50 protein-coding genes (2 of these 50 only partly in view) are annotated in these 56,577 nt (G+C 70.0%); 26 read left to right on the forward strand and 24 right to left on the reverse strand.

Features of this window, described 5'->3' with window-relative positions; translation table 11 throughout:
• Together M8445_RS14030 and M8445_RS14035 are read left to right on the forward strand one after the other, a co-directional pair.
• Positions 1-389, forward strand: partial view of an L-lactate MFS transporter gene (locus tag M8445_RS14030; RefSeq protein WP_273988517.1) — the end only. The gene continues 1,012 nt to the left of window position 1, outside the view; only the last 389 of its 1,401 coding nucleotides appear in the window; the start codon falls outside the window, past its left edge; the stop codon is at positions 387-389.
• Between the two features lie 40 nt (positions 390-429).
• Complete coding sequence (locus M8445_RS14035; RefSeq protein WP_268243805.1) at positions 430-561, forward strand: MFS transporter small subunit; 132 nt, start codon at positions 430-432, stop codon at positions 559-561.
• Between the two features lie 70 nt (positions 562-631).
• Here M8445_RS14035 and M8445_RS14040 read toward each other — a convergent pair whose 3' ends face one another.
• The 4 genes from M8445_RS14040 to M8445_RS14055 form a co-directional block, all read right to left on the reverse strand.
• A complete protein-coding gene (locus tag M8445_RS14040; RefSeq protein ID WP_273988519.1) occupies positions 632-3,220 on the reverse strand; it encodes an excinuclease ABC subunit UvrA in 2,589 nt (862 codons plus the stop codon).
• Between the two features lie 70 nt (positions 3,221-3,290).
• Complete coding sequence (locus M8445_RS14045) at positions 3,291-3,824, reverse strand: hypothetical protein (RefSeq protein ID WP_273988521.1); 534 nt, start codon at positions 3,822-3,824, stop codon at positions 3,291-3,293.
• A gap of 16 nt (positions 3,825-3,840) precedes the next feature.
• Positions 3,841-4,674: an alpha/beta fold hydrolase gene (locus M8445_RS14050; protein ID WP_273988523.1), complete on the reverse strand. Its 834-nt coding sequence runs from the start codon at positions 4,672-4,674 to the stop codon at positions 3,841-3,843.
• A gap of 180 nt (positions 4,675-4,854) precedes the next feature.
• Complete coding sequence (locus M8445_RS14055; protein WP_273988525.1) at positions 4,855-6,210, reverse strand: acyl-CoA dehydrogenase family protein; 1,356 nt, start codon at positions 6,208-6,210, stop codon at positions 4,855-4,857.
• 132 nt (positions 6,211-6,342) lie between these two features.
• On the opposite strand from M8445_RS14055, the gene M8445_RS14060 reads away from it, so the two are divergent.
• On the forward strand, positions 6,343-6,861 hold the full coding sequence (locus M8445_RS14060) for a hypothetical protein (RefSeq protein ID WP_273988527.1): 519 nt from the start codon (positions 6,343-6,345) through the stop codon (positions 6,859-6,861).
• Positions 6,862-6,962: 101 nt separating this feature from the next.
• On the opposite strand, the gene M8445_RS14065 is transcribed toward M8445_RS14060, so the two are convergent.
• Entirely contained in the window at positions 6,963-7,724 is a 762-nt protein-coding gene (locus M8445_RS14065) for a WecB/TagA/CpsF family glycosyltransferase (protein ID WP_273988529.1), read from the reverse strand.
• A 117-nt stretch (positions 7,725-7,841) separates the two neighbouring features.
• Here M8445_RS14065 and M8445_RS14070 point away from each other — a divergent pair, with 117 nt between their 5' ends.
• Positions 7,842-8,516, forward strand: coding sequence for a Crp/Fnr family transcriptional regulator (locus M8445_RS14070; protein ID WP_273988530.1), 675 nt, complete (start codon positions 7,842-7,844; stop codon positions 8,514-8,516).
• Between the two features lie 189 nt (positions 8,517-8,705).
• Entirely contained in the window at positions 8,706-10,271 is a 1,566-nt protein-coding gene (bshC, locus tag M8445_RS14075; protein ID WP_273988532.1) for a bacillithiol biosynthesis cysteine-adding enzyme BshC, read from the forward strand.
• 62 nt (positions 10,272-10,333) lie between these two features.
• Here bshC and ftsY read toward each other — a convergent pair whose 3' ends face one another.
• From ftsY to M8445_RS14090, 3 genes are all read right to left on the reverse strand, one after another.
• Positions 10,334-11,290: a signal recognition particle-docking protein FtsY gene (ftsY, locus tag M8445_RS14080; protein WP_273988533.1), complete on the reverse strand. Its 957-nt coding sequence runs from the start codon at positions 11,288-11,290 to the stop codon at positions 10,334-10,336.
• Positions 11,291-11,440: 150 nt separating this feature from the next.
• Positions 11,441-11,695, reverse strand: coding sequence for a glutaredoxin family protein (locus M8445_RS14085; protein ID WP_273988534.1), 255 nt, complete (start codon positions 11,693-11,695; stop codon positions 11,441-11,443).
• A 32-nt stretch (positions 11,696-11,727) separates the two neighbouring features.
• Entirely contained in the window at positions 11,728-13,809 is a 2,082-nt protein-coding gene (locus tag M8445_RS14090; protein ID WP_273988536.1) for a protein kinase domain-containing protein, read from the reverse strand.
• A 278-nt stretch (positions 13,810-14,087) separates the two neighbouring features.
• On the opposite strand from M8445_RS14090, the gene M8445_RS14095 reads away from it, so the two are divergent.
• A complete protein-coding gene (locus M8445_RS14095; RefSeq protein WP_273988538.1) occupies positions 14,088-15,893 on the forward strand; it encodes a hypothetical protein in 1,806 nt (601 codons plus the stop codon).
• Between the two features lie 60 nt (positions 15,894-15,953).
• A complete protein-coding gene (locus M8445_RS14100; RefSeq protein ID WP_273988539.1) occupies positions 15,954-16,616 on the forward strand; it encodes a glycosyltransferase family 2 protein in 663 nt (220 codons plus the stop codon).
• Between the two features lie 173 nt (positions 16,617-16,789).
• Here M8445_RS14100 and M8445_RS14105 read toward each other — a convergent pair whose 3' ends face one another.
• From M8445_RS14105 to M8445_RS14140, 8 genes are all read right to left on the reverse strand, one after another.
• Positions 16,790-17,365 carry a hypothetical protein gene (locus M8445_RS14105; RefSeq protein ID WP_273988540.1) on the reverse strand — a complete coding sequence of 192 codons (576 nt, stop codon included), beginning with the start codon at positions 17,363-17,365 and terminating at the stop codon, positions 16,790-16,792.
• Positions 17,366-17,539: 174 nt separating this feature from the next.
• Complete coding sequence (locus M8445_RS14110; protein ID WP_273988541.1) at positions 17,540-18,931, reverse strand: GH1 family beta-glucosidase; 1,392 nt, start codon at positions 18,929-18,931, stop codon at positions 17,540-17,542.
• Positions 18,932-19,021: 90 nt separating this feature from the next.
• Positions 19,022-19,900, reverse strand: coding sequence for a carbohydrate ABC transporter permease (locus tag M8445_RS14115; protein ID WP_273988542.1), 879 nt, complete (start codon positions 19,898-19,900; stop codon positions 19,022-19,024).
• 2 nt (positions 19,901-19,902) lie between these two features.
• A complete protein-coding gene (locus M8445_RS14120; RefSeq protein ID WP_273988544.1) occupies positions 19,903-20,874 on the reverse strand; it encodes a carbohydrate ABC transporter permease in 972 nt (323 codons plus the stop codon).
• Positions 20,875-21,124: 250 nt separating this feature from the next.
• A complete protein-coding gene (locus M8445_RS14125) occupies positions 21,125-22,387 on the reverse strand; it encodes an ABC transporter substrate-binding protein (RefSeq protein ID WP_273988545.1) in 1,263 nt (420 codons plus the stop codon).
• A 506-nt stretch (positions 22,388-22,893) separates the two neighbouring features.
• On the reverse strand, positions 22,894-23,907 hold the full coding sequence (locus tag M8445_RS14130; protein ID WP_273988546.1) for a LacI family DNA-binding transcriptional regulator: 1,014 nt from the start codon (positions 23,905-23,907) through the stop codon (positions 22,894-22,896).
• Positions 23,908-24,198: 291 nt separating this feature from the next.
• Positions 24,199-24,990, reverse strand: a complete 792-nt coding sequence (proC, locus tag M8445_RS14135; protein ID WP_273988548.1) for a pyrroline-5-carboxylate reductase — start codon at positions 24,988-24,990, stop codon at positions 24,199-24,201.
• 94 nt (positions 24,991-25,084) lie between these two features.
• Positions 25,085-27,559, reverse strand: a complete 2,475-nt coding sequence (locus M8445_RS14140) for an HD-GYP domain-containing protein (protein ID WP_273988549.1) — start codon at positions 27,557-27,559, stop codon at positions 25,085-25,087.
• Positions 27,560-27,744: 185 nt separating this feature from the next.
• Between M8445_RS14140 and M8445_RS14145 the strand changes: the two genes are divergently transcribed.
• Positions 27,745-28,554 carry a 50S ribosomal protein L11 methyltransferase gene (locus M8445_RS14145; protein ID WP_273988550.1) on the forward strand — a complete coding sequence of 270 codons (810 nt, stop codon included), beginning with the start codon at positions 27,745-27,747 and terminating at the stop codon, positions 28,552-28,554.
• Positions 28,551-29,300 (forward strand): 16S rRNA (uracil(1498)-N(3))-methyltransferase, encoded by a 750-nt coding sequence (locus M8445_RS14150; protein ID WP_273988551.1) that lies wholly within the window; start codon positions 28,551-28,553, stop codon positions 29,298-29,300. Before M8445_RS14145 ends, M8445_RS14150 begins: the two co-directional genes overlap by 4 nt.
• A 19-nt stretch (positions 29,301-29,319) precedes the next feature.
• Here M8445_RS14150 and recO read toward each other — a convergent pair whose 3' ends face one another.
• Entirely contained in the window at positions 29,320-30,057 is a 738-nt protein-coding gene (recO, locus tag M8445_RS14155) for a DNA repair protein RecO (RefSeq protein ID WP_273988552.1), read from the reverse strand.
• A 131-nt stretch (positions 30,058-30,188) separates the two neighbouring features.
• Here recO and M8445_RS14160 point away from each other — a divergent pair, with 131 nt between their 5' ends.
• Both M8445_RS14160 and M8445_RS14165 read left to right on the forward strand, forming a co-directional pair.
• Positions 30,189-30,617, forward strand: a complete 429-nt coding sequence (locus M8445_RS14160; protein WP_273988553.1) for a hypothetical protein — start codon at positions 30,189-30,191, stop codon at positions 30,615-30,617.
• Positions 30,618-31,085: 468 nt separating this feature from the next.
• Positions 31,086-32,111 carry a GNAT family N-acetyltransferase gene (locus tag M8445_RS14165; protein WP_273988555.1) on the forward strand — a complete coding sequence of 342 codons (1,026 nt, stop codon included), beginning with the start codon at positions 31,086-31,088 and terminating at the stop codon, positions 32,109-32,111.
• A 21-nt stretch (positions 32,112-32,132) separates the two neighbouring features.
• On the opposite strand, the gene queA is transcribed toward M8445_RS14165, so the two are convergent.
• Complete coding sequence (gene queA, locus M8445_RS14170) at positions 32,133-33,275, reverse strand: tRNA preQ1(34) S-adenosylmethionine ribosyltransferase-isomerase QueA (RefSeq protein ID WP_273990925.1); 1,143 nt, start codon at positions 33,273-33,275, stop codon at positions 32,133-32,135.
• Between the two features lie 36 nt (positions 33,276-33,311).
• Entirely contained in the window at positions 33,312-33,860 is a 549-nt protein-coding gene (locus M8445_RS14175) for a LabA-like NYN domain-containing protein (protein WP_189062995.1), read from the reverse strand.
• Between the two features lie 272 nt (positions 33,861-34,132).
• Here M8445_RS14175 and M8445_RS14180 point away from each other — a divergent pair, with 272 nt between their 5' ends.
• From M8445_RS14180 to M8445_RS14190, 3 genes are all read left to right on the forward strand, one after another.
• Positions 34,133-35,416, forward strand: coding sequence for an aspartate aminotransferase type Ic (locus M8445_RS14180; RefSeq protein WP_273988556.1), 1,284 nt, complete (start codon positions 34,133-34,135; stop codon positions 35,414-35,416).
• Positions 35,417-35,520: 104 nt separating this feature from the next.
• On the forward strand, positions 35,521-36,030 hold the full coding sequence (locus M8445_RS14185) for a MarR family winged helix-turn-helix transcriptional regulator (RefSeq protein ID WP_273988557.1): 510 nt from the start codon (positions 35,521-35,523) through the stop codon (positions 36,028-36,030).
• Positions 36,031-36,318: 288 nt separating this feature from the next.
• Positions 36,319-37,977, forward strand: a complete 1,659-nt coding sequence (locus M8445_RS14190; protein ID WP_273988558.1) for a VOC family protein — start codon at positions 36,319-36,321, stop codon at positions 37,975-37,977.
• Positions 37,978-38,049: 72 nt separating this feature from the next.
• Here the strand turns inward: M8445_RS14190 and M8445_RS14195 are convergent, their stop codons facing one another.
• From M8445_RS14195 to lepB, 3 genes are all read right to left on the reverse strand, one after another.
• Positions 38,050-38,793 (reverse strand): DUF2259 domain-containing protein, encoded by a 744-nt coding sequence (locus M8445_RS14195; protein WP_273988559.1) that lies wholly within the window; start codon positions 38,791-38,793, stop codon positions 38,050-38,052.
• A 67-nt stretch (positions 38,794-38,860) separates the two neighbouring features.
• The gene (locus M8445_RS14200; protein ID WP_273988560.1) at positions 38,861-39,415 is read right to left on the reverse strand and encodes a hypothetical protein; all 555 of its coding nucleotides are present in this window, start codon (positions 39,413-39,415) and stop codon (positions 38,861-38,863) included.
• Positions 39,416-39,484: 69 nt separating this feature from the next.
• Positions 39,485-40,093 carry a signal peptidase I gene (gene lepB, locus M8445_RS14205; protein ID WP_337961601.1) on the reverse strand — a complete coding sequence of 203 codons (609 nt, stop codon included), beginning with the start codon at positions 40,091-40,093 and terminating at the stop codon, positions 39,485-39,487.
• Positions 40,094-40,249: 156 nt separating this feature from the next.
• Between lepB and M8445_RS14210 the strand changes: the two genes are divergently transcribed.
• From M8445_RS14210 to galK, 9 genes are all read left to right on the forward strand, one after another.
• Positions 40,250-40,594 (forward strand): FKBP-type peptidyl-prolyl cis-trans isomerase, encoded by a 345-nt coding sequence (locus M8445_RS14210; RefSeq protein WP_273988561.1) that lies wholly within the window; start codon positions 40,250-40,252, stop codon positions 40,592-40,594.
• Positions 40,595-40,952: 358 nt separating this feature from the next.
• Positions 40,953-41,702: a DeoR/GlpR family DNA-binding transcription regulator gene (locus M8445_RS14215; protein ID WP_273990928.1), complete on the forward strand. Its 750-nt coding sequence runs from the start codon at positions 40,953-40,955 to the stop codon at positions 41,700-41,702.
• A gap of 99 nt (positions 41,703-41,801) precedes the next feature.
• Positions 41,802-43,070, forward strand: a complete 1,269-nt coding sequence (locus M8445_RS14220; RefSeq protein ID WP_273988562.1) for an ABC transporter substrate-binding protein — start codon at positions 41,802-41,804, stop codon at positions 43,068-43,070.
• A 176-nt stretch (positions 43,071-43,246) separates the two neighbouring features.
• Positions 43,247-44,164: a carbohydrate ABC transporter permease gene (locus M8445_RS14225; RefSeq protein WP_273988564.1), complete on the forward strand. Its 918-nt coding sequence runs from the start codon at positions 43,247-43,249 to the stop codon at positions 44,162-44,164.
• Entirely contained in the window at positions 44,161-45,030 is an 870-nt protein-coding gene (locus tag M8445_RS14230) for a carbohydrate ABC transporter permease (RefSeq protein WP_273988567.1), read from the forward strand. The genes M8445_RS14225 and M8445_RS14230 overlap by 4 nt, the downstream gene beginning before the upstream one ends.
• A 216-nt stretch (positions 45,031-45,246) precedes the next feature.
• Positions 45,247-47,289 carry a beta-galactosidase gene (locus M8445_RS14235; RefSeq protein ID WP_273988568.1) on the forward strand — a complete coding sequence of 681 codons (2,043 nt, stop codon included), beginning with the start codon at positions 45,247-45,249 and terminating at the stop codon, positions 47,287-47,289.
• Complete coding sequence (locus M8445_RS14240; RefSeq protein WP_273988570.1) at positions 47,282-48,781, forward strand: glycoside hydrolase family 36 protein; 1,500 nt, start codon at positions 47,282-47,284, stop codon at positions 48,779-48,781. Before M8445_RS14235 ends, M8445_RS14240 begins: the two co-directional genes overlap by 8 nt.
• Positions 48,778-49,899 (forward strand): galactose-1-phosphate uridylyltransferase, encoded by a 1,122-nt coding sequence (galT, locus tag M8445_RS14245; protein ID WP_273988572.1) that lies wholly within the window; start codon positions 48,778-48,780, stop codon positions 49,897-49,899. Before M8445_RS14240 ends, galT begins: the two co-directional genes overlap by 4 nt.
• The gene (galK, locus tag M8445_RS14250) at positions 49,896-50,969 is read left to right on the forward strand and encodes a galactokinase (protein ID WP_273988573.1); all 1,074 of its coding nucleotides are present in this window, start codon (positions 49,896-49,898) and stop codon (positions 50,967-50,969) included. The genes galT and galK overlap by 4 nt, the downstream gene beginning before the upstream one ends.
• 78 nt (positions 50,970-51,047) lie before the next feature.
• Here galK and M8445_RS14255 read toward each other — a convergent pair whose 3' ends face one another.
• Complete coding sequence (locus M8445_RS14255; protein WP_273988575.1) at positions 51,048-51,257, reverse strand: hypothetical protein; 210 nt, start codon at positions 51,255-51,257, stop codon at positions 51,048-51,050.
• 176 nt (positions 51,258-51,433) lie between these two features.
• On the opposite strand from M8445_RS14255, the gene pulA reads away from it, so the two are divergent.
• The 3 genes from pulA (at position 51,434) to M8445_RS14270 (ending at position 56,549) form a co-directional block, all read left to right on the forward strand.
• Positions 51,434-55,141 carry a pullulanase-type alpha-1,6-glucosidase gene (pulA, locus tag M8445_RS14260; protein WP_273988577.1) on the forward strand — a complete coding sequence of 1,236 codons (3,708 nt, stop codon included), beginning with the start codon at positions 51,434-51,436 and terminating at the stop codon, positions 55,139-55,141.
• 59 nt (positions 55,142-55,200) lie between these two features.
• Positions 55,201-55,500, forward strand: a complete 300-nt coding sequence (locus M8445_RS14265; protein WP_273988578.1) for a hypothetical protein — start codon at positions 55,201-55,203, stop codon at positions 55,498-55,500.
• Positions 55,501-55,580: 80 nt separating this feature from the next.
• Entirely contained in the window at positions 55,581-56,549 is a 969-nt protein-coding gene (locus M8445_RS14270) for a nucleoside hydrolase (RefSeq protein WP_273988579.1), read from the forward strand.
• A 12-nt stretch (positions 56,550-56,561) separates the two neighbouring features.
• Here the strand turns inward: M8445_RS14270 and M8445_RS14275 are convergent, their stop codons facing one another.
• Positions 56,562-56,577 carry the final stretch of a P-loop nucleotide/nucleoside kinase family protein gene (locus M8445_RS14275; RefSeq protein WP_273988581.1) on the reverse strand. It continues 464 nt past the right edge of the window, so only the last 16 of its 480 coding nucleotides appear in the window; its start codon lies off the right edge, out of view; the stop codon is at positions 56,562-56,564.

Below are 56,577 nucleotides of genomic sequence, written 5' to 3' on the forward strand. Positions count from 1 at the left end.
TGCTGTACTTCCTGATTCCCATGTTCGGCAACATGGGCAGCCTGGTGCTGTTCGTGGCGGGCTTCTGCGTGATCATGAGCATGTACGGCGGCGGGTTCGCCACCATTCCCGCGTACCTGCGGGACATGTTCGGCACCGCGAACGTCGGCGCGATCCACGGCCGCCTGCTGCTCGCCTGGAGTGCCGCCGCCATCGTCGGCCCCAGCCTCGTGAACGGCTTCCGCGACAGTCAGATCAAGGCCGGGATTCCCGCCGCGCAGGCGTACAGCACCACCATGTACATCATGGCCGCGCTGCTGGTCGTGGGGTTTGTGGCCAACCTGATGGTCCGCCCCGTCGCCGAGAAGTTCTGGGCCCAGAACCGCGCGCCCGCCGCCAGCCACGACTAACGCAGCCACGACTGATACGCATTCCAGCCAGGAGGTCCGCATGACCCGTTCCACCCCCGAACCCACCGAACAGCTGTCTCCCGTGATCTACCTGACGTGGCTGGTGCCCGGCATTCCCCTGGTCTGGGGCGTCTGGCAGACGCTGATCAAGGTCGCGCAACTGTTCCAGTAAGCCGGCCTGATGGCAGATGGCAGATGGCGGCCTCCCCCACTTCTGGGGGAGGTTCGCTGTTCAGGCCGGTTCAGGTCGGGGCGGGCTGCGCGCGTCCGTCCAGTTCGCGGCGCAGGTACGGTGCGGTGCGGCTGCCACTTGCCCTGGCGACCTGTTCGGGGGTGCCCTGGGCCACGATCTGACCGCCCTCCTCTCCCGCGCCGGGGCCGAGGTCCACGACCCAGTCACTTGCGGCGATCACGCCCAGGTCGTGCTCGACGACCATGACGGTATGCCCGGCGTCCACGAGGCGGCGCAGCTGCGCGCCCAGGCGTTCCACGTCGCTGGGGTGCAGGCCGGTGGTGGGTTCGTCCAGCAGGTACACGGTGTGGCCGCGCACGGCCTTCTGGAGTTCGGTCGCCAGTTTCACGCGCTGCGCCTCGCCGCCCGAGAGTTCCGTGGCAGGCTGCCCGAGGCGCAGGTAGCCCAGGCCGACCTCCTGAAGGGTGCTCAGGGCGCGGTGGACGGGGGCCTCGTCTGCGAACACCTGCGCGGCGGCGTCCACGGTGAGGTTCAGCACCTGCGCGATGTTCAGGCCGTTCCAGGTGACCTCCAGCGTGGCGGCTTTAAAGCGGGTGCCGTGGCAGACGGGACAGGGCGCATATACGGACGGCAGGAACAGCAGTTCCACGGTCACGAAGCCCTCGCCCTGGCAGTGTTCGCAGCGGCCGCCCTTCACGTTGAACGAGAAGCGGCCCGCGCTGTAGCGGCGCTCCCGGGCCAGGGGCGTCGCGGCGAACAGGCGGCGTACGTGGTCGAACAGGCCGGTGTACGTGGCGAGGTTGCTGCGCGGCGTGCGCCCGATGGGTGCCTGCGTGACCTGCACCAGCCGCCGCACGCGTCCCACATCGCCGCCCAGGGTGCCCTGCGTGGGGGCGGGGGCGTCGTCGGCAGTCAGCAGATCGGCCGGGTCGGCGCCAGCTTCGACTGGGGCTATCTCGCGGCCCAGGTGGGCGCCCAGCAGGTCCGCGAGGGCCTGGGTGATCAGGCTGGACTTCCCGGAGCCGCTGACGCCCGTCACGGCCGTCAGAACGCCCAGTGGCAGGCGCACGTCCACGCCGCTCAGGTTGTTGCGGGTCACGCCGCGCAGGTCCAGCCAGCCGGTCGGGTCGCGGCGCACGCCTAGCAAAGGTGCGGGCGGCCCGAAGAGGTGCCGGGCGGTCAGGGAGTCCGGCACGTCCCGCAGGCCCGCCGGGGGACCGCTGTACAGTACCTGCCCGCCGTGCTGCCCGGCATGCGGGCCGACATCCACGATCCAGTCGGCGTGGCGGATCACGCCCGGCTCGTGTTCCACCACGAACAGCGAGTTCCCACCGGCTTTCAGGCGGTCCAGGGCGCCCAGCAGCGCCTCGGTGTCGGCGGGATGCAGCCCGGCAGAGGGTTCGTCCAGCACGTACACCACCCCGAACAGGTTCGAGTACAGCTGCGTGGCCAGCCGCAGGCGTTGCAGTTCGCCGGGCGACAGGGTGGGCGTGCCGCGTTCCAGGGTCAGGTAGCCCAGGCCCAGGCGTTCCAGCACGTCCACGCGGGCGCACAGGTCGGCGGCCAGCCGGGTCAGAGCCAGCGCCTCCTCGGGCGGGCGGGGAGTGCCGTCCGGGCGGGCCGTCTGCCCGGCGGCCGCGGGGGCGAGCAGTTCGGCGGCGCGGCGCAGCGGCAGGCGCGAGAACTCCATGATGTCCAGCCCGGCAAACGTCACGCCCAGGGCCGCGCGGGTCAGCCGCTTGCCGTGGCAGACGGGGCACTCGCGGATCACCATGAACGACGCCGCCCGGCGCTTCATGCTCTCGCTGCCGCTGTTCGCGAACGTGTGCAGCACGTGCCGCCGCGCGGACGTGAACGTGCCCAGGTACGACGGCTCGGCGCGGCGTTTCACGGCCCGGCGCGTCTCCTCGGGCGTCAGACCCGGGTACACCGGCACCTGCGGCTGCTCGTCCGTGAACAGAATCCAGTCGCGGGCCTCGCGCGGCAGGTCCTGCCAGGGGGTGTCCACGTCGTAGTCCAGCGTGACCAGAATGTCGCGCTGGTTCTGCCCGGCCCACGCGGTCGGCCACGCCGCCACGGCCCGCTCGCGGATGGTCAGGGACGGGTCCGGGACCATGCTCTCCTCGGTCACGGCGAACACGCGGCCCAGCCCATGGCATTCCGGGCAGGCGCCCTCCGGCGTGTTCGGCGAGAACCCCTCGGCGTAGATGATGCCCTGCCCCGCCGGGTAGTCCCCCGCGCGGGAGTACAGCAGGCGCAGCACGTTGTTCAGGGTGGTCAGGCTGCCCACACTGCTGCGCGCCGACGTGACGCCCCGCCCCTGCTGCAACGCCACGGCGGGCGGCAGGCCGTCGATGCGGTCCACGTCCGGCGTGCCCAGCTGATTGAACAGCCGCCGCGCGTACGGCGACACGGAATCCAGGTAGCGGCGCTGCGCCTCGGCGTACAGCGTCCCGAACGCCAGCGAGGACTTCCCGGACCCCGACACGCCCGTGAACACCACCAGCGCGTCGCGGGGCAGGTCCACGTCCACGTTCTTCAGGTTGTGCTCCCGCGCGCCGCGCACCTGCACGAACCCGTCGCGCGGCCGGTCGTCGCGCGGGGAGCCGTCGCGAGAGGAGGATGGAAGGTCGTTCATCCCGGCATGATTCCCCCGCCAGTCGCCGGGCGGGTGCGCGGTCCCTTCAGCCGTTGCCCATGCTCGGGCGTCAGAACGGGAAGAAGATGAGCTGCCCTGGCATCTCCGGGAACGTCGCGTACAGGCTGTCGGCCTGGGGCTTCAGGGCGTCCAGGAAATCCCTGCCGCGTAGCGTGTCGATCTGGCAGTCCGGTGTCCGGTCACTCCCCGACACCTTACAGGTCACCTCATGCGGCGTGCCGTCCAGCGTGCGGAGGGTGCCGGTGCGCAGTTGCGCGACCGGGAAGATGTTCGCGCGGGCGAACGCCGCCTGGAGGGCCGCGTCACTCCGGAAGGCGGCCAGGGTGGTGTTCCGCCCGGACAGGAACTGCGCGAGGGCGTCCCTGCGGTCATCGTCGCCCATGTTGGGCAGCAACACGCTCACGGGGCCACTCACGGCCGCCAGGGTGGGCTGCATGGCGCGGCACATGATGTCGCTGGCGGCGCGGGCGCAGGACCGCACGTAGTCCCGCGCGTCCTTCGGCGAGTACAGGTCCAGGCCCTGTGGATCGCACCCGGCCAGCAGCGGGAGTGTCAGGGCCAGGGGGAGCAGGCGGCGCGTCATGCTCCAGAGTACCGGGTCATTTCAGTCCGGTCAGGAAGTCCTGCACGGCGTTCAGAATCTCGCCTTCCGCCTGCGCGTGCGTGACGGTGGGCAGGCCGTCGCCCTTCTGCGGGCCGTACCGTCCGAAGAACGAGTGGACGGCGCCGGGAATGACGGTCAGGGTCGTGCCGCCGGGCAGGCGTTCCAGGCCGCCGCGCACGTCGTCGGGGGCGGCCACAGCGTCCCGTTCGGCCAGCAGTGACAGCACGGGCAGCGTCCGGTCTTTCAGGCTGACGTTCCCGGCGGGGTACGCGGCCATCAGGATCAGGCCCGCGAGCGCGTCGGCGTTGTTCGCGGCGTACTGCGCGGCCATCGCGCCGCCCAGCGAGTGCCCGGCGATCACCACGCGCTTGCCCTGGCCGTACTGCCCGATCAGACCGTCCGCGCGGTTAATACCGGTCACGGCGAGGTCCAGCGGGAAGGCGGGGATGACCGTCTGCACGCCCCGGGCGGCCAGCGCGCGGCCCAGCCACTCGTACGCCTGCGGGCGCACCAGTCCGCCGGGGTAGTAGATCAGCAGCGTCTCTGCCTCGCCCTGCGCAGGCCGGATATCGATGACGGGGCCGCCCACGTTCTCCAGCGTCACGTGCGCCGCGTCCTGGCCGGAGGGGGGCACAGCGTCCTGCCCAACGACCAGCGGGGGCCGCACGACCGCCTGCCGCGCCGTGGCGATCAGGTACCCGCCCAGCAGCGAGACCCCCGCGATCACCCACGCCCGCACGCGGGGCGAGAGGAGCGGACGACGCCGGGGGGGGACCGGAGCAGGTGCCGGGGTGGCAGGTGGGATCGTGGGCGCAGGATCGGTGGTCACGCCCCCAGCATAGGCCCGGCCCTCCCCCACTCCCTACCCCGCGCCTTGTACGGATTCCGTTTGTTTCGTTGACAGATCGGAACACCACCGATCTGTCAACTCCACGTCCGGAACCCGTTCTGCTCCTACTCGCTCCGCTCGGATTGAACGGCTTTACAAGCCATTCAATCGGAGTCCGTATTACACGAACGCGCTGAGGCCGGTGATGGCCCGCCCCACGACCAGGGTGTTGATCTCGTTGGTGCCCTCGTAGGAGTAGATGGCCTCGGTGTCCGCGAAGTGCTTGGCGACGCCGTATTCGAGCAGGATGCCGTTCCCGCCGAAGGTCTCGCGGGCCAGGGCGACCGTCTCGCGGCAGCGGGCGGCGGTGACGACCTTGGCGAGCGCAGCGTGCTCGTCGCGCATGTCGCCCGCGTCGGCCATGTGGCTCAGGCGCAGGCACAGCGCGAACAGACTGGTGACGTTGCCCAGCATGTGCACGAGGTGGTTCTGGATCAGCTGGAATTCCCCGATGCGCTTGCCGAACTGCTCGCGGCTCTGGGCGTACGCGGCGGCCAGTTCGTAGGCACCCATGGCGCAGCCGACGCCCTGCCACGCCACACCGGCGCGCGTGAGTTTCAGGACCTCGGCGGTGGTCCGCCAGCCCTGCACGTTCTGCAGGCGGTCGGTGTCGGGCACGCGGCAGTCGTCCAGGGTGATCAGGCCGTTCTCGACGATGCGCAGCGCGGTCTTGCCCTGGATCTTCTCGACCTCGTAGCCGGGCGTGCCGGCGCGGACGATGAAGCCGCGCACTTCCTGGGTGTCCACGTCGCGGGCCCAGATGACCGTGAAGTCGCTGAAGGGGCTGTTCCCGATCCATTTCTTCTGGCCGCGCAGGGTCCAGCTGTCGCCGTCGCGTTTGCAGGTGGTGCGCATGCCCTGGCTGACCTGCGAGCCGCCCTCGGGTTCGGTCAGCCCGAACGCGCCGATCGCCTCCATGTCCAGCATCTTGGGCAGCCACTCGGCCTTCTGCGCGTCGTTACCGCCCAGCGCGATGGACGCGAAGGCCAGTCCGGCGTGCACGCCGAAGAACACGGCGGTACTCACGTCCACCTTGCAGGCTTCCATGGTGAACAGGCCTTCCATGACGGTGGCGTCGGGGGTGCGGCTGCCGTCCTCGTTCCAGATGCGGCGCATGAAGTCGTGCTTTTTCAGTTCCGGGATCAGGTGGCGGGGGAACTCGTCGCGGTTCCAGTACTCGTTCATGATGGGCGAGACGTGCGTGTGCATGAAGCCCCTGACCTCACCGGCGAAGTCGCGCTGCACCTGGGTCAGGGTGTCCATCTGCCCAAAGAAATCGGCGTTCGGGGTGGGCAGGCTGGGGGCCTTCTCGGGCGTGGCGCTCATCAGGCGGGTCAGCCCCTTGAGCTGCGCGTCGCTCATGCCGGCGGCGGCCTTCACGAGGGCACCCAGGTCGAGTCGTTGGTTCAGGCGGGCGAGCGCTTCGAGGTCCAGCCCGGCCAGCAGCGCCTGGGCGTCCACGTTGGGAGTGTTCATGCCCTGTGTTGTACCGCGTTCAACAATTCTCAGATTGCGTGCGCTGTCGCGCTTGCCGCCCGCATCCGTTCATGCGGTCTTCACGGTCGGAACGGCAGCCGCGCGGCCCCTGGCAGGCGCTAGCATCCGGCCATGAGCGCCCCGTCCACGCCGCGCCCCACCCGCCCCCTGCCGACCCGTCCGGCCGGGTACGCGGAACTGGCGAGGTACTCCAGCCTGGGCCGCCTGTGGTCCATGCTGGGCGGCGCGGCGCGGGCCGGGCAGCAGGTGACCCTGGTGCGCGGCGACGCGCCGGAAGTCTGCCGCCGCCGCGTGAGCGGCTACACCCTGGCGAACGCCGGCATCTTCCTGGATGAAACGCGAACCGCCCGTGACCTGGAGGACGGTTTCGCGCCGCACCCGGCGCTGCTGGCCCTGCTGAGCGGCGATCCGGTCCCGCTGCGCACGGAACTGAACGCACACTTCGAACTGCGGGTGGACTTCGTACTGGCCTTCACCGCCCGCCGGGAACTGATTGCCCGGCCGGAACTGCGGTTCGCGCCGCTGGTGCCGGGCCTGAGCAGCCTGCCGGACGACCTGACACTGGACGCCCGCCGCCTGGGCCGCGACGAACTGCACCTGCTGGTGCAACGCGCCTGCGGCCTCGCCTGATACGGACTCGGGCTCAGGGGGTCGCACAAACCGCTGGGCCCGAGCGGACTCGTAGAGCTGCCGAGCAGAGCGAGCAGGAGCGAAGCGGGTTCCGGGCGGGGTCAGCCGGGGCGGGTGCCCGCGCGGCGTTTCTCGGCGCGGACCATCTGCACGAACTTCGCGAGGCGAGGCGCGCGGTTCCAGCGTTTCCGGTCTCCGGCGACCCGCCAGATCCACTCGACGCCCAGGCGGCGCGTCCAGTCGGGCGCGAGGTCGGCGGTGCCGGCCAGCACGTCGATCACGCCGCCGCAGCCGATCATGACGGGCACGTTCATGACCTGCCGCCAGTACTGGTTGAAGGTCTCCTGCCGTCCGGCGCCCATGGCGGTCAGGACCAAGTCCGCGCCACTGTCGCGCACGAGTTCCGCCACGCGCTGATCCTCGGGCAGGTCGAAGTACCCGTGGTGAATGCCGGCCACCTGAATGCCGTAGTCACGCGCGGCGTTCTGCGCGGCGACCTCGGCCACGCCGGGCTTGGCACCCAGGAAGAACACGCGCAGATCCGCGCCGTGGCGTTTCATGAGGCCCTGCACGATGTCGAAGCCCGGCGCGCGCGGAACCTCCTGCGCGCACAGTTGCCGCGCGGCCCACACGATGCCCACGCCGTCGGCGGTGACGAGGTCCGCGACCTGCATGGCGGTCACGAAGTCCGGCTGGGTGCGTGACTGCACGATGAATTCGGGGTTCAGGGTCACGACGGTGTGCGGGGAGCGGGGGGCGCGGTAGATCCAGTCGCCCAGACGGTCCAGCGTGCCGTCCAGCGTGATGTTGTCCAGCGGCAGGTCGAACAGGGTCAGTCGCTGGGTGTGGTCTGGGTTGGTCATGCTGTCGCGGATTGTAGAGCAGTTGGGCCTGGGGGGCAGTTGGGCCTGAGGGGGCGCCCGCTCGCCCCGGCGGGTGGAGTTGCGCGCGGGGCGCGCCGGTACGGCATACTGCTACGCATGTTGCCCGGTGCTTTCGGTGCTTTACCTGCGGACGCTCAGGCGCAGGTGGTCGCGGCGGGACGGCTGGGACGCTGGACCCGCGCCGAACTGCTGTACCACCCGGAGGACCCCGCAGAGACGCTGTACGTCATGACGCGGGGGTCCGTGCGGCTGTACCGGCTGGGGTCCGGTGCGCGTGAGGTCACGCTGGACGTGCACGGCCCCGGTTCGCTGCTGGGCGTGATGTCCCTGATTCCCGGTGAGCGCTGCGGCATGTACGCCGAGGCGATGGATGACACCGAGGCCCTGATGCTGGGCCAGGACACCCTGCACCGGGTCACGCAGGCGCACCCGGCGGTGGGCGTCGCCCTGACCGAGCAGATCACCCGGCAGACGCGCGGCGTGCAGGAACGCCTCTCGGGTCTGGTGTTCCTGGAAGTGTCGCAGCGGCTGGCACTGGCGCTGCTGAACCTCGCCGACCGCGAGGGCCCCTGGCCGGAGGGTGGGTCGCACGCGCTGCGCGACCGGGTGTCGCATCAGGACCTCGCGCACGTGGTGGGCAGCACCCGCGAGACGATCACGAAACTGCTGGGGGACTTCCGCACGCGCGGCCTGCTGGACCTCGGGTACCGCCGGATCATCCTGACCGACCGCGACGGCCTGCAACGCGCGACGCGCGAGCCGCTGCGCTGAGCGTGCTGCGGGGGTCCGTGCCCCGCACCGTCCGTCGGCTTTACTTCACAGTGTGCTGTGACAGTCAGTGTAGTGTGAGTCCCGTTGCCACCCATACCGGGTCGTCGGAAAGAACGGGCACAACGCCCTGGCGGACGCCGGGGACGGCCTGCGCCGCCACCGAGCGGCGCGAGGGCGGAAGGAAGAACAATGGCGCGGAACGCAGGAGCGGAATTCAGGAAGGGTGGCATGCAGGAGTACTTCCGCCTGCCGGCAGGGGCGCTGGAACAGGCGCGCGCAGAGACTCGCGGTGACGTGGACCGCGCCGCGCTGGCAGAGGCCCTGCGCGCGTACCACCGCGACCTGGGCACGCTGGACGCACACGCGAAGGCAGCGCTGGAACGACTGGAGCACCCGGCGTCCCGCGTGGTCGTGACCGGGCAGCAGGCGGGCGCCCTGACCGGCCCGGCGTACTCGGTGCACAAGGCGGCCGACGCGGCGCTGCTGGCCCGCCAGGAGGACCGGGAGGACGCCCCGGTGGTGGCCGTGTACTGGATTGCCAGTCAGGATCACGACGCCGCCGAGGTGGCGGGCACCACCCTGCTGGACCTCGCGGAGCGCCTGCACCGCCTGAACCTGGACGTGCCGCAGGGCCTGCCGGTCGGCCGCGTACCGTGGCGCGCGGAGTGGACGGCGCAGGTTCACGCGCTGCTGGACGCCTTCGACGCACCTGCCGCGCACGTGGCGGCCGTCCGCGCCCGCTTCGACCGGGCCGTGAGCGGTCCGGAAGGCGCCGGCAGTTACGCCGACGTGTTCGCCCGCCTGATTCACGGCCTGCTGGCCCCGGCCGGACTGCTGGTCCTGGACCCGCTGCACCCCGCCCTGGCCGCGCTGATGACCCCCACGCTGGCCCGCGAACTGGAACGCCCCCTGGCGTCCAGTGAGGCCATCGAGGCGGCCGCCGCCCGCCTGGAAGCCGACGGGTTCGTGCCGCAACTGCGCCGCCCGGCCGGGGCGACCAACCTGTTCCTGGAAGAGGACGACGGGCAGCGCCGCCTGCTGCGCTTCGACGGCCGCACCTTCCGCACCGACCACGCCGCGTACTCGCGCGCGGACCTGCTGGCGGTGCTGGCGGGCGATCCCAGCCGGATCACGCCCGCCGCTGGCCTGCGCCCGGCCGTGCAGGACGCGCTGCTGCCCACCCTGGCCTTCGTGGTCGGGCCGGGCGAGATCGCGTACGGCGCGCAGCTGCGGGACGTGTACCCGCTGCACGGGCTGGGGCAGCCGCTGCTGTGGCCACGCCTGAGCGTCACGTGGATCGAACCGAACGTGCGCCGCCTCCTGACGCGCCTGAACGCCACGGCCGCGCAGGTGCAGGCCGACCCGGAAGGCGTGCTGGGCCGCGCGCTGGCCGCCGAGCGGGGTGCGGCCGCCGCCAGCACCGAGCGACTGGCCGCGCTGGACGCCGACCTGCTCGCCCTGACCGGGGAACTCGCCGCGCTGGACCCCACCCTGCACGGCGCAGCGCAGCGCACCCGCACCCGCACCACCGCGCGCGTCGCGCACCTGCAGACGCTCGCCACGCACGCCCTGGCCCGCGCCGAGAACGACCGCAGCGGCCAGCTGACCCGCCTGAAAGCCCACCTGCTCCCGAACGGCGTGCCCCAGGAACGCGAGATGAACTTCCTGACCTTCCTGCTCAAGCACGGCGACACGCCCCTGCGCCAGCTGCTGGACCTCCCGGCCGGCTGGCAGGGCGAACTCGACATTCCCTGAAGTTCCAGACGCAGCGCGGGCGGTCCCATCCAACCGGGCCGCCCGCCTGCCGTTCCAGTTCCCTACTCGCGCGGGATGTTCACGTCGAACAGGGCGCGCACGAATTCCTGGCTGTCAAAGGGTTGCAGGTCGTCGGCCTGTTCGCCCACGCCGATGAACTTGATGGGCACGCCGAGTTCGCGGACGATGGCGACCAGGATGCCGCCCTTGGCCGTGCCGTCGAGTTTCGTGACGATCACGCCGGTCAGGGGGGTGGCCTCGTGGAATTTCTTGGCCTGTTGCAGGCCGTTCTGGCCGGTGACGGCGTCCAGGACTAGCCACGTCTCGGAGGGTTCGGCGGGGTCGGCCTTCTCGACGACGCGGCGGACCTTCTTGAGTTCTTCCATCAGGTTGTGCTTGTTATGCAGGCGGCCGGCAGTGTCGATGAACAGCAGGTCGGTACCGCGCGCGGCGCGGGCGCTGGCTCCGTCGAAGGCGACGGCGGCGGGGTCACCCCCGTCGGTGCCCTGCACGACGGGAATGCCGAGGCGTTCGCCCCACTCGCCGAGTTGCGCGCCGGCGGCGGCGCGGAAGGTGTCCCCGGCGGCGAACATGACGCTCTTGCCGCGGTTCATGTAGTACTGGCCGAGTTTGGCGATGGTGGTGGTCTTGCCGACGCCGTTCACGCCGATGACCATGACCACGTGCCCCCTGGGGTCGACGCTGGTGCGCCGCGCGTCGGGCGCGAAGCCGAGCTTGCGGAATTCGGCGCGGCGGGCGTCGGGTTCGAGCTGCAGGGTCAGGGCGTCCATCAGGGCCTGCTGGAGGTCCTTGCCCTCGGCGCGGCGGATGTCCTCGAGGATGTCCTCGGTGGCGGCGCGGCCCACGTCGGCGGCGATCAGGGCGTACTCGAGGTCCTCGATGGTGTCGAGGCGGTTGGTAACGACGTCCCGGACGTCCTGTCCGAGGAAGCCGGCGGTGTCGTTGATCTGCTGGCGGGTCTTGCTGAGCCCGTCGCGCAGGCGTTCGAGCCAGCTCACGCGCGCGCTCCGGTGGGGGGGGTGGGGGTGACGTTCATGCGTTTACCATAGCGTCCCGGACCTGCGCTGAACCGTTCGGGTCGCTGCCATCCGACTGGGCCAACGAAAACCCCTCCGGGCGGGAGGGGCCTGCGGGTGGAGCGGGGCCTGTCAATCGGGCCGGTACTCGCGGATCAGGGCGAGTTTCAGGGTGCTGAGGCGCGCGGGGCTGAACGCGCCGCGGCCCAGGATGCGGTCCCCGAGGGCCAGGACGGGCACGTGGTCGCCGTGCTGGGCGCGCAGGTGCGGGTCGAGGTCCACGTTCACGGTCTGCACCCTGAATTCCAGGCGGGCGAGGTTCCCGGCGGCCTGTTCGCACAGGTGGCAGCCGGGACGGGTGTAGAGGGTCAGGGTGGGCAGGCTCATGTGGACTGGCTCATCGGGGCAGGCTCATGGGCTCAGGTGGTCTGGAGGACTTTCGGGCGCCCCAGGATGCTCATGGCCTGCACGGGCGCGTACATGTCGCTGGAGGTCAGCAGGTCGCCCACAGCCGAGAAGGTCCGCAGCACCTGTCCGCCCTGTCGCACGGCGAAGATCTGTCCGTCCGGGCCGACCTGGATCAGCCAGGGGGCCTCGGTGGGCTCTCCGACCAGGGTTTCCATGGCGAAGGTCATGCCGGGCGTGCCGTCGGCCTCGATCTTGCGGACCTTGCGGGCCACGCTGTCCACGATGTACACCGCGCCGAACTGGTCCACGCCCAGGCCTTCCAGGGGGCGCAGGCTGTCGCTGTTGCGGTCCAGGCGGAAGGCGTAGCGGCTGATGTACTCCCCTTGCGGGCTGAAGCGCTGCACCTCGTGATTACCGGTGTCCAGGACGTAGATGTGCCCGTCGGGGGCGGCGACGATGCTGCTGGGCTTCTCGAAGCGGCCCAGGCCCTGGCCGCGCCCGCCGAAGCGGCGGATGAAGCGGCCCTGCGAGTCGAACACGACCACGTGGTGCGCCTCGGCGTCCAGCACGAACACCTGTCCCTGCGCGGCGGCAATCCCGACGGGTTGCAACAGTTCGCCCTCGTTCAGGCCGTAGGGGCCGAAACTCAGCAGTTCGGTGCCTTCCGCGTCGAGTTTACGCACGAGCGCGCCGGCCTTGCCCTGGCGGTAGTCGAGCAGCGTGACGTACAGGTTCCCTTCCGGGTCGCCGGTCATGGCGTTGGGCGTGCCGGGCAGGCCCTGCGCGCCGCCGGTCTGGTCGCGCAGACTGGCGCGCAGTTTGCCTTTCAGGTCCAGCAGGCGCAGCGTGCCGCGTTTCTCCTGCACGCTCATGGCGAGCGCGATGGGGTCATTGAAGATCTCGTCGGTCAGCACGCCGGCGTCAATGCGGGCGATCACGTCGTCCAGTGTGGGGCGCTGGGCGGGGTCTTTCTCGATCATGTTCAGGATCAGGTCGTTCAGTTTGCCCGGCACTTCCAGCCGCACCTGCTTGGGCGGTTTGGGCGTCTCGAACACCTGCTGGTGCACCACGGCCTCGTAACTGCCCTTGAAGGCGGTGTGCCCCGTGACCATCTCGTAGGCCAGCAGGCCCAGCGAGTACACGTCGCTGCGGGCGTCCACGCGGTTGCCCTTGGCCTGTTCCGGGGCCATGTAGATGGGCGTGCCGACGCGCGCACCGGTCATGGTCAGGCGGGTCAGGACTTTCCCGACGGCAATGCCGAAGTCCATGAGTTTCACGCCGCCCTCGCGCAGCACACCGTCCGTGAAGGCGTTCTTGAGGACCATCACGTTGGCGGGTTTGATGTCGCGGTGCACGACGTTCTGCATGTGAATGTGGCGCAGCGCGTCGGCCAGTGCGCGGATCAGCTGCGCGCCCTCGTGGAAGCTCAGGGTGCGGCTTTCGAGCAGGCCCTCAAGGCTGTCGCCTTCCAGGAATTCCATGGCGATGTAATGCTCGGGGTCCTGCATGCGGTAGTCGTACACGCGCACGATGTTCGGGTGGTTGAAGCGCTTGAGCACTTCCGCCTCGCGGTAGAAGCGTTTGACGAACTTGGCGTCCGCGAGGTACTTGTCCTGCGGGACCTTCAGGGCGACCACGCGGCCGTCCTGGCGGCGGCGGGCGCGGTACACGCTGCCCATCCCGCCGATCCCGACCCGGTCGAGCACCTCGTACTCCTGGAAGCGCAGGTCCGAGACGGTCTGCGTGGTGGTCGGGCGGCGTGAGGGCGGCACGGGCGTGGCGGTGCGCTGAACGCGCGTGGGTTTCTGCTGGGCGGGCAGGCGGCCGGGCCGGTCGAGGCTGGGCATCACGACCCGGCCCAGGCGGAACGCGGCGGTGACCAGCACGAACGCGGCGGCCGTCAGGACACCCTGCGTGCGGTTCAGGTTCTCCAGTTGAATGGGACCGCCGCCGGCCGTCAGGGACAGGTAGGCGAGCAGCAGGGTCATCAGGGCGGCGGCGGCGGCCCCCACGGTGCCCAGCACCCGTTCGGGCGCGCGGACCGTCAGCAGGACACCCACGATGAACAGCGGCACCAGGAGCAGCGCGATCATGCGGGCCTGGCCGGGCAGGAAGAGGGAGGCAACGGCTTCATTACACACAGTTATACAGAGCCGGGCCTTGCGCTGCACTTACAGTTCCCGACTGGCCGGCACAGTGGCTGACTGGCCGGCACACTTCCCGGCGGGCGGGTCAGGGTGAACGGCCGCGCGGTCCCGGGTGCGGAGGGCGCGGCGGGTGCGGCATACTGGGGGGCAATGGTCACTGCACAGCCGCTTCCGGTCACGCCGCGCCTCCTGGCAGCGCGCCGCTCACGGCAGGGCGGGGCCGCGTGAACTACTGGACTGAACTGACCGAACTGTTCGAGTACAAGGTCGCGGACGCGCTGGCGGGCCGGGTGCCGCGCGGCGGGCGGCGGTCGCTGGGCATGCTGCGGGAGGAACTGCTGCAGGCGCCGCTGGAGCCCACGCTGCTGCGCCGCCTGATCGAGGCGGACCGGCAGTACCGCTCGTACCAGAAAGACAGCCGCCCGCCCGAAGTGAACCCCCGCGCGTCGTTCAGCGGGCCGAGCACCTGGGCGGCCCCCGCCACCAGCGAGACGGACGAGTCGCGCGCCTGGGAGGAACTGCAACTGCTGGCGTGGCATCACCGGACCTCGCGGCTGGTGCGCGAGCAGGCGCTGCGCTGGCAGCGGGAACCCACGCTGGCGCAACTGCGTGTGCTGTTCGCGGTGACCGAGAACGCCGAGCGGGCCGCCGCGACCGCCTCGCAGCCCGTGGCAGTTCCGCCCGTGAACGATCCGCTGATGGACCTGCACGACCCGGAAGTGGTGCAGAACCTCGCGGGGGCGCTGTCGAACCTGCTGCTGACCGAACTGGGGCGCACGCGGGTCCGCACGGCCCTCTCGGCCGCGCAGAGTGAACCCTTCCCCCGGCACGCGGACGAGGACGTGCTGGCCGCGCGCATCACGGCCGCCGAGCGCGAACCGCTGGGCGCGGAAGCCCGCGAGGACCTCATCCGCGCCCTGAAAGCCGAGTACCCCATGCCCCGCGACCCGCGTGAGCGGCCCGCCATCCGCGAGGCGGCGCGGCAGGTCACCGCTTTCCTGGAACCGCTGATCACGGCAGCGCCCGCCCCGACCCTGGGGACCGTGCCGCACGGCAGCGTGCTGTACGCCCGGCACCCCGCGACCGCCATGCGCGCCCCGGACGACGGCGCGGACGTGCTGCTGATCAACCTGCGCGGCGGTCAGGCGGCCCGCTGGCGCGGCCTGGACATGACGTGGCAGCCCATCGGGAAGAACTGGCAGATTCAGGTGGCGGGGCAGGTGGCGCTGCTGCGGCCCTCGCGGGATACCGGGGACGGCCCGCAGAGCATCACCCTGCCCGACACGCAACTGCGGGCCTTCGTGAGCGGCGATTACCTGATGCTGCGCCTGGAAAGTCAGGCGGCCACGGAACTGGGCACGCGGGCGTCACTGGGCCGGGCAGTGTCGCTGCTGCTGGACCCGGGCGGCGAGTACCTGTTCCTGCGCATGGCGCGCGCGGCGGCGCAACTGCTGCGGGGCGCGCCGCTGGACCTGCCGTCGTTGCAGGGATCGTCGGCCCGCAAGTACCGTGAGGCCACCCCCGACGCCCTGATGGCCTTCGCGCGCAAGGGTGTGGAGTCCCTGATGGTCCGGCTGACCCGCACGGACACCGCGCAGGCCGCGCAGGTGTTCCGCGCGGCGGCCGACGCGCTGGGCGTGCACCCGGTTCTGGGGCGCCGACTGCACGAGGCGCTGCACGTGGCGCTGCGCAGCCCGGAAACGCTGTCCGATCCGCGCGCCGGGGACAGCTTCGACCTGCCGGATACCGGGGGATTCCTGAGTGTCCTGATGGGCGACGACCCGCTGACCCTGCAGGCCGGGACGCGGTCGGTCACGCTGCGACTGGATTACAAGTCCGAGCTGGCCGTGGTCATCCCGGGACACGCGCCCATGATCCTGCAGGACCTGCTGGTGGTGCGCGTGCCGGACCTGAACGTGATCCTCGTGCGGCACGGGCAGTGGCTGGCGGCCGCCGCCGGGCACGACGAGAGCATGGACGTGATCAGCCCGGACCTGCTGGAAGAAGCGCTGTTCTCCCCTCCCAACTGACAAGGACGCCCGCCACGGCATCAGGGCGCTTGCCACGGTGTTTCGCTTACCATGGGCGTCATGTCTGCGGCCCATTCACCCCTGCATCCGTCGGCCCTCGTGGCGGTCCTGATTCCTGCGTTCAACGAGCAGGAGACCGTGGCGGCCGTGGTCGGGGTGGCCCGGCAGTTCGCGCAGGAGGTGGTGGTCGCCTCGGACGGCAGCAGTGACGGCACGGCGCAGGCGGCGCGGCAGGCGGGCGCGGTCGTGGTGGAACTGCCCGAGAACGGCGGGAAGGGCGCGGCCCTGCGCGCTGCCCTGAACGCCACGCAGGCCGAGTTCGTGCTGCTGCTGGACGCCGACCTGACCGGCCTGAGCGCCGCGCACCTTCAGACGCTGCTGGACCCGGTGCAGGCCGGGACGCTGGACATGAGTATCGGCGTGTTCGAGGGGGGCGGGTTCGTGACCGACTGGGGCAACAAGCTCACGCCGCACCTGAGCGGGCAGCGGGCCTGCCGCCGCGACTGGCTGCTGGGCGTGCCCGGCCTGGGCGAGGAGCGCTGGCCGGAGCCTGCCATCACGCGGCACCTGAAGGTGACGGGGGCGCGCTGGGCGTACGTGGACCTGCCGAACGTGGCGCAGGTCGTCAAGGAGAAGAAGCGGGGGTTCTGGCGCGGCGCGGCAGCCCGCACCCGCATGTACGTGTCCCTGCTGACCTACCGCGTGCGCCGCCGCAAATCCTGATACGGACTCCGGTTGAATGGTTTGCACAAACCATTCAACCCGAGCGGAGCGAGTGGGAGCAAAGCGGGTTCCGGGCGTGGAGTTGGCAACTTGGCGCCTTCCCAAGTTGTCAACGAAACAGACGGAATCCGTATGACAGGACCGCCAGCGGTGCGCGGCGACCCGGCTGCCGGTCAGCGCAGCAGGTCGATGCGGGTGCCGTCTGCCGTTTCGTAGCGCACGACGCCCAGGGTCGGCACGAAGTACGTTTTCTGCACGCTGATCTTCCCGGCGGCGGTCGTTTCGGTCTGGATGGTCAGGGCGTTGAAGGTGCCGCCCGCCGTTTTCAGTGGGGTCACGCCTGTCACGGTGGACACGGTCCGGACGGCGCCGTTGCTGCCCTTCCAGGTCATGCCGGGGCTGAGCGGGCCGGGCGGGTACACGTTCAGCGGCTGGGCGTACCAGCTCAGGCGGCCCCCGACGTTCACGCCGCGCAGCCACACGCTGCCGTCCGCGCGGAATTCCAGCAGGTCCTGCGTGTAGGTGGTGCTGCCGTACTGGTGACTGACCGGCACGACCGGCACGCCCCGGTGCGTCACGGCGGCGCCCATGATCTGCGTCTCGCCGCTGGAGTACGTCCAGCGCGTTCCGGCCTTGCGGGGGTAGTAGTTGCTGTCCAGGGCCTGGGCGTTCAGGAGTGCCGCGCCGAGCAGTCCCAGCAGCGGGAGTACGAGGGCGCGGCGGACGGTGGGGCGGGCAGGGGCGGGCATCACCTCCCAGCTTAGTGCCTGCCTCTCACGCGGGCCTGACAGGATGACCACCCCTCCCCCACCGGCCACCCAAACGACAGCCGTGCGGGCCGCGCGGCCCATCCCATCAGGGTGCCGCGCGGGGCCCGCCGTTCACCGCTACCGGGTTACTGTCGCCAGATTACTGTCGCCGGATTACTTCAGGAAGGCCTGGTACCACAGGGCGCTGTCTTTCATCAGGCGTTCCTGGGTGTCGTAATCCACGTAGATCAACCCGAAGCGTTTCTCGTACCCGAAGGCCCACTCGAAGTTGTCCATCAGGGACCACGCGAAGTAGCCGCGCACGTCCACGCCGGCCTGACTGGCGTCCAGCAGGGCATTCAGGTGGGTGCTGAGGAACTCGGTGCGGCGGGGGTCGTGCACGCGATCGCCGCTGCGTTCGTCTGAGAAGGCGGCGCCGTTCTCGGTGATGTAGATGGGCGGCAGGCCGGGGTAGTCGGCTTTCAGGCGCAGCAGCAGGTCGGTCAGGCCCTGGGGGTGAATTTCCCAGCCCATGTCGGTGACGCTGGCTCCCTCGGGCAGCACGCCGCCCTGCGCGCCGATCACGCCGCGCGTGTAGTAGTTGACGCCCAGGAAGTCGTTGTGGGCGCTGATGAGGTTCAGGTCGCCGGTCTGCACGGGGGGGGCGTCGCCGCCGATCTCTTCCCAGGTGTCGGCGGGGTACTCGCCGCGCAGGATGGGGTCCAGGAACCAGCGGTTGAAGCGGCCGTCGGCGTGCCGGGCGGCCCTGATGTCCTCGGGGCGGTCGCTGGCGCTTTCCTGCGGGCCGAGGTTCAGGACGATGCCCGCCTGGGACTGCGGGGCGTGGCGGCGGATTTCGGGCATGGCGAGGCCGTGGCCCAGCATCAGGTGGTGCGCGGCGCTCAGGGCGGCGGCGCGGTCGCGGGTGCCGGGCGCGTGCTCTCCGAGTTCGTAACTCAGGACCGAGGAGCACCACGGTTCGTTCAGGGTGGCGTAGCTGGCCACGCGGTTCCCGAGGCGCTGCGCGACGGCCGCCGAGTACTCGGCGAAGGCGTAGGCCGTGTCGCGGTTCGTCCAGCCGCCCTGGTCCTGCAACACGGCGGGCAGGTCCCAGTGGTACAGCGTGACGTGAGGCTGCACGCCGCGCGCGAGCAGGCCGTCGGTCAGGCGTTCGTAGAAGTCCAGTCCGGCGGCGTTCACGGGGCCGCGTCCGGCGGGCACCACGCGGGGCCACGCGACGCTGAAGCGGTAGGCGTCGACGCCCAGCGCGGCGATCAGGTCGAGGTCCTGTTCCCAGCGGTGGTAGTGGTCGCAGGCGACCGCGCCGCTACTGCCGTCGCTGATGCGGCCGGGTTTGGCGCAGAACACATCCCAGATGCTGGGGCTGCGGCCGTCCTCGCTGGCGGCTCCCTCGATCTGGTACGAGCTGGTGGCGACGCCGAACAGGAAACCGGCGGGGAAGTCCTGGCGGGTCAGTCCGGCGGCGCGGGCCACGGCGCTGGGCGCGGCGGTGTCAGGCGCGGCAATGTCAGGTGCAGCAGTGTCGGTGGTGATGGTGTTCGTCATGGGGCAGCTCCTGCGGGAACGGTGAGGCGGTGGAAGGACGGGCGGGGGCAGTGGCCGAAGGGGCCGGGCCGAATCGGGGGGGGAGTTGGGTCAGCCTTTGGTGGCGCCGGCGGTCAGGCCCTCGATCAGCTGGCGGGACGCCAGGGCAAACAGCACCAGCAGCGGCACGACGGTCAGGGCGACGCCGCACATCAGGGCGCCCCAGTCGGTGTTCGCGATGCCCTGCATGGACCGCAGCGCCAGGGGGGCGGTGAAGGTCTCGGCGGTGCGGAAGATGATCAGCGGCCCCAGGAAGCCGTTCCAGGACTGCACGAACGTCACGAGGCCCAGGGTCGCCATGGCCGGGCCGGTCAGGGGGACGATCACGCGGCGGAAGATACCGAACTCGCTGGCCCCGTCGATGCGGGCCGCCTCGACCAGTTCGCGTGGAATGGAACTGCCGATGTACTGCCGCATCAGGAAGATCCCAAACGCACTGGCCATGCCAGGCACCCACAGGGCGCGGGGCTGGTCAATCCAGCCGAGGGCCTGCATGATCAGGGCGTACGGGACGATGTTCAGCGTGCCGGGGATCAGCATGGTGGCCAGCAGCAGCCCGAACAGCGCCTCGCGGCCCTTGAAGGAGAACATGGCGAAGGCGTACCCGGCCAGCGTGCAGAAGAACAGCGTGAAGCCCGTGGTGAGGACCGCGAGGTACAGGCTGTTCCAGAGGTTGCGCCAGAACGGCACGCGTTCCACGAGGCTGCGGTAGTTCTCGTCGAGGTTACTGCCGAACCAGATGGGGGGCGGCAACTGGAAGATCTCGCTGCGGGTGTGCGTGGCGAACACGAACATGAAGTAGAAGGGCGCGATGGTCAGCAGGGCGCCCAGGGCGATCAGCAGGTACGCGCCGATGCGTTTGCCGTCCAGGGTGGGGGCGGTGCGGGGGGATTTGGCGGCCGGGCGGTCGGGGATGGGGGCGGTGGTCATGGTCAGTCCCTTCCGGCCAGGCCGCTACGGCCGAAGGCGCGGTTGTTCACGAGGGTCAGCACGCCGATCACGATGAACAGCAGCCAGGACATGGCGGCCGCCACACCGGCGTCCGAGTAGGAGGCGTACGTGCGGTACATGTACATCACGGTGGTCAGTCCGGCCTGCCCGGCGCCGCCGCTGCCGTTGGTCAGGATGAACGGCTCCTCGAACAGTTGCAGGCCGCCGATCAGGCTGAGGGTCACGGCGATGAACATGATCGGGCGCAGCAGCGGCAGCGTGATGAAGCGGAACTGCTGGGCGCGGGTGGCGCCGTCCACGCTGGCCGCCTCGTACAGTTCGCGGGGAATGGCCTGCAGGCCGCTGAGGTACAGCAGCATGTTCCAGCCGGTGTAGCGCCACACGACGACCATGGCGACGGCGCTCTGCACGTATTCCTTCTCGCCCAGCCAGTTGATCTTCTCGGCGGGGAACAGCGCGCCGATCAGGGGCAGGCCGCTCAGGGCGTTCAGGACCGAGTTGATCACGCCGTACTGCCAGGAGAACAGCGTGAAGAAGATCACGGAGATCGCCACGATGGACGTGATGTACGGCAGGAAGTACACGGCGGTCACGAGGTTCTGCATGCGCCGCAGGCCGCCCTGGATGGCGAACGCCAGCGGAATGGCGATCAGGTGCTGCGGCAGGCCCGAGAGCAGCGCCAGGACGGCGGTGTTCTTCAGGGACAGCCAGAAGGTGGGGTCGGTCAGGTTGTCGGTGTAGTTACGCAGACCCACGAACTTCATGTCACCCAGGCCGGTGCCCGGCTGCCACTGGTGGAAGCTCAGGAAGGCGTTGAACAGGATCGGGAACAGACCGAACGCGAAGAACAGGATGAAGAATGGGCTGATGAAGATGTACGGCGCGTACCGCCGCTGAAAGTCGCTCCAGCTGGGTTTGCGGCGGGGTTTTGCTGTTTTCAGGGTTGCTTGCATGCCTGTGTTCTCCAGTGCGGCCCGTTCTGCGTGGCGGGTCCGGCGCGGCGACAGCGGGTGATCCGGCAGGATCCCGGTCCGTGGCCGGCAGGGAATGACCGTGGGGGCAGGTCCGGCCCCGCTGAGCGGCGCGGACCTGCCCCCGTCTGGTGCGGGCGAGGCGAGGAGGGGGGTGGACGGCGTCTGCTGGGCGCGCGGCCCGGATGGTCAGTGGGTGGGCTGACCTGACGGCCGGAATCCGCGTGGGTCCTTAGCGGGCGCGGCGGGTGATCAGGTTCTTGGCTTCGGTCAGGGCGGCCGTGATGTCCTTACTGCCGTCCAGCACGCTGGCCAGGGCGTCGTTCACGATCTGTTCGGCGATGGGGTCGAGTTTGTTCACGTCCAGCGGCTGGATTTTCAGGGCGGCCTGACGCCACAGCACGCGGGCTTTCTGGCCGTTCAGGTACGGGACGCCCTCGTTGAACACGGGGTCGTTCCCGGCGGAGCGCAGCGCGGGGAACGCGCCGGTCGTCTTGAACGCCAGGACCTGCTGGTCCCTGTTGGTGGTCAGGTACTTGATGAGCGCCCAGGCTTCGGTCTTGTTCTGGCTCTGCTGCGGAATGGCGTAGAACGAGCCGCCCCAGCTGGCGTAGGTGTTGCCCGGCAGCTGCTGCGAGGCCCACTTGCCGCTGAAGTCCTTGGCCAGCCAGTTCTGCATGTGCCCGACCAGCCACGCGCCGCTGAACTCGGTGGCGAGGTTGCCTTTCTGGAAGGCGGTGGTCCATTCGGGGCTGAAGGCGCTGCCCGCGCGGGCGTCGAGTTTCGCGTCGCGGATCTGCTTGGCGATGGTGAAGGCGCGCACGAACCGGGGGTTCTTGGGGTCGACCAGGACGGTGTTGCTCTTGTCGAAGAACAGGCCCTCGCCGCTCTTGAGGCCGGTGCGCAGGATGATCTGGGCGGCCTCGCCCGCGTCGGGGATCAGGAACGCGCCGGGGTTGGCAGCCAGGACTTTCTTGCCGTTGCTGATGTAGCTTTCCCAGCTGGCGTTCATGGCAGCGGGGCTCACGCCGGCCTTCTTGAGCATGTCGGAGCGGTAGAACATCGCGCCGGGGCCGATGTCGGTGGGCATGCCGACCATGCGGCCGTCCTGGGTCATGGCCTGCGGGTAGGTGTAGGCAATGAACTGGCTGCGGAACTGCCCGGCGTTGTAGGGGGCCTTGCTGATGTCGACCAGGCCGTTGCCTTCCGCGAAGCGGGCGACGTACCCGAAGTCCACGGCGACCACGTCGCTGGCACCCTTGCCGGTGGAGAGTGCGGTGGTCAGGGCGGTGTGGTGGTCGGCGTAGGCCAGCGAGTTGATCTTGACGGTGATGTTCGGGTAGAGCTTGTTGAAGCCGGGCAGCGCGGCTTTCACGACGCTGTCGAGGTCGGGGAACACGCCGACGGTGAGGGTGGTCTTCTGGGCGCTGGCCGTGCCGAGGGCGGCGGTCAGGGCGATGCTCAGGGCCAGGGTCAGACGGGGCAGGGTACGCATGGTGGTTCCTCCGGGTGGGGGGGTGGGGTGCGCGTGCTTGGGGTGAGGGGCGGTGGGACGGCGCAACCGGGTCGGCAGTTCCGGCGGACGCTTGCGGGGCGGCCACAGGTGGATGAAGGTCCGGCCGTCGGTGGCCGGAATTCTGGATGGAACAGTTCTGCTTGACTTGTACTGTAGTCGCCTTATGAAAGCGCTGTCAAGAGCAGCTCGAAGGTGCAGCGAGGGTCTCCTTCCACGTGTCCGAAAAAGTGTCGTCCTGAACAGTTCTGTATCGTTCTACCCGCAGCAGCAAAAAAAGATTGCGCTTTCAGAAAGGCGGAATGAACCCATCCCGGCCAGGGGATGTCTGCCCCACCCAGCCTGCCCCACCCAGCCTGCCTCACCCAGTGAGCCCCGCCTCTCCCTTTCCCCGGTTCATACAACGCGGCCGTCCCCCTCACAGCGGGAAGGGGACGGCCGGGGAGGATCAGGCTGGTGCCTGCCCTCTGGTATCTGCGGGCTGGGAACTACAGGCCGCGCCGACTGGCGACAGATTCGCGCATCATCAGTTCCTGGCGCGGTTCGAAGGGTTCGATCGTCTCGCCGCGCAGGCGGGCCAGGATGAACTGCGCCATCCAGCGGCCCATCTCGGCCATGGGCTGCCGCACGGACGACAGGGGCGGCGTGGCGTACGTCGAGCCGGGCAGGTCGTCGAAGCCCACCAGGGACATGTCGTCGGGCACGCGCAGGCCCAGGCGGTACAGGGCCAGGCGCGCGCCGTACGCCATCTGGTCGTTGGCGCTGAACACGGCCGTCAGGTCGGAATGCTGCTGAAGCAGGCGCTGCATGCCGATCAATCCGCTCGGTTCCTGAAAGTCGCCCTGCACGACCAGGGTGGGGTCGTACTTCAGGCCGCGTTCCTCGAGGGCCTCGCGGTACCCGGTCAGGCGTTCGCGGGCGTCGGCGTGGTCGGAGGGGCCGCTGATGTGCCCGATCACGCGGTGGCCGCGCCCGATCAGGTAGTTGGTCAGGTCGCGGGCGCTCTGGCGGTTGTCCATGTTCAGGGACACGCCCCCGTGGCGGCTCAGGTCGATGTTGCGGCCCAGCACGCCCACGGGCAGACGCGCGGACAGGGCGTGCAGGTCGTGGTCCGGCAGTTGCCCGCCCAGGATGATCATGCCCTCGACCCGGCGGTTAAGCAGCAGTTCCACGGCGTGTTCTTCCTCGGCGGTGCGCCAGTGGCCGCTGATGATGATGGGTGAGTACCCGCTGCCCATCAGTCCCTGCTCGATGCCGCTCAGGGCGTCGTTGTAGAAGGGACTGGCGATGTCGGGGGTCAGGACGCCCACGCTGCCGGACGCGCCGGTGGCGAGGCTGCGGGCGAAGGTGTTGGGCGTGTACCCGAGTTTCTCGATGGCCTGCCGGACCTGCGTGGCCTTGTTGTCGCGCACGCGGGCGGTACCGTTCAGGATGCGGGAGACCGTGCTGGGCGATACGCCGGCCTCGCGGGCCACCTCGGTCAGGGTGACGGCGCGGGTCATGCCGGGCACGCTTTCAGGGCGGACGCGTCCGCTGGCGGGCGGGTGATACAGACTCCGGTTGAAAGGTTTGCAAAAACTTTCAACCCGAGCGGAGTGAGCAGGAGAGAAACGGGTTCCGGGCGTGGAGTTGGCAATCCGGCGCATTGGCGGGTTGTCAACGAAACAGACGGAATCCGTATGAGTCGTGATGGGCGGGACATGCACGGCAGTATATCTGAAAGCGCTTTCAGAATAGCAAGAGGGACCGTTACGGCAAGCGGGAGAGCCGCAGCCCGCCTTCTCCCACCCGCGTTACTCCTGGTCCTTACCCAGTTCGTTGCCGCGCCGGGTGGCCTGCACCACCGCTTCCATCAGCGCGCCGCGCACGCCGGCCTTCTCCAGCGCCGCCAGACCCGCGATGGTCGTGCCGCCGGGACTGGCGACCTCGTCTTTGAGCAGGCCCGGATGCGCCCGCAGTTGCAGCAGCTCGCCGGTCGAGACGAGCAGCTTGGCGGCCAGTTCGTTTGCCAGGGGGCGCGGCAGGCCCATGCGCACGCCACCGTCGGCCAGCGCCTCGGCGACCACGGCCACGTAGGCGGGTCCGCTGGCGCTCATGCCGGTAAAGGCGTTGAACAGGTGCTCGGGCAGCTCGTAGGCGTCCCCGACCGCCGCGAACAGCGTGCGCGCGAACGCCAGATCACCCGCGTCCGTCGCCTCACGCGGGCCGGTGATGGCCGTCTGACTGCGCCCGATGGTCGCCGCGAGGTTCGGCATGACCCGCACCACCCGGCGCGTGCCCAGGCGGCGGGTCAGGGCCGCCACGCTGACACCGGCCATGGTGCTGATGTACCCGGCGTTCTCCTGCGCCAGCCAGTCGGCGGCCTCCATGAACACGCGGGGTTGCAGGCTCACCAGGATGCGTTCGGTGCCCGGCAGGTCGGCAGGCGTGACGACCTGAGCGCCGGTCCGGGCGGCAATCTCGGTCACGCGCGCCGTGTTCAGGTCCAGCAGCCCGATCTCGGACGGGGCGATCACGCCGCGCGAGGTCACGCCCTCCAGCAGAGCCAGTCCGAGTTTCCCGACGCCAACGATCACGAGCTTCATGCGGGTCAGTATAGGTGCGCGCCCTGCGGGCCCGGCCCGCCCGCCGTCATTTGTGCAGACGGCCCGCCCCGCGTGCTGCCCCGCGCGGCAGGCCCTACAGCAGGGAGTCGTCGAAGGGGTCGGGCAGCGCGGGCGGCGCGGCGCGGCTGGCCATCAGGTCCATGAACGCCTGCACGAGCGCCGGATCGAGGTGCGTGCCCGCCATGCGCCGCAGCTCACGCAGGCTGTCGCGCGGGCTCCAGGGGGCCTTGTAGGGCCGCTCGCTGGTCAGGGCGTCGAAGATGTCCACCACCGCGAACAGGCGCGCCAGCAGCGGAATGTTCTGCCCGCTCAGGCCGTCCGGGTAACCCTGACCGTCCCAGCGTTCATGGTGGTGGCGCACCACCTGAAGCACTTCGGGTGGCACGAGGCCCTGCTCGCGCAGCAGCGTCTCGCCGATGGTGACGTGCTGACGCATCCACTGCCGCTCGGCGCTACTGAGTTCTCCCTGCTTGTGCAGCACGTCGTCCGGAATGGCGATCTTGCCCAGGTCGTGCAGGTACGCGCCCCAGCGCAGGTGCGAGAGCTGGGTGCTGGTCAGGTCCAGCCGCTGCCCCAGTTGCAACGCGAGATCCGTCACGCGGTCGGTGTGGCCCTTGGTTTCGTAACTGCGGTATTCCAGCACGCGGCCCAGCACCCGGAAGGTCTTCTCGCGCACCCGCGCGAGGTCCCGCAGCGACCGCTGCCGCTCTCCGGCCTTCCCGACCTCGGTGGCCAGCACCTTGAGCAGCGGCGCGACTTCCGGCGCGGGCGGCGCGGGACTGTGCAGCAGCACCATGACGCCGCCGACCGTTCCGGCGTACCCGACTGGCGTGACGCTCAGGAACGCGGGAACGGCGCGGCCCTGTGTGCCCGGGATGTCGGCCGCCTGCTGGCGCGGCTCACCCGCGCGCGCGGCTCCCAGCAGCACTGCCTGCGCCTGCGCGCTCCACAGGCCCCGCGTGTCGCCCGCCGAGGCGGTCAGGTCCGCTGCGCTGAACCCGCCGGCTCCCGACTGGGATGGGTCAGACGGCATTCCCGACCACAGGCCGCCCGCCGGGAGGGTCAGCAGCGCGCCCCCCACGGCCCCGCTGGTTTCCAGCAGGTGGTGCAGGCCCCGCCCGGCCATCTGGGACGGCACCTGACTGTCCCCGACGCTGTCGAGCACGCTGATCAGCGTCGGCGAGAGCGTCGGGTCGTGGGGACGGCGGCGTTCCAGGCCGCGCGGGCCGGCCGCGTGAATGGGGTCGCGGGCGGCGGCGCGCAGCACGTCCCAGGTCAGTTCGGCCGGGTCCGACAGCCACGGCTGCGGGCAGCGGCGCATCTGGAACACCCACGCGACCGGCGGCAGGCCACCGCTGTTCAGGGGCAGCATCAGCGTGCGGGTCAGGCCCAGCGGGTCCAGGTCCAGGAGCAGCGGCGAGCAGCGGCTCAGCGGTCCGGCGTGCACGTCCGGCGGGCCGGGCGCGGGGCGTGGGCCGCTGAGCAACGGGGGGCGCAGGTACCGCTGCGCGGCGTGCAGGCCCGGCCAGTCGAGGGTCCCGGCGCTCAGGAGCGGCCCACCGCGCACGGAGATCAGGGCCGCGCCGTCCGCCCGGACGAGGCGCATCGCGGCCTGCAGGGTCGCCTCGGGCAGCGCGTGCCCGTCGCGCAGCAGGTGCGCGGCGCGCTGCAGGTCCACTGCCAGCCGCGCCGAACGGGTCTGGCGCAGCAGCGTCGTGTGCGCGTTGGCAGCGTGCGCCGAGGCGTGCAGCGCCTGGGCCGCCGCGTGCGCCTGCGGTCCCGGCGCGGAGCGCAGCCACAGTCGGCCCAGCGTGGCCTGCGGCGGCCCGATCAGCAGGGTGTGTCCGTCCTCGCTGACGGCTTTCAGGTCCGTCAGCTCGGCCGGGCTGCGCGGGTCCGGGGACGCCGGGCCGGGGTCAGGGAGGTCCGGTTCGGCGGACAGGTCGAACAGTTCGTGGCCGTCACTGAGCTGCGCGCGGTGCACGCCGGCCCGCGCCAGGAAGGACCGCGCCCGCTGAAGCGCCGGACCGGGCGTGAGCGTCAGGCACGGCAGCAGGTCGGCCGGGATGTCGGCAGGCTGCATCAGGTGCAGGTGCCCGGCCGGGCGGCGCGCTCCGGCCGGGGCACCGCTTCTCGGCACTTCCGGCGCGGTCCAGTCGAGCAGCAGGTCCGCGACCGGGCCGTCACGCACCAGGGCTGGCCGCAGCGTGGCCCGCCCCCCGGCGCGGCCGGCCCCCGGGACCCGCACCGGCAGGTGGGGGGGCAGGCGTAGTGCCACCGTTTCTCCCCAGGAGGCGCGGTGCAGGTCCAGCACCCCGGCGGTCAGCAGCCACACCTGCGCGGCGCGGCGGGCGGCGGCGGGCGCGGCCGGGTCGAGTTGCGGGGCCGTGTCACGGCGCAGGGTCAGGTGCAGCGAGGTCCGCGCGCCGTTCACAGGCCGCCGGACGTCGCTGCCGGACCGGTCACCGGGCTGCCCCGTGGTGTGCTGCGCTGCGTTCTGCACCGTTCTCGTTCCTCCCGGACCCACTTCACCCGCTGGGGGTGTCACCGAAGGCAGTCTAAGCGGAGGGCCGCCGAATGTGAAGGACTTCATAATGATGCCGCCGGGGGGGGCCGGCCCCTGCCCGGAAGAATCCAGAGGAGAGGCGGGCAATCCGGCAGCGTGCGTGCTGGCCGCCAAAATCCGGCGTGCCGGGCGGCGTCCGGCCGGGGCGTTACGGTACACTTCAGCGCATGCTGGTCTACCACCTTCCCGGAACGTTCGAAACGCGCGAGGATCACCTCGACCTGCTGTGGGAGGCCGGCGCGACCGGCCTGGAGGAACGCGCCGGCCTGATCCGCGCGTACTTCGACACGCAGACCGACCTGCCCGCCGACATCAGCGACGGCGAGTGGCGAGACGAGGCCGATCAGGACTGGCAGGCGGAATTCAAGGCGAACCTGCGGCCCGTGCCTGCCGGGCGCGTGACCATCGTGCCGCCGTGGCTGCGCGCCGAGGTGCCATCCACCCAGGTGCTGCTGATCATCGAGCCGGGCATGGCCTTCGGGACCGGGCATCACGCGACCACCCGCATGGCCGTCGAGGCGCTCTCGGCGCTGGACCTGGACGAGCAGACGGTGCTGGACGTGGGCACCGGCAGCGGCGTGCTGGCCATCGCGGCGGCGCTGCTGGACGCCCGCTACGCGCTGGGCGTGGATATCGACCCGGTCACCATTCCGATTGCCACGGAGAACGCGGAGCAGAACGGCGTTCCGACAGGCCGCGCGGCGTTCATGGTGGGCACGCTGGGCGACGACCTGCCGGGCGACGTGGTCACGGACGGCGTGTTCGACGTGCTGGTCGCCAACCTGTACGCGGAACTGCATGACCTGCTGGTGGGCGCGTATGTGGGGCACCTGCGCGCGGGCGGGCCGCTGATCCTGACCGGCATCCTGGTCAGCAAACTGCCGCTGGTTCACGAGGCGCTGGACCGCGAGGGCTTCACGGACGTGCAGGTGCGCACGGACGGCGACTGGGCACTCGTGACCGCCCGCAACGCATGAGCCCCGACCAACCCCATGCCGACCAGCCCAGCGCCAATCAGCCCCGTGCCGATCTGCCCCGCCACCGGGTGCGGGTCCCGGCCCTCTCGGCGGTCATGACGCTGGGGCCGGGCGAGGCGCGGCACCTGCACGTCCTGCGCCTGCGGGCCGGGGACGCCCTGCGCGTGTTCGACGGTCAGGGCGCCGAGGCGCTGGCCACCCTCACCGAGCTGGAGGAAGTGCGGGCCACGCTGCACCTGGGCGAGGCCATCGAGACGCACCTGGAAACGCCATACCCGGTCACGCTGGCCGTGGCCCTCCTGAAGGGCGACAAGCTGAGCGACGTGGTGCGCGCCGCCACGGAACTCGGCGTGAGTGCCGTGCAGCTGACCGTCACGGCCCGCGCGGACGCCCGCGAGATCGGCGCGCAGAAACTCGAACGCCTGAACCGCGTGGCGCAGGAGGCCGCCAAGCAGTCGCGCCGCAGCGTGATTCCACCCGTGCTGGCCCCCATTCCGCTGGCGGGCGTGCCGCTGGCCGGGCAGGTGTTCGTCGCGCAGCCCGGTTCGAACACCCGCCTGACCGACGTGCTCGACTGGTCGGCGCCCGTGACCCTGATCACCGGCCCGGAAGGCGGCCTGACCGACGCCGAGGTCGCGCGGCTGGTGGCGGGCGGCGCGCACGCGGTGACGCTGGGGCCGCGCATCCTGCGGGCCGAAACGGCCCCGGTCGCGCTGCTGGGCGCCATCGCCGCACTGGGGTTGTAGAAACGGGGGTTGTCGGCCGTTACGGCGTGGGCGCCGCCTGCACGTACGGCACGAGTTGCCGCCAGGACTGCACGTTCCCGATCTGCACGGTCACGAAGCGTTCCAGCGCCCGCCACAGCGCGGGCCGCTGCGCGGGTGGCAGTGGAGCGTCCATGCTGGCGCGCACGGTGCGGCGGGCCACGCCCCGCAGAAACTCCAGCGCGTCGGGCGGGTAGGGGGGCAGCGCGGCGCAGTCACGGCACAGCAGTTGCCCGCCCAGCGGGTCCGGGTGCGCCGGTTCGGGCGCGCGGCAGCGGGCGCAGTGCGCGGTCTGCGGGATGAATCCGGCCAGGGCCAGCAGTTTGTAACTCATGACCAGCGCCACCCATTCCGGGTCCGGCTGGTGCGCCACGCCGCGCAGCGCACCCGCGAACAGCTCGAAGGCCTGCTCGCTGAACTCGCCTTCCTGGAACAGCGCGTCGGCGAATTCGGCCATCAGGTGCGCGAAGGCGTAGCGTTCCGGCTGCGCCAGGGTGGGCAGCGCGCCCTCCAACACGGCCTGCTGCACGCTGGCAAGGTCGTTCTGCGGCCCCTGGTACACCTGCACGTGCACGTGGTGGAACAGGTTCAGGCGGCTGGCGAGCGGGCCGCGCACCCCGCCGCGCGCCACGGCTTTCAGTTTGCCCTGCGGGGTCAGCAGCGAGAGCAGGATATCCCCGGCGGGCGTCACGCGGCGGCGGATGACGATGCCGCTGCGGTTGGCGGTGCGGGACCTCAAGGGCGCTGCCTGCGTGGGGGGGTGGTGCGGGGCAGGAGGCAGGTCACAGCTTCCAGTTTACTGCGCCTGTGCGGGCGGCCCTGTGCCCGTTTCCACTTTGCTGCGCGGCGTTCCCTTCTACACTGGGCACGATGAACGACCCGCACCAGAAGGGAGCCCCCACGCGGGCGCACGACGTCAGGGATCTGCTGCGCGAACTGTTCCCGGACACGCACCGTGAACTGTTCGGCGAGCAGGACGCCGCGCGGCCCGCCCCGACCACGCTGGGCCTGTACCCGGTCGCGGACGGCCGGCTGGCGCTGGTGCACGGCGAGCAGCTGGCCGAGTTCACGCCGCTGGACCCGAAAACGCGTGGCGTACTGCACTGCGACCTGTGCCATTACACCCGCAGCCGCAGCGAGGCCGCGCTGTACCGCGTGCAGGTCGCCGCGCGCCGCACGCGGTATATGACGCTGTGCACCGCCACCGAGGGCTGCCAGAAACGCGCGGGCACGCGCGGGCTGGAATCCCTGGCGGGCCGCATCTTCCCTATCGAGCCGATCGGTCCCGGCGATCACTGATACGAACTCCGATTGAATGGCTTGCAAAGCCGTTCAATCCGAGCGGAGCGAGTGGGAGCAAAACGGGTTCCGGGCGTGGAGTTGGCAAGCCGGTGCCGTTCCGGGTTGTCAACCTCGGGTGCTAGGGAATACTGCATATCGGGATGTGTCCCACACAACTTTTTTAGAGATGGAGTATTAGACGGGTTCTCCTGTGGACGTATTTAAAGCATACTGTTTGCCCAATAACTAATTAGCGAAGTCATGGTGCGTTACATGAGATGCAGGGACTCGTCGAAAAACCCTGTCCTAAACGGAATTTTTTCGATCAGCGCCAAATGTGACGCGGCGCGAATAGCTAGCACCCGAGGTTATCAACGAAACAGACGGAACCCGTATGAAGGTGACGGCCTGGTGCCCGTGACTCCCTGGCCCCACTGCGCTGAAATGCGGATGCGCGGGGCGCGGGCGTGTGATCTGCTGCACCCCATGAGCGAGAACACCCCGCTGCCCTCCGCGCAGGAAACCCGCGCCGACCTGTCATTCCGGGATCTGTCGTTCCAGGATCTGGGCACCGCCGGGTACGCGGCCCTGCTGACGCTGGCACACCCGGAGAAACCCACGGACGCCGTGAGCCTGGAGCGGCTGGCGGCGGGACGACTGCCGGGCGAGCATCACTCGCAGCGCGGGGCGTTCCTGGACGGCGCACTGGTCGGGGCGGTGCAGACGGGCGTGCCGGGCATGGATAACCACGACGGGTGGCTGGACCTGACGGTCACGCTGCACCCGGAGTACCGCCGCTCCGCGCTGGCCGACTCACTGGTCGAGTACGGCCTGGACATGCTGCGCGCGGCGGGCGCGCGGGTGGCCGTCACGCGCCTGCGGGAGGGCTGGTGGGAGACCGGGCACCTGCTACGGCGCGGCTGGGCGGAACACGACCGCATGTGGATGAACACCCTGGACCTGCGCACCCTGGACTTCGCGGCGTTCGCGGACGAGGAGGCCCGCGCCCTGGCGAGCGGCGTGCGCGTCGTGTCGCTGGCCGACCTGACCGCCCCCGGCGCGGACCCCTGGGACACGCAGCCGCACGAGCACTACGACCTGATCCGCGCCCTGTTGACCGACGTGCCCAGCGCGACACCCGTGCAGGTCTGGCCGTTCGAGGTCTGGCGGATGCGGATGCCGCAGCGCGAACTGGACCCGCGCGGCCTGATGATTGCCGTCGCCCCGGACGGCACGTGGGTGGGCACCAGTCAGCTGGCGCAGGTGCTGACCGCCCAGCCGGGCCACCTGCACAACGGCCTGACCGGCGTGCGCCGCGAGTGGCGCGGCCACGGCCTTGGCCTCGCCCTGAAACTCGCGGCGGCCCGCGCGGCCCTGGCACGCGGCTTCACGCACTCGCACACCGGCAACCACACCGGGAACGCGCCCATGCTGGCCATCAACGACCGCCTGGGCTTCACGCGCGAGGCGGCGACCGTCACCCTGAAGCGGGCCGTGGAGGGTGGTCAGTAGGAAGCGAAGCGGCGCCCGCCTTCAGCGCGTCCCGCTGCCCGCCTGCTGCGTCCCGCGCGTGTTCGTGAGCAGCATGGCGTCGCCCAGCGAGTAGAAGCGGTACTCACCGTGCAGGGCGGCGTCGTAGGCGGCCTGAATGCGGTCCTCTCCGGCGAAGGCCGCCACGAGCAGCAGCAGGGTGCTGCCGGGCAGATGCAGGTTGGTGATCAGCAGGTCCGGGACGTTCACGGGCGTGCCGGGCGTGATGAAGATGCGGGTGTCGCCCTCGCCCGAGCGGACCTGCGTGCCGTCCCAGGCGCTTTCCAGGGTGCGGACGGTGGTGGTGCCGACCGCGATGACGCGCCGTCCGGAGGCGCGGGCGCGGTTGATAGCCTGCGCCGCGTCCGGCGTTACCGAGTACCGTTCGGCGTGCATGGTGTGCTCGGCGACGGGGCCGGTGACGGGTTTGAAGGTCCCGGCCCCGACGTGCAGGGTGACGGTGGTGCGTTCCACCCCGGCGGCGTCCAGTGCCGAGAGCAGGTCCGGCGTGAAGTGCAGTCCGGCGGTGGGGGCGGCCACGCTACCGGGCGCGCGGGCGTACACGGTCTGGTAGCGTTCACGCCACGTGTCGTCGCTGCCGCCGGGGTCGATGTACGGCGGGAGCGGCAGGCGGCCGATGTCGTCCAGGTGGGGTTTGATGTCGTGGTCGAAGGCCAGGATACGGGCGCCGTCCTCCAGTTGTCCGACCACGCGGGCGCGCTGGCGGTGCTCGCCGTCACCCAGCCACAGTTCGTTGCCGGCGCGGCGGGCGGGTTTCAGGTACGCGCTCCACAGGTGCGGGCCGTGTTCGGCACTCAGGTCCGGGAGGTCCTCCTCGCGCAGCAGCAGGACTTCCACCTGCCCGCCTCCATGTCCGGCGGCGTCCACGGGTTTGCGGGCCATGACGCGCGCCGGGATGACGCGGCTCTCGTTGAACACCAGCAGGTCGCCGGGGCGCAGCAGGCCCGGCAGGTCCCGGAACACGTGGTGCGTGACGGTCTGCCCCGCGACCATCAGTCGGGAGGCGTCGCGGGGTTCCGCGCCGGTCTGCGCGATGCGTTCGGGCGGCAGGTCGAAGTTCAGGCGGGCCAGGGTCGCGTCGGCGTGCGCGGCCTGCTCGGCGCTCAGGGTGGTGACGGGCGACATGCTGCCGGGGGGCGGAGATTCGGGCGACATGAAGCCTTACTCCTCGGTCTTGCTGGCCTTCGGCGTGCGCGCGGGCATCAGGCCGCCCTCGATGTCGGGCAGGTGCGTGAAGCGGTCGGCGGCGTCGATGAGTTTCTGCGCGGTGTGCTCGCGGAACGCGATGACTTCCACGCGCTTGCCGCGCTCCTGAAGCACTTCGACGATGTCGGTGTAGTCGCCGTCGCCGCTGCCCAGCACGATGATGTCCATGGAGTCCATCATGCGGACCATGTCGGCCACGATGCCCATGTCCCAGTTGCCCTCGTAGATGGCCTTGCCGCCGTCGGTAACGTGGTGCAGCGTGAGGTTCATGCGCCGCACCTTGAAGCCCAGCGTGGACAGTTTGTAGATGAACGGGCGGGCGGTCGCCTCGTTCTCGCGTTCCACGGTGTAACTGATGGCGTGCACGAGTTCGCGTTCGTGCGTGGCGACGTTCAGGATCGTCTCGAAGTTCACGGTGCGTTCCAGCAGATCGCGGGCCGAGTGGTAGAGGTTCTGGGTGTCGATAAACACCCCGACGCGCGGACGGTGGACGATGTACTGCATTGAAGTTCTCCTGTTGGGTGGTGCCTGGATTGGGCAGGGCGCAGATTGGGCCGAAATCGGATTGGGCAGGGCTCAGTGGGGTGAAGCGGGAAAGGAAAGGGCCGGGCGACGGAAGGCAAAAGGGAAAAGACGCAAAAGAGAGACGCTCGGCGTGGGGGCCGGGCGCCAGAAGTGTAACACCCGCCCACGCCGCAGACCTCTCCCGCCCCCACACCGGAAGCTGACCGCACAAGGGAGGCATCCCGGAAGGCGCGGGCCGTTACCCTGGGGGCATGACGAGCGACACGGTGGGAACAGGAGCGGGAACGGGACTGGAACGGGCGCGCGCGGCCTACGAGGCGGTGCGGGCGCAGGGCCTGAAACTGAACATGCAGCGCGGGCAGCCCGCCGACGCGGACTTCGACCTGAGTAACGGCCTGCTGGGCGCGCTGGGCGAGAATGAGACGCACATGGACGGCCTGGACCTGCGCAACTACCCGGGTGGCGTGGCGGGCCTGCCGTCCGCGCGGGCGCTGTTCGGGGCGTACCTGGACCTGAAGCCCGAGAACATGATCGTGTGGAACAACGCCAGCCTGGAACTCCAGGGGTACGTGCTGACGTTCGCGCTGCTGCACGGCCTGCGCGGCGGGACGCCCTGGGCGGGTCAGTCGCCGAAGATGATCGTCACGGTGCCCGGCTACGACCGGCACTTCCTGCTGCTGGAAACGCTGGGGTTCGAGCTGCTGACCGTGGACATGCAGCCCGACGGGCCGGACGTGGACGCCATCGAGCGGCTCGCGGCGGCCGACCCGTCCGTGAAGGGTGTACTGTTCGTGCCGACGTATTCGAACCCGGGCGGCGAGACCATCAGCGCCGAGAAGGCCCGCCGCCTGACCTCGCTGAAGGCGGCCGCGCCGGACTTCACAGTCTTCGCGGACGACGCGTACCGCGTGCATCACCTGTCGCCGGACCCGGCGGCGCAGGACACGCCGGTGAACCTCGTGACGCTGTCCCGTGACGGGGGCTTCCCGGACCGGGCGTTCGTGTTCGCCAGCACCAGCAAGGTCACGTTCGCCGGGGCGGGCCTGGGCTTCCTGGGCAGCAGCGAGGACAACGTGAAGTGGCTCTCGAAGTACCTGAACGCGCAGAGCATCGGCCCGAACAAGGTCGAGCAGGCGCGGCACGTCAAGTTCCTGCGCGGTTACCCGGGCGGGCTGGAGGGCCTGATGGCGGCGCACGCGGCGCTGATCGAACCGAAGTTCCGCGCGGTGAACGAGGTCCTGAGCGAGGAACTCGGCGCGGACAGCGCGTTCGCCACCTGGAAGAATCCGCGCGGCGGGTACTTCATCAGCCTCGATACGGCCGAGCCGGTCGCGGACCGCGTGGTCGCCCTGGCCGACGCGGTGGGTGTGAGCCTGACCCCGGCGGGAGCCACGTACCCCGGCGGGAAGGACCCGCACAACAGCAACATCCGCCTCGCGCCGACCCGCCCGCCGGTCGAGGAGGTCTACGTGGCGATGCGCGCCGTGGCCGCCTGCGTGCGTCTGGCGACCGAGGAGTACCGCGCGCGCGACTGACGCGAACGCTGGCCCTGCGTGTGCCTGAACAGGCTGCCCCCGGTTGACCGGCAGACCGGGGGTTTCGCTTGACTTCATGAAGGTGGGCCGCCAGCATGTGCTTCATGCCGAATCGTTACGCTGGCTCACCCGAGGACCGAGCGGCGTTGGACGCCTACGTGAAGCTGTGGCGCGCGTCTCATGCCGTGGAAGTCGCTTCAAACCGGCATCTGGCCGCGCACAACCTGACCATCAGCCAGTTCGGGGTGATCGAGGCGCTGTACCACCTGGGGCCCCTGAGCCAGCGGGAACTGGCCGAGAAGATCCTGCGGTCCAGTGGGAACCTGACCATGGTGATTGACAACCTGGAACGCGACGGTCTGGTACGTCGCGACCGGGACGAGGTGGACCGCCGCATCATGCGGGTGTCGCTGACCCCGGACGGCGAGGCGCTGATCGGGCGGGTGCTGCCGACGCACGTGTCGGGTATCCGCGAGGTGTTCTCAGTCCTGACGGGCGAGGAGCGCGCTCAGCTGACCCTGCTCTCCAAGAAGCTGGGGCTGGGACTGCGGGAGCGGGAGGAGGCGGGACCAGTCACGACGGGCCGCCGCCGGAGCGCACGCGGCAGCGCCTGATACGAACTCATACGGACTCCGATTGAGTGGTTTGTAGAACCACTTCAATCCGAACGGACTCGCAGAGCTGCGCGGCAGAGTGAGTGAGAGCAGAGCGGGTTCCGGGCGTGCAGCTGGCAACCCGGAACCCGTACGACACGGCAGGACAGACAGGGTGGGGAGGAACCGGGAACGGTGGGTACCTCTCCGCCCGTACTGTTTGATGGTCCGTGGCCACTGGAGCGCCTACCGGATGGGTCATGTAACCCAAATCACCTTTAATAGTTCAATGTTAAGTAATATGTCTTCATGACCTCCTTCTCCCCCGCTCCCGGCACCAGCCCCGTCCAGGGCCTGCACCACCTGACTGTCATGGCCAGCGACCCCCAGCGCAACGTGGACTTTTACACGCAGGTACTCGGGCAGCGGCTGGTGAAGGTCACCGTGAACTTCGACGACCCCGGCACGTACCACCTCTACTACGGCGACCAGACCGGGCAGCCCGGCACGATCATGACCCACTTCCCCTGGCCCGGCGCGCAGCGCGGCGTGCGCGGCAACGGCGAGGTCGTCGCCCTGGCCTACTCGGTCCCGGCCGCCAGCCAAGCCTACTGGCAGGCCCGCCTCGCGCAGCACGGCCTGAACGCCACTGCCAGCACCCGCTTCGGGCAGCCGGTCCTGACCTTCGAGGACCCGGACGGTACCTGGATCGAACTGGCCTTCGACGACGGCGTGCCGGTGCAGCCCTGGCCCGCCTCGCCCGTCCCGGCCGACCATGAACTGCGCGGCTTTCACTCCGTGACTGCCTGGGTGCGCGACACGGACGCCGTGCGTCAGCTGCTGGTCGGGCAACTGGGCTTCACGGAAGTCGGCACGGAAGCCGACCCGCAGGGTGCCCGCACCCGCTTCCGGGGCAGCGGCGACGGCGTGGGCCTGTTCGTGGACGTCGTGGAACGGCCGGGCCAGCCGCGCGGCACGTTCGGCGCGGGCAGCGTGCACCACGTGGCCCTGCGCACCCGCGACGACGCCGAGCAGGAAGCGTACATGGCGTCCCTGAACGCCGCCGGGTACCGCCCCACCCCCGTGCAGGACCGCCAGTACTTCCATTCCATCTACTTCCGCGAACCGAACGGCGTGCTGTTCGAGATCGCCACCGACGCCCCCGGCTTCCCCGACGACGAAGCGGTCGAGGAACTCGGGCGGCACCTGAAACTCCCGGCGTGGTTCGAACCGCAGCGCGCGCAGATCGAGGCGCACGTGCCCCGCATCCTGAACCGCGAGTACGGCGTCACCATCGGCAGCCGCAACCTGAACGGCCAGACTGCGCCGGCCGAACCCGAAGCGGACGGACACGGCGTGCAGGTCCTGACCGCCGGACGCCCCCTGACGGACGCGCGGGTCGCCATGGTCCTGCTGCACGGACGCGGCGGCACGGCGGCCGACATCCTGAGCCTGGAAGGTCAATTCAACCTGAGCGCGTTCACGTACCTCGCGCCGCAGGCCGACGGGAACACCTGGTACCCGCAGTCGTTCCTGGCCCCGCTGGCACAGAACCAGCCGTACCTGGACCGCGCCCTGGCCACCATTGACGCCGTGATGAGCGAACTGGCCGCGCAGGACATCCCGGCCAGCCGCGTGGTGCTGGGCGGCTTCAGCCAGGGCGCGTGCCTGGCGCTGGAGTACGCCAGCCGCACGTCCGAGCGTCTGGGCGGCGTGATCGCCTTCAGCGGCGGCCTGATCACCCTCGACCAGACCGGCGACCTGAGCGGCACTCCCGTGTTCATGGGCGTGGACCCCCGCGACGGCCACATTCCCCTCTCCCGCTTCGAGGAAACGGCCACGAACCTCCGCGCGCGCGGCGCGGACGTGGACGCCCGCGTGATTCCCGGCCTGGGCCACACCATCAACGCGGACGAACTGAACGCCGCCCGCGCCCTGATGAACCGCGTCGCCAGCGCACTGAGTTGACCACTACAGGGTGATAGTCGGTGGAGGGAACATCAGCAATCCTCCACCGACCATCAACTGCTCACCATCAACCTACTTGAGGGTGGCGGCCACGTAGATGGGCACGGCGTCCGGTCCCTCGAAGCCCGGGATCAGGGCGCGCAGGGTGACCAGCACGCGGTTGCCCTGCACGTCCACGCGTTCGACGGTGTACCCGGCGGCGCAGTTCAGCGGGTGCGTGGCGGGCCCGGCGGGCGTGAGAGGATCGGTATGAACGACCTGTCCGTTCACGCGGAGGCTGAACCCGGCGGGGCGGGTGCCGGGCGGCAGCATGTCCGGGTACGGGCAGGGGGCGTTCACGGCGTACACGTTCAGGCGCACGGGCACCGGCACGGTCCAGAGGCGCACGGGCGTGGTCTGGGTGCGCCCGGCGGTCACGGCGTCCTCCCAGCGGGGGTACGGGGCCGGGTACGGGCGCCGGTAGCGGGGCACGCTGGCGGGGCGGCCGGTCAGTCCGGCGGCGCGCAGGAACGCCGGGACGGGTGGCGTGGTCAGCAGAGCGGTGCGGGCCTGCGCGGCCGTGCCGTCCTGCACGGTCCGGGTGCGGCCCAGCAGGGTCTGCCCGAGACGGGTAGAGAGGACGTCCAGGCGGGCGGTTCCGAAGCCGCTGCCGTCCTGCTCGCCGTTCATGACAGCCATGACTCGGTCGCCACTGGCGCTGAAGCGAACCTCGGTGATGGGCAGACGCTCGTTGGCGTGCGCGCCGCCGCCCAGGGCCGCCCACAGCGTGAACGGGATCAGCAGGCTGGAACGCGGGCCGGCAGGCAGTCGTCGCATGGGCGTACCGTACACCGCCCGCGTTCCCTGGGGGGCAACGCGGGCGGATCAGGACGGCCGGGAAGGCTCAGCGGAACTTGACGGAGGCCAGCACCTTGCTGAACGTGGCGCTGGCGGCACTGAAGCGCTGCGGCGTGTCGGTCAGCTGGAACGAGTACAGGTTCTTGGCGCCCACCCCGTACCAGACGCGCATGTTCAGTTTCCCTTTGGGGTGCGTGAGGGTGTAGCTGCGTTCCACGCCGTTGACGCCGCCGTACCCGACCGTGCGGCTGGCCGTCTGCTGGATGGCCGCCCCGGTGGATTTCACGCCCTGCTCGAACTTGCTGAACTCGCCGGCGGGCGTGGGGGCCGCGCCGCCCTTGGGTGAGTACAGTAGGCGCATCAGCGTGGCGGGCGGCGCTTTGGCCGAGACGACGCTGATTCCAGCGGCGCCGTCGTTGAAGTTCACGCCCAGCCAGGACTTGGGCAGGCTGACCGTGAACGGCAGTTTCGGTTCGTTGATGGCGACCAGCGTCTGCGCGCCAGCCTGCGTACCGGCGAGGCCCAGGACGAGCAGGGTGCCGGCCAGGGCCGGGCGAAGCGCGGTCAGGGAAGCGGCGTGTGGGAAACGGGGAACGTTCATGAGAGGCACCGTAGCAGCGGAGTATGAGTGCCCCGCGCGGCCCGCGTGAACCGCTGCCCGGCGTACAGGTCAGCGGGGAATCAGGCCGGGTCGGGGCCACAGGCGCAGGTCGGCGGGGCCGGCGGCGTCACGCAGGTCGACCGGGCCGTAGGCGCGGCTGTCGAGGCTGCTCCCCAGGCGGCGGTTGTCGCCCATGACCCAGACCTTGCCGGGCGGGACGGTCAGTTCCGGCTGGTCGGCCACGAAACCCTCGCTGGCGTACGATTCCGCGGCTGCGCGGCCGTTCAGGATCAGTTGCCCGTCCCGGATGGCCACGCGGTCTCCGGCAAGGGCCAGTACACGCTTGACGTTGTACGGCCGGTGACGCAGGCCGTACAGCGTTTCGAAGGCGTAGGGGCTGCTGGCCGGGGCCTTGAAGATCAGCAGGTCGCCCCGGCGCGGGTACGGGGTGGGCAGTCCCCAGGCGCGCAGCCAGCGCGGGTATTTGAGCAGCAGCAGTACGTCGCCGGATTCCAGGGTGCCGTTCATGGAGTCGCCGTCCACGCGGGCCAGGGTGCCGCCGAAGGTGCTCAGCAGGTACACCGGGAGCAGGCCGCCCAGAATCCAGCGCCGCCACGCACCCGCGCCGGGTGGCGGCGGGACCATTGGGCGGGTCGGGGCGGGGTCACGTGGGCTCACAGCGAAAGAGGCTAGCACCGGCCGGGGCCGGGCGCGTGGGGGGCGGGTGTGAACAGGTGGCGGCGGACTCTGAACGCGGCCCGCTGACCGACCTGTCTTCATGGTCACTTCAGGTAAGGTGGCGGGCCGGGGCGTTTACCCGTTACCCTGTCGCCCATGACTGCTGACGGCATGACGGACGGTTTGAAAGTCGAGAAGTACTTCGAGGGCGGCGGCGCGCCGGCCCAGGCGGGCAAGATGGTGCGCGTGCACTACACCGGTACGCTGGAGAACGGGCAGAAGTTCGATTCCAGCCGTGACCGTGGCGAGCCCATCGAGTTCCCGCTGGGTGTGGGGTACGTCATTCAGGGCTGGGATCAGGGCATCGCGCAGCTGAACGTGGGCGACAAGGCCAAACTGACCATTCCGGCCAGCCTGGGCTACGGCGCGGCGGGCGTTCCCGGCGTGATTCCCGGCGGCGCGACCCTGATCTTCGACGTCGAACTGGTGGACGTCCGCTGAGGCACTCCCTGGCCTGAAGGCCCGCGCCACCCCTGATCCCCACCCCTGATCTGGGCCCGACGCCCCCTGGTTCCTGCGAACCGGGGGGTTTTTCCGTGTCTTGTGTAGGTTTCTGTGTGTCGCGCGGGGGCGGTGCAGACAGCCTGCCGGGCCAGACCATGCCGAATTGGGCGGCCCAATTGTGCGGCTGCGGCGTAAAATGCGGGCATTCAACAGCTTGGTGGCAGGTCAGTTCACGAGGGGCGGGTGGTCAGGGCCGGGCCCTTCCCCCTCTGACAGACTCTTGACGGGCGCATGAGAAGACCGTAAACTTCGAAAGTATCGAAATCCAGTACATCAGGGAGCCGCCTTGATAGACGTGCGTAGGAGCGAGATTGTCTCGCTCGTGAAACAACATGGCGAACTGCCGGTTACGGAACTTTCGAAACTTCTGGGTGTCTCGGAAGTGACGGTTCGCAGTGACCTGAAAGTTCTGGCAGACGCCGGGCAGGTGCGCCGCACCCGTGGCAGCGTCCGCCTGCCCATGGACGTACGCCGCGAGTCACCCCTGGAAGAAACCCGGCTGGAGCACAGCGCCGCCAAACGCCGCATCGGCCGGGCCGCCGCCGCCCTGATCCGCGACGGCGAGACCGTGTTCATCGACGTGGGCAGCACCACCACCGAAGTCGCCCGCGCCCTCTCCCCCACCCTGCAGGGCGTAACGGTCGTCACCAACGGCCTGAACATCGCGCTGGAACTCGAGCGTCTGCCCGGCGTGCGCGTCATCGTGACCGGCGGCACCCTGCGGCCCCTGCAACACTCGCTGGTCAGCCCCTACGCGCTGGACGTACTGCGCCACATTCACGCAGACCGACTGTTCCTGGGCTGCAACGGCGTGCACGCCGAGCACGGCGTCACCAACGCCAACCACGAGGAAGCCGAGATCAAGCGCGTGATGGTCGCGCAGTCCCGCGAGATCGTGGTCGTCGCCGACCACAGCAAACTCGGCCGGACCAGCCGCGCCCTGATCGCCACGACCGACCGGATCACGGCGCTCGTCAGTGACCGCAGCGGCCCCGCACCCCCCGCAGACCTGCGCAGCGCCATCCCGGAACTGCACCTCGTGTAGCTCTTGCCCACTGTCCACCCACTGCGGCCCCCGCGCCGCCCGCCCAACGTCCGGCCCCCCGACCCCCCGCCACTTCACCCCCCTTCCCGGAGGATGTCCATGAAGAAATTTGCACTGATGACCGCCCTTGCCCTCGCCTCCGCCGCCTCTGCGCAGAACCTGTCCGGCACCGTGACCGTCTGGTCCTGGGACGCCGCCGCCAAGGCGCTGCAGAGCACGGTCCCCAGCTTCAACAAGAAGTACCCCAACGTGAAGGTCAACGTGGTCGACCTGGGCAACCAGAACGTGTACGACCGCGGCCTGGCCGGATGCGCCGCCGGTGGCGTGGACATGCCCGACGTGTACTCCATCGAGAACAACGAGGCTGAAGTCTTCTGGGCGCGCTTCCCCGACTGCTTCGTGGACCTGAACACCCTGGGGGCCGACAAGGTCGCCAAGAACTTCCCGGCGTTCAAGTGGACCGAACTGATGGCCGGGAACAAACGCTACGCCATGCCCTGGGATTCGGGTCCCGTCGTGATCTTCTACCGCCGCGACCTGTACCAGCAGGCGGGCGTGAACGCCGCCGGCATCAAGACCTGGGACGACTTCATCGCCGCCGGCAAGAAGGTCAACGCCAAGTTCGACGGGAAGGTCAAGATGGGCATCGTCGGCAACGGCCAGGACGACGAGTGGTTCCGCATGCTCGCCAACCAGAACAGCTGCTTCTACTTCGACAACGCCGGCGCCAGCGTCACGGTCAACAAGCCCGGCTGCGTGGACGCCCTGAACACCGTCAAGAAGCTGTACGACGCGCAGGTCGTGACCACCGGCGACTGGGGCGGCCAGATCACGTCCTTCAAGTCCGGTAAGAGCGCCAGCGCCATGTTCGGCGCGTGGTACGAGGGCACCATCCGCACGAACGCTCCGGACCAGAAAGGCAAGTGGGGCGTGTACCCCATGCCCGCCAGCAAGCCCGGCGGCGTGCGCGCCGCGAACCTGGGCGGCAGCGCCCTGGCCCTGCCCAGCAGCAGCAAGAACAGGGCCGCCGCGTACGCCTTCATGGAAAACGCCCTGGCCACCAGCGGCGGTCAGGTCGCCATGCTCAAGAGCCAGGGTCTGGTCCCCAGCCTGCTCTCGGCCACCAAGGACCCCTACGTGAAGGTCGCCCAGCCGTACTGGGGTAACCAGAAAGTCTGGCAGACCATCCTCGACACCCTGGGCGACGTGCCCCAGGCGCGCGGCACCCAGTACTTCCAGGACGCCCGTCAGGTCATGATCGTGGTGCAGGCCGACTACATCAAGGGCAAGTACAAGACCGCCAAGGAAGCCCTGGACGACGCAGCCAAGAAGATCTCCAGCGCCACCGGCCTGCCCGTCGCCAAGTAAGTTCAATCAGGAATAAGTCAAGTCAGTTCAGCGGTCAGGGTGCACGGCGCCTGACCCCGTGATTCCGGGCGAGGGGTGACGCGAAACAGTGCGTCTCCCTCGCCCTCTGTCGGCTCCGAGTTCCGGTCTGCGCCCGCCGCCCCTGCTGCGCGCCGCTTCACTTTCAAGAGGTACCCATGACCACTGCGCCACAGTTCAAACCTGCCGAGCCCCGGCCACCGGCCCGGAAAAGCCGCTGGGCGCGTACGCCCAAGGCACCGTACCTGTTCATCCTGCCCTACCTGCTGATCTTCCTGACGTTCTGGGCGTGGCCGATCATCAGTTCCTTCATGATGAGCTTCAAGGATTCGCGCCTGGGCGCGACCGCGCCGTTCGGACTGTCCAACTGGTCGCGGCTGGTGGGCGACGAGTTCTTCCGCACCGCGCTGCGCAACACGCTGGTCATCATGATCGTGCAGGTGCCGCTGATGCTGACCCTCTCGACGCTGCTGGCCGTCGCCCTGAACAGCCGACTGCTGAAGGCCGCCGGGTGGTTCCGCTTCGCGTTCTTCGCGCCGCTGGTGGTGGGGACCGTGGCGTACTCGGCGGTCTTCCGACTGCTGTTCAACACTGATTTCGGCATGGTGAACCGCGGCCTGACCGGCCTGGGGCTGCCTGCCGTGGACTGGCTGAACCAGTCCGGCCCGGCCATGACCGTGCTGATCCTCGCCATGACGTGGCGCTGGACCGGCTACAACGCCATTATTCTGCTCGCGGGCCTGCAGGGCATCAGTGAGGACGTGTACGAGGCCGCCAGTATCGACGGCGCGACCCCCGCGCAGCAGTTCTGGAAGATCACGCTGCCGCTGCTGCGCCCCAGCCTGCTGTTCTGCCTGGTGCTCAGCGTGATCGGCACGCTGCAACTGTTCACGGAACCGGCCCTGATCACCAACAGCGGCCCCGGGAACGCCACCATGACGCTCGGCACGTACCTGTACCAGCAGGGCTTCCGCAGCTTCAACTTCGGGTACGCCAGCGCCATTGCGTACACGGTCGCGGCCATCGCGGCGATCTTCAGCGTGGTGCAACTGCGTCTGTTCGGGAGGGAAGAATGACCACGGCCTTGCAGGCACCCAAGGACAAGACGGGCGTGAAGGCCCGCAACCGCGTCAAGGCCGTCTGGCTGCACCTGGCCCTGATTCCGCTGGCGGCGCTGTTCCTGGCCCCGCTGTGGATGATGGCGGTGTTCAGCACGCACCCGGAAAGCGCGATCTTCAGCGCGAACCCGCCCCTGTGGTTCGGCGGGTCGTTCGGTGAGAACTTCCGGGGACTCCAGGCCGACACGAACTTCCTGCGGGCGCTGCTGAACTCGGTGGTGATCGCCTCGCTGTACACGGTGTTCAGCATGCTGCTGACCTCCATGGGCGGGTACGCGTTCGCGAAGTTCGATTTCCCCGGCAAGAACTGGCTGTTCGGGCTGATCCTGGCCACGCTGACCATCCCGACGTTCGTGACGATCATTCCGCAGTTCATCATGATCGCGCGCGACATGAAGATCTCGAACACGTACTGGGCGGTCATCCTGCCGACCCTGGCGAACACCATCGGGATCTTCTACATGCGTCAGGCGTTCCAGACGGTCCCGACCGACCTGCTGAACGCCGCGCGCATCGACGGGGCCAGCGAGTGGCGCACCTTCTGGCAGATTGCGCTGCCGGTCGTGCGGCCCGCCATGGCGGCGCTGGCGATCCTGCTGTTCCTGGCCTCCTGGAACGATTACCTGTGGCCGCTGCTGGTGCTGACCAACAAGGACAGTTACACCATGCCGGTGGCGCTGGGCACACTGATCGGCCTGACGCGCGTGTCGTGGGGCGGGATCATGGTGGGCACGGCCATTGCCACCATTCCGTTCCTGGCGCTGTTCCTGTCGCTGCAACGTCACTTCGTGGCGGGCATCGCGGGCGGCGCGATCAAGGACTGACGCGGCCACGCCCTGACCGGGCAGGATGGGCGTTCGCGCTCCCCTGCCCGGTCAGGCACGGCTGGACCCGGACACCCCCGGCCACCCGCACTGATCTGCACCTCTCAGACCTGCACCTCTCAGATCTGCATCCCCTGATCCGTACTGCCGGGCGCGACGGCCTTCAGGTCCAGCTTCAAGTTCACCGGTGCCTCTTCAATTATCAAGGACGAGTTCATGACCCAACCTGACGCACACCCCTCCCATCTTCTTCTGGGCACCTGCGATTACCCCGAGCACGTTCCGCAGGACCGCCCGGCCCCGTACGCACGGATGCAGCGCGAACTGGGCCTGAGCTTCGTGCGACTGGCCGAATTCGCCTGGAGCCGTCTGGAACCGCTTCCCGGCACCTTCGAGTGGGGCTGGCTGGACGACGCCGTCGAGGCCTACCACGCCGAGGGCCTGCGGGTGGTGCTGTGCACGCCCACGCCCACCCCGCCCGCGTGGCTGATCCGCGCGCACCCGGAGATCCTGGCGTTCGACGCGCAGGGCCGCGTGCGTGAGTTCGGGTCGCGGCGGCACTACGATTTCGCCTCGCCGCTGTACCGCGAGCACTCGCGGCGCATCACGCGCGCCATTGCGGAGCGGTACGGGCAGCACCCGGCCGTGGCCGGCTGGCAGACCGACAACGAGTTCGGCTGCCACGACACCAGCCGCAGTTACGGCGGGGCGAGCGCCGAGCGCTTTCCGGAGTGGCTGCGCGCGAAGTACGGCACGCTGGACGCCCTGAACGCCGCGTGGGGCAACGTGTTCTGGAGCATGGAGTACACGGACTGGGAGCAGGTCAAGCCACCCATCCTGACCGTGACGGAAGTGAACCCGTCGCACGTGCTGGACTACAACCGCTTCGCGTCGGACATGATCCGCGAATTCCAGGCCGAGCAGGTCGAGCTGCTGCGTGAGCTGTCGCCGGGGCGCTTCATCACGCACAACTTCATGATCTTCGAGTCGGGCTTCGATCATTACGACGTGGCGCGCGGCCTGGATTTCGTGACCTGGGACAACTACCCGACCGGAATGCTGGAACTGTTCGCGCCGCCCGGCACGAGCGAGGAACTCAAGACCCGTTTCGCGCGGACCGGGCACCCGGACCTCGTGGGATTCAACCACGACCTGTACCGGGGCCTGCTGAACGGTGGGGAGCGTCTGGGCCGGGACGGGGCGGGCACGCCGAACGGCCCGTGGGTCATGGAGCAGCAGTGCGGTCAGGTGAACTGGGCGCCGTACAACCCCATGCCCGCAGGCGGTGCGGTGGCGTTGTGGACGGCGCAGGCGTGGGCGCACGGCGCGGACGTCGTGAGTTACTTCCGCTGGCGCGCGGCGACCATGGCGCAGGAGGTCATGCATTCGGGCCTGCTGCGCCACGACGAGACGCCGGACCGGGGTTTCGAGGAGGTCGCGGCGCTGGATCAGACGCAGTTCCCGGTGGGGCCGGTCCCGGCGCGCGTGGCAGTGCTGCACGACTACGAGAGCCTGTGGATCTACGATCAGCAGCGGCACGCGCAGAGCCTGAGCTACTGGACGCAGACCGTCACGTACTACATGGCGCTGCGCCGCCTGGGCATCGACGTGGACGTGATTCACGCGGACGCGGACCTGAGCGCCTACGCGGTCGTGGTCGCGCCGGCCATCACGCTGGTCAGTGCTGAGCGCGCGGCGCGCTGGACGGACGCCGTGAACGCGGGCGTGAGGCTGGTATGCGGGCCGCGCACGGCGTTCCGCACACCCGGCGGGGAAACCTGGTCGGAAGGGCAGTTCGGGCCGCTGTCGGAACTGGTGGGGGCGCGCCTGTTGCAGTACGACAGCCTGCGGCCCACGCTGCCGCAGACCGTGAGCGGCGCGGGCGACCTGAGCGGCACCTTCGAGGCGCACACCTGGGCGGAAAGTTACCGCCTCAGCGGCGCGCAGGCACTGGCGCACTACCAGGGTGGCCCGCTGGACGGTCAGGCGGCCGTGATCCGGCGCGGGAACGTGACTATGATCGGCGCGCACAGCGACACCCTGATCGGGGCGGTGCTGGAGGACGTGCTGGGCGCGGCGGGCGTGCCTGTACTGCCGGTGCCCGAGGGCGTGCGCGTGTCACGCCGGGCCGGGCAACTGCTGGTGCAGAACTGGAATCCGGAGGCCGTGGACTGGAACGGGACCACGCTGCCGCCGGTGAGTTTCGTGGTGCGGCCGGACGACGCAGGCCAGCCGCTGGAAGGAGAGCAGGATGCATAAGTGGACGGTGAACGAGGCCCCGGAGGGCCTGAAGGTGCTGATCAGCGGGTTCCAGTCGTGGAGTGAGGCGGAACTCCAGCCGCTCACGGCGCGGCAGGCGACCCCGGCGCACCACTGGCAGGTCGAGCAGGGGCACGATCCGGGCTTCGCGCCGGGCGGCGAGGCGGGCGTGTGGCGCAGTCATACCGTGCTGGCCCTGGCCCGCGAGGACGGCAGCGGCTGGGTCGGCGGGGCGCTGGACGCCACGCGCACCTTTGTGCAGTGGGAGGCCCGCGCGCAGGGCGATCACGTGACCGTCACCTGCCGCCTGGAAGGCCCGGAGGTCGGGGTGCTGTGGGAGGAGACGCCGGACGTGATTGCCACGCTGGAAGCGCACGCGGCGCAGCTGGGGGCGGCCATGCACGCCCGGACGCCCGCGCCGCTGCGGGTGTGGTGCTCGTGGTACTCGTACTACCGCGCCGTGACGCTGGACGCCATGCTGGACAACGCCCGGCTGGCCCGCGAGCGGGGCCTGGAGTTCGACGTGTTCCAGCTGGACGACGGGTTCCAGGCGGACCTGGGCGACTGGGAACTGCCGTCGGCGCACTTCGGTGGGCACGCCCGTGACCTGCCGGAGCGGTTGCGGGCGCTGGGGTTCACGCCGGGCATCTGGCTCGCGCCGTTCCTGGCGTCCCCGACCTCGCAACTGTTCGCGCAGCACCCGGACTGGATGCTGCGCGGCGAGGACGGCCAGCCGCTCCCGGTCGGGCAGAACTGGGGCGGGCCGTACTACGCGCTGGACACCACCCACCCGGAGGTGCTGACGTGGCTGCGGGACCTGGGCGCGACCGTGCGCGGCTGGGGGTACACGTACCTGAAGATCGACTTCCTGTACGGCGCGTCGCTGCCCGGCGTGCGGCACGACCCCAGCGTGGGCCGCGCGCAGGCGTACCGCATGGGCATCGAGGCCTTCCGCGAGGGGGCCGGGCCGGACGCGTTCATCCTGGGCTGCGGCGCGCCGCTCGCGCAGAGTATCGGCGTGGTGGACGCCATGCGCACCGGGCCGGACGTGGCTCCCATCTGGGACGAGGAGTCCCGGCGGGTGTGGCTGGGCGACGGGACCGGCCCCAGCGCCCGCAACGCGCTGCACACCGCCCTGAGCCGCTGGTATCAGAGCGCGTGGTACCAGCCGGACCCGGACGTGGCGATCTGCCGCCGCGAACTGAGCATGCTCAGCACGCCCGAACGTGAGGCGATTGCCGGGATGCTGGACGTGATCGGCGGCCTGCGCGCCAGCAGCGATCCCATCGCGCTGCTGAACGACGAGGGCCTGGAGTTGCTGCGCCGCTGCCTCAGGGTGAGCACGCCGGACCGTCCGGTCAGCCTGAGCCTGCGGGGCGGGCCGGCCGTCACGCTCTTCTCGCGCGGGGAGTTCAACCTGACGGACCGGCCCGCGCCGGACGCCCAGGGCCGACCGCTGGCCCCGCACTCGTACCGTGAGGCCCAGAAATGACCACCCATACCGAGGCCCCCGCAGCCCTGCACGCGCAGGACTTCACGAAACCCGACGGGCGCGCCATGACGCTGTACGGCCTGGAGCCGGTCACCGTGACCAGTGAGATTCCCAGCCCCAGCCCGGACCCCGTGGACGCCCGCCCGCTGATGCGCTGGCACCCGCTGCGCGGCGAGTGGGTCATGTACGCCGCGCACCGCATGGGGCGCACGTTCCTGCCGCCGCCCGAGTACAACCCGCTGGCGCCGACCAGCGACCCCGCGCACCCCACGGAACTGCCGCAGGGCCGCTACGACATCGCGGTGTTCGACAACCGCTTTCCCAGCCTGACCCTGAATGCACCCACCCCGCCGGACGGCCCGGCCGGAACGCGCGCGGGCGTGGGCAAGTGCGAGGTCGTGGTGTTCAGCCAGAGCGCCCAGGGCCGCCTGAGTGACCTGACGGACGCGCAGGTGGATCTGCTGCTGGGCGTGTGGGCCGACCGCACCACCCGGCTGGCGGGCACGGGGCAGATTCACAGCGTCCTGGCCTTCGAGAACCGGGGCGTGGAGGTCGGTGTGACGCTGCACCACCCGCACGGGCAGATCTACGCCTACGATCACGTGCCGCCCGTGCAGGCCCGCATGACCGGGCAGATGGAGGCGTACCACGCGCAGAGCGGCCGCCCATGGCTGACGGACTTCGTGGAGGGAGAGCGTGAGAGCGGCGAGCGGATCATCCACGACGACGGCGAGGCCCTGAGCGTCGTGCCGCCGTTCGCGCGCTACACCTTCGAGACGTGGGTCATGCCTACCCGCCCGGTCAGTCTGCTGTCCGAACTGGGCGCCAGCGAGCGCGCCAGCCTCGCCTGCACCCTGAAAGACGCCCTGCTGCGCCTGGACGGACTGTTCGGCATGCGGATGCCGTACCTGCTGACGGTACATCAGGCGCCGCTGGACGGGCCGCACCCGGCGTTCCCGCTGCACATCGAGATCTACCCGTACCTGCGCGCGCCGGGCCGCATGAAGTACCTCGCCGGGACCGAGCAGGGCGCCGGGGAGTTCGCGAACGACAAATTCCCGGAGGCAGCCGCCGCCGAACTGCGCGCCGTCTCCCCCACCGCCGGAGAGAACCTGTGAGCACCCCCGCCACCCCTGCCACCAGCATTCCCACCTTCGAGCAGCACTTCGGCCGCGCGCCGCAGGTCACGGCGAGCGCGCCGGGCCGCGTGAACCTGCTGGGCGAGCATACCGACTACCAGGGCGGGTTCGTGCTGCCCACCACCATCCCGCAGGTGACGACCGTGGCCCTGGGTGCCAACGGCACGCGCGAGCACCGCGTGTTTGCCGCCGACCTGAACGAACAGAGCACCTTCCCGGTCGGCGGGAACGCACAGGACGGCTTTGCGCGCTACGTGGCGGGCGCCCTGACGCTGGGCGGCGCGCCGGACGGGCTGGACGTGCATGTCACGTCGAACGTGCCGATGGGCGCGGGCCTGAGCAGCAGCGCCGCGCTGGAAGTCGCGGTCCTGCGCGGCCTGCGCGACCTGGGCATCCTGGACGCCAGCGACGAACGCATCGCCCTGATCGCGCAGCGCGTCGAGCACGAGTTCGTGGGCGTGCAGTGCGGCATCATGGACCAGATGGCCAGCTCCGTGGCGAACAGCACGACCATGCTGCTGCTCGACACCCGCAGCCTGGAACGCCACCTGCTGCCCCTGCCCGCCGGGGCCGAGGTGCTGGTCATCGACAGCGGCGTGCCCCGCAAACTCGCGGAGAGCGGGTACAACGAACGCCGCGCGCAGGTCGAGGAGGCCGCCCGGCTGCTCGGCGTGACTGAACTACGTGACGTGCAGGACCCCCTGAGCGTCGAGGCACTGCCCCACCCGCTGCGGGAGCGGGCGCGGCACGTGGTCAGCGAGAACGCCCGCGTGCAGGCCGCGCTAGCCGCCGACGTGGACGCCGCTCGGTTCGGCGTGCTGATGAACGCCAGTCACACCAGCCTGCGCGACGATTACGCGGTCAGCCACCCGCGCGTGGATGAACTCGTGGTGCTGCTGCAGGCGCACCCGGACGTGTTCGGGGCGCGCATGACCGGCGCGGGCTTCGGCGGGGCGGTCGTGGCGCTCGTGCGGGCCGGGCAGGCGGGTGCGGTCGCGCAGGCCGTGCTGGCGCAGTACGGCCCCGAGGGACGGCAGGTCGTTCCCTGAGCTGAGCCGCAGATCAGGAGGCCCGCATCCATACCGGATGGGGCCTCTTTCCTGTTTCTTGGGCAGCGGGGCGGCGGGTTACACGCCGTCGTTGGTAGGCTCGTTCTCCGGGTCTTTCTGGCGGTTGGGTTCGCCGTGCTCGATGCCGATATCGGGGTTGCCGGGGCTGTCCTGCACCACGCCGCGCTGATCGTAGCTGGGGGGAATGTGGCGCAGGCTCTCGGCGTCACTGTGCTCGTGCTGCTCGTCGGGGATGCCCACCACTTCGTCGCTGGTATGTCCGGTCATGCCGCCCACTGTAGGGTCGGGGTGCGGCGGCTCGGGTGTGCCGGGCCTCAAGAAACGTTGGGGGTGCGGCGCCGGGGTTCTCCTCGCATCCTGCTCGAATCGGATCTGTAGGCACCCGTATGAAACCGGTTCATGGAAGCATTCCCACGCCCGGCGGGGTACACTTCGAGGCACACATGAAACGACTGGCGACCCTTCTGACGGTCGCGCTTTCTGCTGCGGCAGGAGCGCAAACATCCCTTCCCACCGGCGTGGCCCGCGTGCACTACCAGCGCGCGGACGGCGCGTACGCCGGCTGGGGCCTGCACGTCTGGGAGGACACGGCCGCCCAGGTAACCTGGGAGAAACCCCTGGCCCAGATCGGCAGGGACGACTTCGGCGCGTACTTCGACATTCCCCTGAAACCCGGCGCGCAGAAACTGGGGCTGATCATGCACAAAGGTGACACCAAGGACGCCGGGAAGGACCTGTGGTTCGACCTGGGCCGGGGCCGGGAACTGTTCCTGAAGTCCGGCAGCCTGAACGCGGCGTACGCGAAGGGCGGGCCGTTCAACGTGGATGCCAGCCAGCCTCCCGTCGCGCAGGCCGCCGCGCCTGCCGCCACCGCCCCGGCAGCGACCCCAGCAGCCACGGCGGGCGCGGCGCAGCCCATCCCGAAGAACGTGCTGCGTGTGCGCTACGTGCGCCCCGACGGCAAGTACGACGGCTGGGGCCTGCACGCATGGGAAGACACCACCGCCACGGTCGAGTGGAGCAAACCTCTGGCGCAGACCGGAGTGGACGCGGGCGGCGCGTACTGGGACGTGCCCCTGAAGGCCGGCGCGGCGAAGGTCGGGTTCATCGTGCATAAGGGCGACGAGAAGGACCCCGGCCCGGACTTCTTCGCGGACCCCAGCAAGGGGAACGAGGTGACGGTCACCAGCGGCAAGACCGAGTTCGCATACGGGGCGCCCGCCGCCCTGAGCGACCCGCCCGTCCCGGCCGGCGTGGCCCGCATCAACTACTACCGCCCGGACGGGAAGTATGACGGCTGGGGCCTGCACGCCTGGGAGGACACGACCGCGCAGGTCGAGTGGACCAAACCGCTGACGCCCACGGGCACGAACTCGTTTGGCGTGTACTGGGACGTGCCCATGAAGACAGACTGGAAGAAACTGGGGTTCATCGTGCACAGTGGCGACAACAAGGATCCGGGCGCCGATCAGGCGCTCACCCGTGAGATGGGTAATCAGGCCTGGGTCGTGAGTGGCAACGCGACCGTGAACACCACCCGCCCGGACACCAGCGTGCGCACGGTGGGCGACCTGACGCGCGCGCAGGCCGTGATGCTGTCGCGTGACCTGATCGCCGTGAAGCCGGAGGTGGCGCAGCCCGGCGCGTTCCTGACATTGCACGCCGCGCGGGCCGGGGGCCTGAAGCTGACCGGGGCGGGCGTGGACGGCGGCGACAGCCTGACGCTGGAGGAAGTCGAGGGGGGCCTGACGCCCGCGCTGCTGTCTAAGGCGCCGTACCTGAAGGGCTACGCGCTGTTGCGGGTGCGCCCGGAGGACCGCGCGCGCATTCCGGCCGTGCTTCAGGGGCAGGTGGCGGTGAGCAGCGTCCTGCCGGACGGCACGGTGCTGGACGCGACCGGCGTGCAGACTGCCTGGGCGCTGGACGACCTGTTCGCATACGACGGCCCGCTGGGGGCCGCGTGGCAGGGCAACGTGCCCACCCTGCGCCTGTGGGCGCCCACCGCGCAGGACGTGAAACTGCGCCTGACCGTGGCAGGCGGGCAGGAGACGACCCTGCCCATGACCCGTGACGCGAAGGGCGTGTGGACGGTCAGGGGCGCGCAGAACTGGCGCGGCGCGGCGTACCGCTTCGAGGTGAAGGTGTACGCGCCGGGCACTGGGAAGGTCGAGACGAACCTCGTGACCGACCCGTACTCGGTGGCGCTGACCCGCAACAGCACCCGCTCGGTGCTGCTGGACCTGAACGACCCGGCCACCAGACCGCAGGGCTGGGACGCCCTGAAGAAACCGGCGCTGCGCTCGGCCAGCGACCTGAGTTTCTACGAGCTGCACCTGCGGGACTTCAGCGCGGCGGACACCTCGGTACCGGCGGCGCAGCGTGGCACGTACCTCGCGTTCACGCAGGCGGGCAGTAACGGCGTGAAGCACCTGAAAGCCCTGGCCGACGCGGGCCTGAAGGCGGTGCATCTGCTGCCCACCTTCGACATCGCCACCATCGAGGAGGACCGCGCGAAATGGAAGACGCCGGGCGACCTCTCGAAGTTCACACCGAACAGCGAGGAGCAGCAGAAGGCCATCACCGCCGTCAAGGACGCCGACCCCTACAACTGGGGCTACGACCCGTACCACTACATGGTCCCGGAAGGCAGTTACGCCGTGAACGCGGAAGCCCGCACCCTGGAGTACCGCCGCATGGTGGCCGCGCTGAACGGCCTGGGCCTGCGGGTCGTGCAGGACGTGGTGTTCAACCACACCGCCGCCAGCGGGCAGGCCGAACGCAGCGTGCTGGACCGCGTCGTGCCCGGCTACTACCACCGCCTGAACGCCAATGGGGTCGTCGAGAACTCCACCTGCTGCTCGAACACCGCCACCGAGCACGTCATGATGCGCAAGCTCATGGTGGACACGCTGGTGCTGATGGCCCGCGCTTACCGGGTGGACGGCTTCCGCTTCGACCTGATGGGCCACCACATGGTTGAGGACATGCAGGCCGCCCGCCGCGCGCTGGACGCCCTGACCCTTCAACGCGACGGCGTGGACGGCAAGAGCATCTACCTGTACGGCGAGGGCTGGGACTTCGGAGAGGTGCAGGGCGGCGCACGCGGCAGGAACGCCACGCAACTGAACCTGTTCGGGCAGGGCATCGGGACCTTCAACGACCGCCTGCGCGACGCGGTGCGCGGCGGCAACCCCTTCGGCGGCCTTCAGGACCAGGGCTTCGCGACCGGGCTGTTCACGCTGCCGAACGGGCAACCGCAGAACACCGACCGCACCCGCGCGCTGCGACTGGCGGATCAGGTGCGGGTCGGCCTGACCGGCAACCTGCGCGACTACCGTTTCACGAACGGACTGGGCAAAGAAACCACGGGCGGGAACGTGGACTACAACGGCGCACCCGCCGGGTACGCCGCCAGCCCCCGCGAGGCGATCACGTACGTCAGCGCGCACGACAACCAGACGCTGTTCGACGCCATCGCCCTGAAAGCCCCGGCCGGCGCCACGCCCGCGCAACGGACCCGCATGCAGAACCTCGCCAACAGCGTGGTGCTGCTGGGCCAGGGCCTGCCGTTCAGTTACGCCGGGGACGAGATGCTGCGCTCCAAGAGCTTCGACACCGACAGTTACAACAGCGGCGACTGGTTCAACACCCTGGACTTCACGTTCGCCAGCAACGGCTTCGGGAAGGGCCTGCCGCCCGCCGAGAAGAACGCCGGGAACTGGGACCTGTACCGCCCGCTGCTGGGCAACCCCGCCCTGAAACCCGCCCCGGCCGAGATGCGGCGTGCCTTCGATCACTACCGCGAGATGCTGCGCGTCCGCTACTCTAGCAGCCTCTTCCGCCTGGAGACGGCGGCGCAGGTGCAGGCGGGGCTGCAATTCCTGAACGTCGGCCCCACGCAGGTGCCGGGCGTGATCGCCCTGAAACTCAGCGGCGCGGTCAACGCCACCAACCCGTACCGCAGCGTGGTCGTGGTGTTCAACGGCAGCGGCCAGAACGTCACCCTGACCGACCCGGCCCTGACCGGACTGAACCTGAGCCTGCACCCAGTCCTGGCCACCAGCAGCGACGCGACCGTGAAAGGCAGCCGCGCGGCAGGGGGCAGCGTGACCGTGCCGGGCCTGACGACCGCCGTGTTCGTCGGGAAGTGAAACGCGCACCGCAGGCGGAGGGCGCCTCTGTCTGCGGCGCGCTATGCTGGCCGCCTATCATGCAGACGATCGAGAATCAGACTTTCACCGGTAAACGCATCCCTCTGGACGGCACGCAGTTCGTGAACTGCACCTTCGAGCGGTGTGTGCTGGTTTTCAGCGGCACCGACGGCACCGCCATGCAGGGCTGCCACATGACCGACACCGGTTTCGTGTTCGAGGGCAGCGCCGCCAAGACCATCGAACTGATGACCGCCATGCACCGGGGTGGTTTCCAGGAGATGGTCGAGGCCACCATCGCCACCATTCGCGGCGAGGTGCCGGTCGGCCCGCAGGACGGCGGCGCGGCCCAGGCCTGATTCCGGGCAGGGAACAGAAGTGACGACGGGGCCCTCGCGGTCCCGTTTTCGCGTCCCAGGGGGGCGCTATGCTGCCCGGCATGACTGCCCGCATCCCGCCCCACCCCGCGCCCCTGCCCGTGATCTTCGACGGTGACCCCGGCCTGGACGACGCGGTGGGGTGGCTGCTGGCGCTGGGCAGCCCGGAGGACGTGGAGGTGCTGGGCTTCACGGCCGTGCACGGCAACGTGCCGCTGGACCTGACGACCCGCAATGCGGGCGTGGTGCTGGCCCTGGCGGGCGAGGCGGGGCGGAACGTGCCGTATTTCGCGGGCGCGGACCGGCCCCTGCTGCGCGAGGGAGTCACGGCGGCCAGCGTGCACGGCGCGACCGGCCTCCCGGCGGCGGGCCTGCCGGAGCCGCTGCGAGGGCCGGAGGCGGGGCACGCGGTGGACTTCATCATCCGCACGGTGCGGGCGCGTCCGGGCGAGGTGACGCTGGTGCCGACCGGCCCGCTCACGAACGTAGCACTGGCGCTGAGGATGGCACCGGATATCGCGCCGCTGATCCGGGAGATCGTGTGGATGGGCGGCAGTACCGGACACGGGAACCGCACGCCGGCCGCCGAGTTCAACGCGCTGGTCGATCCGCACGCCGCGCAGATCGTGTTCGCTTCGGGGGTGCCGCTGCGGATGGTGGGCCTGAACGTGACCCTTCAGGCGGTCGCCACGCCGGAACGCGTGGACGCCCTGCGCGCCCTGGGAAACCGCGCGGGGGCCGTGTGCGCCGAGCTGCTGACCTTCTACGCGGGCGTGTACCGCGACCGCTACGGCCTGAGCGGCGGCGCGCTGCACGACCCGCTGGCGGTGGCGGCGGCCCTGCACCCGGACCTGCTGGACTGGCAGGCCATGAACGTGCAGGTCGAGACGCAGGAGGGCCTGAACCTGGGCCGCACCGTCTGCGACCTGTACGGCGTGACCGGGCAGCCCGCGAACGCGCAGGTGGCGGTCGGCGTGAGGGACGGGGAGTTCTTCGCGCTGCTGCTGGAACGCATCGCGCGCCTGCCGTGATCCCAGCGGCGGTCAGGGCCAGCGGGTC

Origin of the sequence: Deinococcus aquaticus, assembly GCF_028622095.1 — a bacterium.
In the GTDB taxonomy this organism is placed as follows: domain Bacteria; phylum Deinococcota; class Deinococci; order Deinococcales; family Deinococcaceae; genus Deinococcus; species Deinococcus aquaticus.

Excerpts from the sequence above, each read along its gene's own strand:
- M8445_RS14045 (WP_273988521.1), bottom strand. The coding sequence starts at position 3,824 with ATGACGCGCCGCCTGCTCCCCCTGGCCCTGACACTCCCGCTGCTGGCC.
- M8445_RS14230 (WP_273988567.1), top strand. The coding sequence starts at position 44,161 with ATGACCACGGCCTTGCAGGCACCCAAGGACAAGACGGGCGTGAAGGCC.
- M8445_RS14240 (WP_273988570.1), top strand. The coding sequence starts at position 47,282 with ATGCATAAGTGGACGGTGAACGAGGCCCCGGAGGGCCTGAAGGTGCTG.
- M8445_RS14055 (WP_273988525.1), bottom strand. The coding sequence starts at position 6,210 with ATGAACACTCCCAACGTGGACGCCCAGGCGCTGCTGGCCGGGCTGGAC.
- M8445_RS14145 (WP_273988550.1), top strand. The coding sequence starts at position 27,745 with ATGCTGGTCTACCACCTTCCCGGAACGTTCGAAACGCGCGAGGATCAC.
- M8445_RS14195 (WP_273988559.1), bottom strand. The coding sequence starts at position 38,793 with ATGCGACGACTGCCTGCCGGCCCGCGTTCCAGCCTGCTGATCCCGTTC.
- M8445_RS14185 (WP_273988557.1), top strand. The coding sequence starts at position 35,521 with ATGCCGAATCGTTACGCTGGCTCACCCGAGGACCGAGCGGCGTTGGAC.
- galT (WP_273988572.1), top strand. The coding sequence starts at position 48,778 with ATGACCACCCATACCGAGGCCCCCGCAGCCCTGCACGCGCAGGACTTC.
- queA (WP_273990925.1), bottom strand. The coding sequence starts at position 33,275 with ATGTCGCCCGTCACCACCCTGAGCGCCGAGCAGGCCGCGCACGCCGAC.
- M8445_RS14110 (WP_273988541.1), bottom strand. The coding sequence starts at position 18,931 with ATGACGAACACCATCACCACCGACACTGCTGCACCTGACATTGCCGCG.
- M8445_RS14070 (WP_273988530.1), top strand. The coding sequence starts at position 7,842 with ATGTTGCCCGGTGCTTTCGGTGCTTTACCTGCGGACGCTCAGGCGCAG.
- M8445_RS14150 (WP_273988551.1), top strand. The coding sequence starts at position 28,551 with ATGAGCCCCGACCAACCCCATGCCGACCAGCCCAGCGCCAATCAGCCC.
- bshC (WP_273988532.1), top strand. The coding sequence starts at position 8,706 with ATGGCGCGGAACGCAGGAGCGGAATTCAGGAAGGGTGGCATGCAGGAG.
- M8445_RS14175 (WP_189062995.1), bottom strand. The coding sequence starts at position 33,860 with ATGCAGTACATCGTCCACCGTCCGCGCGTCGGGGTGTTTATCGACACC.
- M8445_RS14160 (WP_273988553.1), top strand. The coding sequence starts at position 30,189 with ATGAACGACCCGCACCAGAAGGGAGCCCCCACGCGGGCGCACGACGTC.
- M8445_RS14180 (WP_273988556.1), top strand. The coding sequence starts at position 34,133 with ATGACGAGCGACACGGTGGGAACAGGAGCGGGAACGGGACTGGAACGG.
- M8445_RS14270 (WP_273988579.1), top strand. The coding sequence starts at position 55,581 with ATGACTGCCCGCATCCCGCCCCACCCCGCGCCCCTGCCCGTGATCTTC.
- M8445_RS14115 (WP_273988542.1), bottom strand. The coding sequence starts at position 19,900 with ATGACCACCGCCCCCATCCCCGACCGCCCGGCCGCCAAATCCCCCCGC.
- M8445_RS14100 (WP_273988539.1), top strand. The coding sequence starts at position 15,954 with ATGTCTGCGGCCCATTCACCCCTGCATCCGTCGGCCCTCGTGGCGGTC.
- M8445_RS14060 (WP_273988527.1), top strand. The coding sequence starts at position 6,343 with ATGAGCGCCCCGTCCACGCCGCGCCCCACCCGCCCCCTGCCGACCCGT.
- proC (WP_273988548.1), bottom strand. The coding sequence starts at position 24,990 with ATGAAGCTCGTGATCGTTGGCGTCGGGAAACTCGGACTGGCTCTGCTG.
- M8445_RS14255 (WP_273988575.1), bottom strand. The coding sequence starts at position 51,257 with ATGACCGGACATACCAGCGACGAAGTGGTGGGCATCCCCGACGAGCAG.
- pulA (WP_273988577.1), top strand. The coding sequence starts at position 51,434 with ATGAAACGACTGGCGACCCTTCTGACGGTCGCGCTTTCTGCTGCGGCA.
- M8445_RS14235 (WP_273988568.1), top strand. The coding sequence starts at position 45,247 with ATGACCCAACCTGACGCACACCCCTCCCATCTTCTTCTGGGCACCTGC.
- M8445_RS14090 (WP_273988536.1), bottom strand. The coding sequence starts at position 13,809 with ATGATCGCGCTGCTCCTGGTGCCGCTGTTCATCGTGGGTGTCCTGCTG.
- M8445_RS14085 (WP_273988534.1), bottom strand. The coding sequence starts at position 11,695 with ATGAGCCTGCCCACCCTGACCCTCTACACCCGTCCCGGCTGCCACCTG.
- M8445_RS14265 (WP_273988578.1), top strand. The coding sequence starts at position 55,201 with ATGCAGACGATCGAGAATCAGACTTTCACCGGTAAACGCATCCCTCTG.
- M8445_RS14125 (WP_273988545.1), bottom strand. The coding sequence starts at position 22,387 with ATGCGTACCCTGCCCCGTCTGACCCTGGCCCTGAGCATCGCCCTGACC.
- M8445_RS14210 (WP_273988561.1), top strand. The coding sequence starts at position 40,250 with ATGACTGCTGACGGCATGACGGACGGTTTGAAAGTCGAGAAGTACTTC.
- M8445_RS14225 (WP_273988564.1), top strand. The coding sequence starts at position 43,247 with ATGACCACTGCGCCACAGTTCAAACCTGCCGAGCCCCGGCCACCGGCC.
- M8445_RS14220 (WP_273988562.1), top strand. The coding sequence starts at position 41,802 with ATGAAGAAATTTGCACTGATGACCGCCCTTGCCCTCGCCTCCGCCGCC.
- M8445_RS14200 (WP_273988560.1), bottom strand. The coding sequence starts at position 39,415 with ATGAACGTTCCCCGTTTCCCACACGCCGCTTCCCTGACCGCGCTTCGC.
- M8445_RS14040 (WP_273988519.1), bottom strand. The coding sequence starts at position 3,220 with ATGAACGACCTTCCATCCTCCTCTCGCGACGGCTCCCCGCGCGACGAC.
- M8445_RS14035 (WP_268243805.1), top strand. The coding sequence starts at position 430 with ATGACCCGTTCCACCCCCGAACCCACCGAACAGCTGTCTCCCGTGATC.
- M8445_RS14065 (WP_273988529.1), bottom strand. The coding sequence starts at position 7,724 with ATGACCAACCCAGACCACACCCAGCGACTGACCCTGTTCGACCTGCCG.
- M8445_RS14120 (WP_273988544.1), bottom strand. The coding sequence starts at position 20,874 with ATGCAAGCAACCCTGAAAACAGCAAAACCCCGCCGCAAACCCAGCTGG.
- M8445_RS14165 (WP_273988555.1), top strand. The coding sequence starts at position 31,086 with ATGAGCGAGAACACCCCGCTGCCCTCCGCGCAGGAAACCCGCGCCGAC.
- M8445_RS14190 (WP_273988558.1), top strand. The coding sequence starts at position 36,319 with ATGACCTCCTTCTCCCCCGCTCCCGGCACCAGCCCCGTCCAGGGCCTG.
- M8445_RS14130 (WP_273988546.1), bottom strand. The coding sequence starts at position 23,907 with ATGACCCGCGCCGTCACCCTGACCGAGGTGGCCCGCGAGGCCGGCGTA.
- M8445_RS14105 (WP_273988540.1), bottom strand. The coding sequence starts at position 17,365 with ATGCCCGCCCCTGCCCGCCCCACCGTCCGCCGCGCCCTCGTACTCCCG.